General features: G+C 74.3%; 47 protein-coding genes (1 of these 47 running past the window's edge). 22 read left to right on the plus strand and 25 right to left on the minus strand.

The features are described 5' to 3' along the window. Positions 1 to 39 precede the first annotated feature (39 nt). Positions 40 to 948, plus strand: coding sequence for a MerR family transcriptional regulator (locus PV364_RS22015; RefSeq protein WP_401976799.1), 909 nt, complete (start codon positions 40 to 42; stop codon positions 946 to 948). Positions 949 to 1061: 113 nt separating this feature from the next. Beyond that, entirely contained in the window at positions 1062 to 1964 is a 903-nt protein-coding gene (locus tag PV364_RS22020; RefSeq protein WP_319661871.1) for a slipin family protein, read from the plus strand. A gap of 321 nt (positions 1965 to 2285) precedes the next feature. On the opposite strand, the gene PV364_RS22025 is transcribed toward PV364_RS22020, so the two are convergent. Continuing rightward, positions 2286 to 3128: a GNAT family N-acetyltransferase gene (locus tag PV364_RS22025; RefSeq protein ID WP_319661872.1), complete on the minus strand. Its 843-nt coding sequence runs from the start codon at positions 3126 to 3128 to the stop codon at positions 2286 to 2288. A 149-nt stretch (positions 3129 to 3277) separates the two neighbouring features. Here PV364_RS22025 and PV364_RS22030 point away from each other — a divergent pair, with 149 nt between their 5' ends. Beyond that, on the plus strand, positions 3278 to 4390 hold the full coding sequence (locus PV364_RS22030) for a S1 family peptidase (protein WP_319661873.1): 1113 nt from the start codon (positions 3278 to 3280) through the stop codon (positions 4388 to 4390). Positions 4391 to 4425: 35 nt separating this feature from the next. On the opposite strand, the gene PV364_RS22035 is transcribed toward PV364_RS22030, so the two are convergent. Further along, positions 4426 to 4743, minus strand: coding sequence for a hypothetical protein (locus PV364_RS22035; RefSeq protein ID WP_319661874.1), 318 nt, complete (start codon positions 4741 to 4743; stop codon positions 4426 to 4428). A 771-nt stretch (positions 4744 to 5514) separates the two neighbouring features. On the opposite strand from PV364_RS22035, the gene PV364_RS22040 reads away from it, so the two are divergent. After that, positions 5515 to 6768 (plus strand): amidase, encoded by a 1254-nt coding sequence (locus tag PV364_RS22040; RefSeq protein ID WP_319661876.1) that lies wholly within the window; start codon positions 5515 to 5517, stop codon positions 6766 to 6768. Here the strand turns inward: PV364_RS22040 and PV364_RS22045 are convergent. Next, entirely contained in the window at positions 6755 to 7636 is an 882-nt protein-coding gene (locus PV364_RS22045; protein WP_319661878.1) for a nuclease, read from the minus strand. The genes PV364_RS22040 and PV364_RS22045 overlap by 14 nt on opposite strands. A gap of 193 nt (positions 7637 to 7829) precedes the next feature. On the opposite strand from PV364_RS22045, the gene PV364_RS22050 reads away from it, so the two are divergent. The 3 genes from PV364_RS22050 (at position 7830) to PV364_RS22060 (ending at position 13392) form a co-directional block, all read left to right on the plus strand. Further along, complete coding sequence (locus tag PV364_RS22050; protein WP_319661880.1) at positions 7830 to 11300, plus strand: DNA polymerase III subunit alpha; 3471 nt, start codon at positions 7830 to 7832, stop codon at positions 11298 to 11300. Continuing rightward, on the plus strand, positions 11297 to 12313 hold the full coding sequence (locus PV364_RS22055) for a hypothetical protein (RefSeq protein ID WP_319661881.1): 1017 nt from the start codon (positions 11297 to 11299) through the stop codon (positions 12311 to 12313). Before PV364_RS22050 ends, PV364_RS22055 begins: the two co-directional genes overlap by 4 nt. A 179-nt stretch (positions 12314 to 12492) precedes the next feature. Beyond that, on the plus strand, positions 12493 to 13392 hold the full coding sequence (locus PV364_RS22060) for an esterase/lipase family protein (protein ID WP_319661882.1): 900 nt from the start codon (positions 12493 to 12495) through the stop codon (positions 13390 to 13392). Positions 13393 to 13500: 108 nt separating this feature from the next. Here the strand turns inward: PV364_RS22060 and PV364_RS22065 are convergent, their stop codons facing one another. Both PV364_RS22065 and PV364_RS22070 read right to left on the minus strand, forming a co-directional pair. Then, positions 13501 to 14238 carry a DUF2637 domain-containing protein gene (locus PV364_RS22065; protein WP_319661883.1) on the minus strand — a complete coding sequence of 246 codons (738 nt, stop codon included), beginning with the start codon at positions 14236 to 14238 and terminating at the stop codon, positions 13501 to 13503. A gap of 75 nt (positions 14239 to 14313) precedes the next feature. Continuing rightward, entirely contained in the window at positions 14314 to 14628 is a 315-nt protein-coding gene (locus PV364_RS22070; protein ID WP_319661884.1) for a hypothetical protein, read from the minus strand. Between the two features lie 150 nt (positions 14629 to 14778). Between PV364_RS22070 and PV364_RS22075 the strand changes: the two genes are divergently transcribed. The 3 genes from PV364_RS22075 to PV364_RS22085 all read left to right on the plus strand — a co-directional run bounded on the left by PV364_RS22075 (position 14779) and on the right by PV364_RS22085 (position 18510). After that, on the plus strand, positions 14779 to 16311 hold the full coding sequence (locus PV364_RS22075; RefSeq protein ID WP_319661885.1) for a carboxyl transferase domain-containing protein: 1533 nt from the start codon (positions 14779 to 14781) through the stop codon (positions 16309 to 16311). Positions 16312 to 16972: 661 nt separating this feature from the next. After that, the gene (locus PV364_RS22080; RefSeq protein WP_319661886.1) at positions 16973 to 18139 is read left to right on the plus strand and encodes a methyltransferase domain-containing protein; all 1167 of its coding nucleotides are present in this window, start codon (positions 16973 to 16975) and stop codon (positions 18137 to 18139) included. Next, on the plus strand, positions 18136 to 18510 hold the full coding sequence (locus PV364_RS22085) for a GntR family transcriptional regulator (RefSeq protein WP_319661888.1): 375 nt from the start codon (positions 18136 to 18138) through the stop codon (positions 18508 to 18510). Before PV364_RS22080 ends, PV364_RS22085 begins: the two co-directional genes overlap by 4 nt. A 98-nt stretch (positions 18511 to 18608) precedes the next feature. On the opposite strand, the gene PV364_RS22090 is transcribed toward PV364_RS22085, so the two are convergent. Then, positions 18609 to 19721, minus strand: coding sequence for a DUF5925 domain-containing protein (locus PV364_RS22090; protein WP_401976786.1), 1113 nt, complete (start codon positions 19719 to 19721; stop codon positions 18609 to 18611). Between the two features lie 122 nt (positions 19722 to 19843). On the opposite strand from PV364_RS22090, the gene PV364_RS22095 reads away from it, so the two are divergent. Further along, entirely contained in the window at positions 19844 to 21268 is a 1425-nt protein-coding gene (locus PV364_RS22095; protein ID WP_401976785.1) for a xylan 1,4-beta-xylosidase, read from the plus strand. Between the two features lie 18 nt (positions 21269 to 21286). Here PV364_RS22095 and PV364_RS22100 read toward each other — a convergent pair whose 3' ends face one another. From PV364_RS22100 to PV364_RS22130, 7 genes are all read right to left on the minus strand, one after another. Then, complete coding sequence (locus PV364_RS22100) at positions 21287 to 21490, minus strand: hypothetical protein (RefSeq protein ID WP_319661893.1); 204 nt, start codon at positions 21488 to 21490, stop codon at positions 21287 to 21289. A gap of 81 nt (positions 21491 to 21571) precedes the next feature. Continuing rightward, positions 21572 to 25324, minus strand: a complete 3753-nt coding sequence (locus tag PV364_RS22105) for a lipopolysaccharide biosynthesis protein (protein WP_319661894.1) — start codon at positions 25322 to 25324, stop codon at positions 21572 to 21574. Beyond that, the gene (locus PV364_RS22110) at positions 25317 to 26141 is read right to left on the minus strand and encodes a polysaccharide deacetylase family protein (RefSeq protein ID WP_319661895.1); all 825 of its coding nucleotides are present in this window, start codon (positions 26139 to 26141) and stop codon (positions 25317 to 25319) included. Before PV364_RS22110 ends, PV364_RS22105 begins: the two co-directional genes overlap by 8 nt. 52 nt (positions 26142 to 26193) lie before the next feature. After that, complete coding sequence (locus PV364_RS22115) at positions 26194 to 27147, minus strand: glycosyltransferase family 2 protein (RefSeq protein ID WP_319661896.1); 954 nt, start codon at positions 27145 to 27147, stop codon at positions 26194 to 26196. After that, a complete protein-coding gene (locus PV364_RS22120; RefSeq protein WP_319661898.1) occupies positions 27144 to 27941 on the minus strand; it encodes a glycosyltransferase family 2 protein in 798 nt (265 codons plus the stop codon). The genes PV364_RS22115 and PV364_RS22120 overlap by 4 nt, the downstream gene beginning before the upstream one ends. 482 nt (positions 27942 to 28423) lie before the next feature. Continuing rightward, positions 28424 to 29518 (minus strand): GNAT family N-acetyltransferase, encoded by a 1095-nt coding sequence (locus tag PV364_RS22125; RefSeq protein ID WP_319661899.1) that lies wholly within the window; start codon positions 29516 to 29518, stop codon positions 28424 to 28426. Between the two features lies 1 nt (position 29519). Next, positions 29520 to 29924: a hypothetical protein gene (locus PV364_RS22130; protein WP_319661900.1), complete on the minus strand. Its 405-nt coding sequence runs from the start codon at positions 29922 to 29924 to the stop codon at positions 29520 to 29522. Between the two features lie 364 nt (positions 29925 to 30288). On the opposite strand from PV364_RS22130, the gene PV364_RS22135 reads away from it, so the two are divergent. After that, positions 30289 to 31080, plus strand: coding sequence for an SGNH/GDSL hydrolase family protein (locus PV364_RS22135; protein WP_319661902.1), 792 nt, complete (start codon positions 30289 to 30291; stop codon positions 31078 to 31080). 55 nt (positions 31081 to 31135) lie between these two features. On the opposite strand, the gene PV364_RS22140 is transcribed toward PV364_RS22135, so the two are convergent. The 4 genes from PV364_RS22140 to PV364_RS22155 all read right to left on the minus strand — a co-directional run bounded on the left by PV364_RS22140 (position 31136) and on the right by PV364_RS22155 (position 37547). Beyond that, on the minus strand, positions 31136 to 32800 hold the full coding sequence (locus PV364_RS22140; RefSeq protein ID WP_319661903.1) for a serine/threonine-protein kinase: 1665 nt from the start codon (positions 32798 to 32800) through the stop codon (positions 31136 to 31138). Between the two features lie 90 nt (positions 32801 to 32890). Beyond that, positions 32891 to 34522: a nickel transporter gene (locus PV364_RS22145; protein ID WP_319661904.1), complete on the minus strand. Its 1632-nt coding sequence runs from the start codon at positions 34520 to 34522 to the stop codon at positions 32891 to 32893. Then, positions 34519 to 35895 (minus strand): tetratricopeptide repeat protein, encoded by a 1377-nt coding sequence (locus tag PV364_RS22150; protein ID WP_319661905.1) that lies wholly within the window; start codon positions 35893 to 35895, stop codon positions 34519 to 34521. The genes PV364_RS22145 and PV364_RS22150 overlap by 4 nt, the downstream gene beginning before the upstream one ends. Positions 35896 to 35975: 80 nt before the next feature. Further along, complete coding sequence (locus tag PV364_RS22155) at positions 35976 to 37547, minus strand: DUF4331 domain-containing protein (protein ID WP_319661906.1); 1572 nt, start codon at positions 37545 to 37547, stop codon at positions 35976 to 35978. A 206-nt stretch (positions 37548 to 37753) separates the two neighbouring features. Between PV364_RS22155 and PV364_RS22160 the strand changes: the two genes are divergently transcribed. Next, on the plus strand, positions 37754 to 38593 hold the full coding sequence (locus tag PV364_RS22160) for an anti-sigma factor (protein WP_319661907.1): 840 nt from the start codon (positions 37754 to 37756) through the stop codon (positions 38591 to 38593). A gap of 116 nt (positions 38594 to 38709) precedes the next feature. Further along, positions 38710 to 38973, plus strand: coding sequence for a hypothetical protein (locus PV364_RS22165; RefSeq protein ID WP_319661908.1), 264 nt, complete (start codon positions 38710 to 38712; stop codon positions 38971 to 38973). A 182-nt stretch (positions 38974 to 39155) separates the two neighbouring features. On the opposite strand, the gene PV364_RS22170 is transcribed toward PV364_RS22165, so the two are convergent. Genes PV364_RS22170 through hmgA form a run of 3 tightly spaced genes read right to left on the minus strand, consistent with a single transcriptional unit; the run spans position 39156 to position 42465 of the window. Next, positions 39156 to 40391: a type ISP restriction/modification enzyme gene (locus PV364_RS22170; protein ID WP_319661909.1), complete on the minus strand. Its 1236-nt coding sequence runs from the start codon at positions 40389 to 40391 to the stop codon at positions 39156 to 39158. 14 nt (positions 40392 to 40405) lie between these two features. Further along, positions 40406 to 41164 carry a GntR family transcriptional regulator gene (locus tag PV364_RS22175; protein WP_319661910.1) on the minus strand — a complete coding sequence of 253 codons (759 nt, stop codon included), beginning with the start codon at positions 41162 to 41164 and terminating at the stop codon, positions 40406 to 40408. Beyond that, on the minus strand, positions 41161 to 42465 hold the full coding sequence (hmgA, locus tag PV364_RS22180; protein WP_319661912.1) for a homogentisate 1,2-dioxygenase: 1305 nt from the start codon (positions 42463 to 42465) through the stop codon (positions 41161 to 41163). The genes PV364_RS22175 and hmgA overlap by 4 nt, the downstream gene beginning before the upstream one ends. Before the next feature lie 78 nt (positions 42466 to 42543). Here hmgA and PV364_RS22185 point away from each other — a divergent pair, with 78 nt between their 5' ends. The 4 genes from PV364_RS22185 (at position 42544) to PV364_RS22200 (ending at position 48147) form a co-directional block, all read left to right on the plus strand. Then, entirely contained in the window at positions 42544 to 43206 is a 663-nt protein-coding gene (locus PV364_RS22185; protein WP_319661913.1) for a TetR/AcrR family transcriptional regulator, read from the plus strand. A 103-nt stretch (positions 43207 to 43309) separates the two neighbouring features. Further along, positions 43310 to 45544: a molybdopterin oxidoreductase family protein gene (locus tag PV364_RS22190; protein WP_319661914.1), complete on the plus strand. Its 2235-nt coding sequence runs from the start codon at positions 43310 to 43312 to the stop codon at positions 45542 to 45544. 91 nt (positions 45545 to 45635) lie between these two features. Next, the gene (locus tag PV364_RS22195) at positions 45636 to 47030 is read left to right on the plus strand and encodes an aldehyde dehydrogenase family protein (RefSeq protein ID WP_319661915.1); all 1395 of its coding nucleotides are present in this window, start codon (positions 45636 to 45638) and stop codon (positions 47028 to 47030) included. 34 nt (positions 47031 to 47064) lie between these two features. Continuing rightward, positions 47065 to 48147, plus strand: coding sequence for a zinc-binding dehydrogenase (locus PV364_RS22200; protein ID WP_319661916.1), 1083 nt, complete (start codon positions 47065 to 47067; stop codon positions 48145 to 48147). A 7-nt stretch (positions 48148 to 48154) separates the two neighbouring features. On the opposite strand, the gene PV364_RS22205 is transcribed toward PV364_RS22200, so the two are convergent. Both PV364_RS22205 and PV364_RS22210 read right to left on the minus strand, forming a co-directional pair. Beyond that, positions 48155 to 50017, minus strand: a complete 1863-nt coding sequence (locus tag PV364_RS22205) for an SMI1/KNR4 family protein (RefSeq protein WP_319661917.1) — start codon at positions 50015 to 50017, stop codon at positions 48155 to 48157. A 43-nt stretch (positions 50018 to 50060) separates the two neighbouring features. Further along, positions 50061 to 50696, minus strand: a complete 636-nt coding sequence (locus PV364_RS22210) for a TetR/AcrR family transcriptional regulator (protein WP_319661918.1) — start codon at positions 50694 to 50696, stop codon at positions 50061 to 50063. Positions 50697 to 50770: 74 nt separating this feature from the next. Between PV364_RS22210 and PV364_RS22215 the strand changes: the two genes are divergently transcribed. Next, positions 50771 to 51922 (plus strand): acyl-CoA dehydrogenase family protein, encoded by a 1152-nt coding sequence (locus tag PV364_RS22215; protein ID WP_319661919.1) that lies wholly within the window; start codon positions 50771 to 50773, stop codon positions 51920 to 51922. Positions 51923 to 52005: 83 nt separating this feature from the next. After that, entirely contained in the window at positions 52006 to 52647 is a 642-nt protein-coding gene (locus PV364_RS22220; RefSeq protein ID WP_319661920.1) for a TetR/AcrR family transcriptional regulator, read from the plus strand. Between the two features lie 4 nt (positions 52648 to 52651). Here PV364_RS22220 and PV364_RS22225 read toward each other — a convergent pair whose 3' ends face one another. Next, positions 52652 to 53113, minus strand: coding sequence for a MaoC family dehydratase (locus tag PV364_RS22225; RefSeq protein ID WP_319661921.1), 462 nt, complete (start codon positions 53111 to 53113; stop codon positions 52652 to 52654). Positions 53114 to 53280: 167 nt separating this feature from the next. Here PV364_RS22225 and PV364_RS22230 point away from each other — a divergent pair, with 167 nt between their 5' ends. Both PV364_RS22230 and soxR read left to right on the plus strand, forming a co-directional pair. After that, positions 53281 to 54582: a glycosyltransferase family 87 protein gene (locus tag PV364_RS22230; RefSeq protein ID WP_319661922.1), complete on the plus strand. Its 1302-nt coding sequence runs from the start codon at positions 53281 to 53283 to the stop codon at positions 54580 to 54582. Positions 54583 to 54591: 9 nt separating this feature from the next. Next, the gene (gene soxR, locus PV364_RS22235; RefSeq protein ID WP_319661923.1) at positions 54592 to 55137 is read left to right on the plus strand and encodes a redox-sensitive transcriptional activator SoxR; all 546 of its coding nucleotides are present in this window, start codon (positions 54592 to 54594) and stop codon (positions 55135 to 55137) included. On the opposite strand, the gene PV364_RS22240 is transcribed toward soxR, so the two are convergent. Then, a complete protein-coding gene (locus PV364_RS22240; protein WP_319661924.1) occupies positions 55070 to 56515 on the minus strand; it encodes an amidase in 1446 nt (481 codons plus the stop codon). The two genes, soxR and PV364_RS22240, sit on opposite strands and share 68 nt — an antisense overlap. A gap of 1091 nt (positions 56516 to 57606) precedes the next feature. Then, on the minus strand, positions 57607 to 57671 hold the final stretch of the coding sequence (locus tag PV364_RS22245; RefSeq protein WP_319661925.1) for a hypothetical protein. It continues 538 nt past the right edge of the window; the window shows 65 of its 603 coding nt (coding positions 539-603); its start codon lies beyond the right edge, outside the window; the stop codon is at positions 57607 to 57609.

Here is a 57671-nt window from a genome sequence, read left to right on the forward strand (position 1 = left end):
CCGGTACCGTAGGAACTCCCCCTGAGGGAGGTTCAAGCCGTGTCGCCTGACGGCATGTGGAGCATCGGGGAACTGGCCGCGCAGGCCGGCGTCACCGTCAAGACCGTCCGCTTCTACTCCGACCGCGGCCTGCTGCCCGAGGCGGGCCGCAGCACCGGGGGGCACCGCCGGTACGGCCCCGAGGCACTCGACCGGCTCCGCCTGATCCGCTCCCTGCGCACCCTCGACCTGGCGCTCCCGGACGTGGGGCGGCTGCTGGACCGCGAGGACTCCCTGGCGGACGCGCTGGAGGACGCCGTCGCCGGGAGGCTGCGCGACCTCGGCACCCAACTGTCCGCGCTGCGCTGGCGCGAGGCAGCCCTCCACGCGCTCCGGGACTGCGCCGCCGCGGAGCGCGCCGACCGGCTGCGGCTGGTCGGCGCGCTGTCCACCCCGCCCAGCACGGCCCCCATGCGGCGGTTCTGGCGGCGCTGGCTGCCGCCGCGGCTCCCGGCCGGACTGGTCGGCCGGATCCTGGAGTTGTCGGTGCCGGAGCCTCCCGCCGACCCGACGCCCGGCCAGGTGCTGGCCTTCGCCCGGCTGCACGCCTTCACCACGGGTTCCTGCCCCGACGACGTGCGCCCACGGCCCGAGGAGTACTGGTCGGGCGCGGGCGGCCGCCCCGCCGTGCTGTACGAGGGACTCGGCGAGGCGTACGACCTGGCCGCCGCGGAACTGCTGGCCGGACGGGAGCCGCGCGAGGGCGACGCCCTGGACTGCTTCGTGTCCGCCTACGCCCTGGCGTACGGCACCCGGGACACGCCCGCTTTCCGGCGCCTGCTGGCCGGACTGCTCGCCGCGGAGCCGCGCGCCGACCTGTACTGGCAGCTCACCGCGGAGCTGTGGGGCCCGGCGCGGCCCACCCCGGGCGCCGCCGACGACTGGCTGCGCACCGCCCTGTCCGCGTAGCGGCGGGACCGGGCCCCCGCGCCGGTCCCGGATCCGGGCATCCGCGCCCGTATCCGGCGGATTCGCCGCGATGTACCGTGGAAGTACGCGATCCCGGACGGCAGGGGGCCGTGATGGTCGTCGAGTTGATAGCCGCTGTGCTCTCGGCCGGAGCTCTGTACTTCGTGGCCGGCGCCCGCGTCGTGCAGCAATTCGAGCGAGGCGTGGTGTTCCGCCTCGGCCGGGTCAGGGGCGGGGAGCGGGGGCCCGGGTTCACGATGGTCGTGCCGGTCGTCGACCGGATGCGGAAGGTGAACCTGCAGATCGTCACGATGCCGGTGCCCGCGCAGGAGGGCATCACCCGCGACAACGTCACCGTCCGGGTCGACGCGGTGGTCTACTTCAAGGTCGTCAACGCCTCCGACGCGATCATCAACGTCGAGGACTACCGCTTCGCGGTCTCGCAGATGGCCCAGACATCGCTGCGCTCCATCATCGGCAAGAGCGACCTGGACGACCTGCTGTCCAACCGGGAGAAGCTCAACCAGGGCCTGGAGCTGATGATCGACAGCCCCGCCATCGGCTGGGGCGTGCAGATCGACCGCGTGGAGATCAAGGACGTGTCGCTGCCGGAGACGATGAAGCGCTCGATGGCCCGGCAGGCCGAGTCCGAGCGGGAGCGCCGGGCCCGGATCATCAACGCGGACGCGGAGTTCCAGGCGAGCAAGAAGCTGGCCCAGGCCGCGCACGTGATGGGCGACGCCCCGGCCGCGCTGCAGTTGCGGCTGCTGCAGACGGTCGTCGCGGTGGCCGCCGAGAAGAACTCGACGCTCGTCCTGCCGTTCCCGGTGGAGCTGCTGCGCTTCCTGGAACGCGCCCAGCCGGGCCCGGCCGTGGCCGCGCCCGCCGCCCCGGCCGACCCGCCGCGTGAGCCGGCGCCGCCGCCCCCGCCCCCGCCTGCGGCGGGGCCGGTCCCCGGCGAACTGCCCGATCCGCTGCTGGAGAGCGTCCGGCCGCGGCCGTCGGACGCGGTGTGACGCGGGGCGTCCGCCGGGGGCAGGGCGGCCCGCTCCGACCGCGACCGGTCCTGTGCCGTCCGGCGCCGGGGCCGGCTGCCGGGCACACGGGATGTCGTCGTGCCCACGACCAGGCCCGGCCTTGCGCGCGGGAGCGGGGCCGGTGTCCGTCGGGGCGTCGGGCCCGCCGCGGGGGCCCGACTCGACGTGACCGGTGCCGCCGGCCCCGGCCGACGGGAGGACGCGCTGGTCGCGGGCGGGGGCCACGGACAGCCGGTGACCCGGACAGGCGCGGCCGCCGGAACCGGGTCGCCGCCCGGTGACCGTTCGGCTCCGGAGGCCTCAGGAGGGGCCGGGGCCGTTCGCGGGTCCCGCGTCCGGGCGCCAGATGTACGGGACGGTCGTGGTGACCGCCACCAGTCCCAGCCGCCGCAGGACGGGCGCACTGTCCGCCGAGGCGTCCACCTGCACCAAACGGTGGCCCGCGGCCACCGCCAGCCGGGCCCGGTGCGCCACCGTCGCCCGGTAGACACCGCGCCCGCGCCACCGCGGCAGCGTCGAGCCGCCCCACAGGGACACGAAGTCCGTGCCCTGGTGGAAGCGGGCCCAGCCCGCGCAGACGACGGTGTCCCCGCTTTCGGCGACGACCACCACGCACGGGTCGCCCGGCCCGGCGACCTCGCTCTCCAGCATGTCCGGCAGCCAGTCGTGGCCGACGCCCCAGATCTCCTCCTCCATGGCGCGGATGCGCTCGAAGTCCGCGCGTGAGGTGACCTCGCGCAGCGTCACGCCCTCCGGCGGCCGCGGCTCACCGGCCAGCGCCGCGGCCTCGCCCACCAGCACCGTCTCCGGCTCGTCGGGAACGAAGCCGGCCGCGGTCAGGCGCTCCGGCAGCCCGGGCGGCAGGTCGTGCCCGTGGTACTTCCACTCCACAGCCACACCGAGGCCGGCGAAGTGGTCGCGCTCCCCGGCGATCAGCGCGTCCAGCTCCGGCCCGTCCAGCCCGCCGAGGTCGCGGTAGTCGAGGAAGCCCGCCTCGCCGTGGCGGTAGGTCTTGCGCAGCAGGGGGCCGACCCGTTCCACCGACGCGTGCCGGGAGAAGCCGTCGGGGACGCGGGCGCGCAGCTGCGCGTCGTACGCGGCGCGGTACTCCGGCGCCGTCGCGGAGGGTTCGGAAGTGCTCATCGGGCGGAGTCCACCACAAGCCCGGGGCGGGGGCGACCGAATTTCCCGTCATGAACGCTTCGCGCCGGCGCGCCGTATGACAGGCGGCACAGCGCCGCCCCTCCGCTGTCGACGACCGGACCCCGTATCCCCCCACTGGAGGTCTTGAGTTGAAGCACAAACACTTACCGAAACGGAAGATCGCGCTGGTCGCGGCCGGTGCCGCAGCGGTCGCCGCGGCCGCGGTCCTGCTGCCGGACGCCAAGGCGTCGCAGTCCCCGGCACCGTCGCGGGACGCCGCACCGCCGCGGGCCCTCAGTGCCCGTTCGGCGGCGGAAGCGGCCTCCCGGCTCACCGCGGAGTTCGGCTCGTCGACTGCGGGGGCCTACTGGGACCCGGCCACCGGGCGGCTCGTGGTCAACGTCACCGGGAACGACACCGAGGCCGTCCGCCAGGCCAGGCAGGCCGGCGCCGTGTCCCGCCGGGTCCGCAACACCACCGCAGAACTGACGGAGGCTGCAGGGACGTTGAAGCAGAAAGCCACCATCCCGGGCACCGCCTGGGCCGTCGACCCGAGGACCAACCAGATCCTGGTCACCGCGGACCGCACCGTCACCGGCGAGAAGTGGGACACGCTCCAGGCCGCCGTGCGCTCGCTCGGCAGCGGCATGGCCCGGATCGAGAAGTCCGCGGGCCGGATCACGCCGTTCGTGGCCGGCGGCGACGCGGTCTTCGCCGACGGCGCGCGCTGCTCGCTCGGCTTCAACGTCGTCAAGGACGGCGCCCCGGCCTTCCTGACCGCCGGCCACTGCGGTGCCGCCTTCCCCACCTGGTCCGACGCGCAGGGCGGCGCCCCCGTCGCCACGGTGGCGACCGCGACCTTCCCCGGCGACGGCGACTTCGCCCTCGTGACGTACGACGACCCGAACACCGACGCGCCCAGCGAGGTCGACCTCGGCAATGGCCAGGCCCTGCCGGTCAACGGGGCGGCGGACGCGGCGGTGGGCCAGGAGGTGTTCCGCATGGGCAGCACCACCGGCCTGCACAACGGCACCGTCCTCGGCCTCGACGCCACGGTCAACTACCCGGAGGGCACCGTCACCGGGCTCATCCGGACCGACGTCTGCGCGGAGCCGGGGGACAGCGGAGGTTCGCTGTTCACCCGTGACGGGAGCGCGATCGGGCTCACTTCGGGCGGCAGCGGGGACTGCGAGGCGGGCGGTGAGACGTTCTTCCAGCCGGTCACCACGGCTCTGGCCGCGGTGGGCGCGGAACTCGGCTGACGTGCCGCGCTGACGCGCGGGGGTCCCGCGGCGGTTCAGCGGTTGAGCGGGAAGGCCATCACGGTGGCGCCGACGTGCACGGTCCGCGGGGCCGTCCTGCGGGGGGCCCGCGCGTCCTCGTGCAGTCCGACCAGCAGCGCCGCGAGCCGGTGCGGGAAGTCGTCCCAGAGTTCGGCGTCCTCGGCATTCGCGGTGTGGCCGGCACCCCCGGCACCCCCGGCATCGGGTGCCCGGTGCTGCCAGGCGCACGGCGGCTCCACGAGGCCCGCTGCCGCGAGGCGGCGCAGATGGTTCAGCATGCGCAGCCGGCCGGGGTGCGCCGCGGGTCTGAGCGTGGTGTCGGTCGCCGTCATGGCGGTCAGTAAACCGTGCCGTCCCCTTGCCTTCGCAACCCCTTCGGGGTCTTCGGGCCCCCGGGGCGTGACGCGTGTTGACGCGCGGGGCGAACGGATACGCGCGTGACGTCCGGACGTGACCGATCTCGCACCGCCGCCGGGTTTGGGCCGTGCCGAGCGGCGCGTACCCTCACCCTCCGCAGCCGAGGCCGCCGCCGGACGTCCCGGAACGGGAGACGTGGAGGCTCTCCGTACGGTCGCGGCCGGCCGGCAGACCGCTGTCCCGGGTGAAGCGCGGGGCGGCGGCGAGGGACCGGGTGAGAGGGAGGCGCCCGCGGGTCCGCCGCAGCGCGCGGAGCGTCGGTCTCTTGCCGCACGGGGCGGGACACGGCGACGCCGTTCACGCCCGAGGGCCGGTACAGCGCCTTGTGGGCCGCCAGTTGCAGCGGATGCGACAGCCCGGCCATCACCCCGGAGACACGGGCGGTGCCGTGCGGCCCGGCGTCCACGGGTGCCGCGCAGATGGAGCGCGAGCAGGGCGACGGTGGCCGCGCCGCGGGGGACCGTCGCGCAGGTACGCCGCCCCGTACGGATCCGTCACCTCATCGAGTGAAGCGCGCGGCGCGCGCAGCAGTACGGCCGCCGCGGCGAGCAGCTCCACCGCGACCGCGGAACATGTCCATACGAGCCAGGAGATTCCCACCACCCCCTGGAGGCGGTGTGCCCGGTGGCGCACGAGGGGACGCCCCGTTTGAGCAAGGCCAGAGGTTGGGCGTAGCGTGAACCGCCGTGACGGACCCGGTGGATCGCGTGGCAGTGGTGTGTGATCGTATCGACCGGCTCGACGCCCGGGTGAGGGCGTTCGTGCCCGAGCCCGACCGGCGGGGCCGGCTCGCGGCGGAGGCGGCCGCGGCGCCGCCGGGCGTGCTGTCCGGGGTCGCGGTGGGCGTCAAGGACATCGTGCGGTGCGACGGGACGCAGACCCGCGCCGGGTCGCGGGTGCCGGCGGAGGAACTGGCGGGGCCGCAGGCGCCGCTGGTGGACCGGCTGCGCGCGGCGGGGGCGCTGATCGCGGGGAAGACGGTGACGGCCGAGTTCGCGGTGACCGCGCCGGGGCCGACCCGTAATCCGCACAACACCGCGCACACGCCCGGCGGTTCGAGCAGCGGATCGGCGGCGGCCGTGGCGGCGGGCATGGTGCCGCTGGCCGTCGGCACGCAGACCGTGGGCTCGGTGATCCGGCCCGCGGCCTTCTGCGGGGTGGTGGGCTTCAAGCCCACCTTCGGGCGGATCCCGGTGGACGGGGTGATCGCCAACGCCCCGAGCTTCGACACGGTCGGCGTGCTCGCCGCCGATGTCGCGGGTGCGGCGCTCGGCGCGTCCGTGCTGTGCGACGACTGGCGGGAACCGGAACGGGGCCGGGGATCCGAGCCGGAGCCGGGGACCGCCCGGCGTCCGGTGCTCGGCGTCCCGGCCGGACCGTACCTGGACCGGGCCGGGGCGGAGGCGCGGGCGGCCTTCGCCGCGCAGACCGCCCGGCTGGCGGCGGCGGGCTGGACCGTGCGCGAGGTGCCGGTGATGGACGGCCCCGGGGAGTTCGAGGCGGTCGTACGGCAGTTGTTCACCATGAACCGCTACGAGGTGGCCCGCACCCACGCCGACTGGTTCCCCCGCCACGGCCGGCTCTACCGCGAGCAGACCGTCGCGGCCATCCGCGAGGGGCAGGCGATCGCCCGCGACGACTACGAGCGGGCCGTGCGCGAGCGCCGGGCCGTCCGGGCCCGTCTGCTGGACGCGATGGAGCGGATCGACGTGTGGCTGGCGCCGTCCGCGACCGGCCCGGCCCCGTTCGGCCTGGGCAGCACCGGCGACTCGGTGATGTGCCTGCCGTGGAGCAACGCGGGCTTTCCCGCGGTGAGTCTGCCCGCCGGGTACGCCGCGAACGGCCTGCCACTGGGGCTGCAGGTCGTCGGGCGTCCCGGCGAGGACGAGGAACTGCTGGGGTGGGTGGCGGAGTTGGCTGCGGTCGTCATGCCTCGGTGAAGACCAGGTCCTCGATCGGCCGGGTGATCCGTACGGTGCCGTCGTCCGTGACCTCGATGGCGTGGTGCAGTCCGCGTACCTGGGTGTGCGGGGTGGGCGAGGAGGTGATCCGGTACGTGTCGGCCGCCCCCGCGAGGAAGGCGCGGAAGGAGCCGAGGGAGAACTCTCCGGACGCGAGGTGGTCGAAGAGGCGCCGGAAGAGCTTGGGGACGACCACCGCCTCGTCGGTGAGCGAGGAGAGCCCGGTGACCTTCGCCCCCGCGGTGCTCACGTCCTGCGGCCACAGTCCCGTCCCCGCGGTCCTGGCCTGCCGGGTGACCGCGGCCAGTTCCTCGCGCAGGTCCTCGAAGAGGTTGCTGTAGAAGGTCGGGTAGACCAGCCCCTGCGCGATCAGGTGGTGGTTGACCGTTCGGCGCAGCAGCGGCACGCCGACCGTCACCTCCTGGCCGCTGCGGGTGCCCTCCGGCAGCGGGCCGCGGCCGGCCAGCGCGACGCAGCGGCCGTGCACGTCGACGCCGCCGGTCAGGATCCACCCGGGGACGCTCTCGGGGACGGCGGAGACGACCCGTTCGCTGTCCGGCGCGCGCCGCACGTCGGTGAACCCCAGCCACGTCAGCAGTTCGTCCCGGGCCGCGTGGGCGAAGGGCAGTGGCTGGTGGCCCGGCGTCGAGGTCGGTCCGTAGTGGGTCTCCAGGGCGTCGACGGCGTCCAGGCGCAGCTTGCCCCGGCAGGAGTCGGTGAGGTCGAGCCGCGCCGCTCCGGGGACGCGGTTCCAGTCCGGGTGGCGGGTGGGGACAAAGCCCACGGTGTCGCCGTCCGGCTCGGTGCCGGTTATCCGGAAGGACCCTTTGACCAGCAGCATCGGCATGGCGACTTCCCCCTCGGGTGCGCGCCGGCAGTGACGTCGTGTGCAGGAAACCACGCGGAGGGTGGCGGAGGACAGGGATCCGGCACGCTTCCGGCACGTCTCCGGCATGTCTTCGTACGTGTGTTCGAGAAGTGGTCTATGGTGGGTACCGGAGGGTCCGGAAGGGGGGAGATGTGAGCGGTCGGAGGTGCGTATGCCGGGATTCACGCATCTGCACACCGTCTCCGGCTTCTCGCTGCGGTACGGGGCCTCGCACCCCGAGCGACTGGCCGAGCGCGCCGCCGAGCGGGGCATGGACGCGCTGGCGCTGACCGACCGGGACACCGTGGCCGGCATGGTGCGCTTCGCCAAGGCCTGCGCGCGGGCCGGGGTGCGGCCGCTGTTCGGTGCCTCGCTCGCGGTGCCCGCGGCGTACGACGGTCAGGCCGCCCAGCCGTCCGGCGGCCGGCGGCGCACCCCGGTGCGCGGCGGCTCCTTCGTCCCGGAGGCGACCGACCGGGCGGTCTTCCTCGCCCGGGACCGGCGCGGCTGGGCCGCGCTGTGCCGGCTGATCAGCGCCGCCCATGCCGGGGACGGGGGGCTGGGCTGGGAGGACCTGGGGCAGGAGGGGGTGTTCGTGCTGCTGGGCGCGGACTCCGAGGTCGGCCGGGCGCTCGCGGCCGGCCGCCCCGACCGGGCCGCGAAGCTGCTGCGCCCCTGGCGCGCGGCGTACGGGGACGCGCTGCGCCTGGAGGCCGCCCACCACGGCCGCGCCGGCACCGGACCGGGCTCGCTGCGGCTGGCCGCGCGCATCGTCGGCTTCGCCGCCGAGCAGGGGGTGACCCCCGTACTGACCAACGCCGTCCGCTACGCCGATCCCGGGCAGGGGGAGGTGGCCGACGTGCTGGACTCGGCGCGCCGGCTCGTGCCCGTCGACATCCGCAGGCCGGAGAGCCTGGACGGAGGCGAGCGCTGGCTGAAGGACGCGGGGGACATGGCGCGCACCGCCGAGCGGATCGTGGAGGCGGCCGGTCTCCGCCGCTCGGACGCGCACCGGCTGCTGCGCGCCACCGAGGACACCGCCGCGGCCTGTGCCGTCGACCCCGCGGACGACCTGGGGATCGGGCAGGTGCACTTCCCCGAGCCGGAGACGGTGGGGGCCGGCGCCCGCACCGCCGACCGCGTCCTGCGCTCGCGCTGCGCCGCCGGGATGGTCCGCACCGGGCACGACCGCGAACCGCGCTACTGGGCGCGGCTGGAGGACGAACTGCGGATCATCGAGCAGCTCGGCTTCGCCTCGTACTTCCTCACCGTCGGCCAAGTGGTCGCCGACGTACGGGAGATGGGCATCCGGGTCGCCGCGCGCGGCTCCGGCGCGGGCTCGCTCGTCAACCACCTTCTGGGCATCGCCGCCGCCGACCCCGTCGACCACGGCCTGCTCATGGAGCGCTTCCTGTCCGGACGGCGCGCCTCCCTGCCCGACATCGACATCGACGTGGAGTCCGCCCGTCGGCTGGAGGTCTACCGGCGCATCCTGGACCGGTTCGGCAGCGAGCGGGTCGCCACCGTCGCCATGCCCGAGACCTACCGGGTCCGGCACGCGGTCCGCGACGTGGGCGCCGCCCTGGGGCTGGAACCGGAGCAGACCGACCGGCTGGCCAAGGCCTTCCCGCACATCCGGGCCCGCGACGCGCGGGCCGCGCTCGCCGAACTGCCCGAGCTGCGGCAGGTGGCGGGGGAGGACCACGGCCGGCTGTGGGAGCTGGTCGAGGCGCTGGACGCGCTGCCGCGCGGGGTCGCCATGCACCCGTGCGGGGTGCTGCTGTCGGACGCCGGGCTGCTGGACCGCACGCCGGTGATGCCGACCAGCGGCGAGGGCTTCCCGATGTCGCAGTTCGACAAGGACGACGTGGAGGACCTCGGGCTGCTCAAGCTCGACGTGCTCGGGGTGCGGATGCAGTCCGCGATGGCGCACACCCTGGACGAGGTGGAGCGGACCGGCGGCGGCCGGATCGACCTGGACGACCCGGCGCAGGTCCCGCCGGGGGACCCGGCCACCTACGAACTGATCCGCTCCGCCGAGACGCTGGGCTGCTTCCAGATCGAGTCGCCCGGGCAGCGCGACCTGGTGGGGCGGTTGCAGCCCAGCACCTTCCACGACCTGGTCGTGGACATCTCGCTGTTCCGTCCGGGCCCGGTCGCCGCCGACATGGTGCGGCCCTTCATCGACGCCCGGCACGGCCGCAAGCCCGTCCGCTACCCGCATCCCGACCTGGAGGACGTGCTGAGCGAGACCTACGGAGTCGTCGTCTTCCACGAGCAGTTGATCGAGATCATGCGGGTCATGACCGGCTGCGACCGGGGGTTCGCCGACGAGGCCCGGCGGGCGCTGTCGGACGAGGCGCGGCAGGGCCGGGTCCGGGCCTGGTTCGCGGACCGGGCGCGGGAGCGCGGTTACCCCCGCGAGGTCGTCCGGCACACCTGGGAGATCGTCTCGGCCTTCGGCGCGTACGGCTTCTGCAAGGCGCACGCCGTCGCCTTCGCCGTCCCCACCTATCAGTCGGCCTGGCTCAAGGCGCACCATCCGGCGGCCTTCTACGCCGGGGTGCTCACCCACGACCCGGGCATGTACCCCAAGCGGCTGCTGCTCGCGGACGCCCGGCGGCGCGGGGTGCCGGTGCTGCCGCTGGACGTCAGCCGGTCGGGCGCGGCCTATCGAATCGAACTGGTGTCTGATGAGGGGGGTGGTGCCGGGATGTGGGGTCTGCGGCTCGCACTGTCGGAGGTGCACGGCATCAGCGAGGCCGAGGTCGCCCGGATCGCCGCCGGGCAGCCCTACACCTCGCTCCAGGACCTGTGGGAACGCGCCCGTCCCGGCCGGGCCGTGGCCGAACGGCTGGTGCAGGTCGGCGCGCTGGACGCGTTCGGCGGCAACCGCCGCGACCTGCTGCTCCATGTCGCCGAGCTGCACCGGCAGGGCCGCGCCTCCGCGTACGACGGGCAGCTCGCCCTCACCGGGGGAGAGGCGGCGGCCCCGCCGCCGGCCGGCCTGCCCGACATGGACGCGGCCGAACGGCTCGGCGCCGAGCTCGGCGTGCTCGGCATGGACACCTCCCGGCACCTGATGGAGGACCACCTCGCCTTCCTGGAGGAACTGGGCGCGATCCCGGCGAAGCGGCTGCGCGAGGTGCGGCACGGTGAGACCGTCCTGGTGGCCGGCGCCAAGGCCGCCACCCAGACCCCGCCCATCCGTTCCGGGCGCCGGGTCATCTTCACCACCCTCGACGACGGCACCGGCCTGGTCGACCTCGCTTTCTTCGACGACAGCCACGAGGCCTGCGCGCACACCGTCTTCCACTCCTGGCTGCTGCTGGTCCGAGGGGTGGTCCAGCGCCGCGGCCCGCAGAGCCTGTCCGTCGTCGGCTCCGCGGCGTGGAACCTCGCCGAACTCGTCGAACTGCGCCGGCAGGGCGGCCTGGAAGCGGTCGCGGCACGGCTGGCCGAGGCCTCGGGCGAGGCCCCGGGCGAGCCCGTGGGCCTGCCCGTCGCGCCGCCCGACGGCCGCCGGGTCCGGATGTCCACCGGCTACGAGATGCACCCCTGGGCCGATCTGCGCCCCGCCGGCGAGGGCGCCCCCACCGGACGCAAGCTCTGGCACTCCAGCCCGGGGAGCGCGGGACGATGACGTACGGCGATTCCGGGCGGGGGACCGGCGGCGCGGCGAGCATCCTGCACGTGCGCTGCGCTCCGGCCCTGCCCGAGGAGGGCTACCGGGCGGTGCTCGACCTGCTGCGCGAGTTCTCGCCCGTCGTCCAGGCGGTTCCGCCCCGGGCGGCGCTGGTGCAGGCGCGGGGCGCGCAGCGGTACTTCGGCGCGGACGCCGAGCGGATCGCGTGGCTGGTGCGGCTGCGCGCGATGGCGCGGCTGGCCACGGACCTGCGGATCGGGGTCGCGGAGACCTGGGCGGTGGCGGCGACGGCCTCGGACCGTGTGGCGGGACCGGGCGGGATCCTGATCGTGCCCGAGGGCGCGGCGGACGCCTTCCTGGCGCCGCTGCCGGTCGAGGCCCTGCACGGCATCGGCCCCCAGCAGGCCGAGGCGCTGCGCACGTACGGGCTGCACACCATCGGGGCGGTCGCCGCGGTGCCGCCGGGCGTCGTCGAACGGATCCTGGGCCGGCGCGCGGGCCGGCTGGCCGCGGAGCGGGCGCGCGGCACGGACCCCCGTCCCGTCTCCCCCAAGGACCTGCCGCCGTCGGCCGGTGTGACGCACCGTTTCACCCGGCACGAGCTCGACGGCCCCGCCGCCCGGGCCGCGCTCCTCGACCTGGTGGTGCGGCTGGGGGCGATGCTGCGCGGCCGCCGGCAGGTCGCCGGGTCCTTGTCCCTGACGCTGCGGTTCACCGGCGGCGCGCGCTGGGAGAAGACCCGGCGGCTCGCGGAGCCGTCCGCGCACGACGAGGATCTGCGGACCCTGGCCTACCGGTTGATGGACTCGGCCGGTCTGCAGCGGGCACGCCTGGCCGGCATCGGGCTGCGCGCCGAGGACCTCGTCGGTGCCGAACGGGTGGCCCAGCAGCTCTCGCTGGACCCGATGCGCGCGTCGCACCTGACGGCGGAGGCGGCCGTGGACCGGGTGAACGCCCGGTTCGGCTTCGGCGCGGTGCGTCCGGCCGCCACGTTCCGCAAGGCCTCCTAGCGCTCCCTTGTCACGGGGCCGTGAAGGCGGTGTGACACATTCTTTACCGACCGGTAGCTGGCCGGTTTTTGTTACCCGTGCGTAAATTGACGGAAGCTCAGCAATCTTGTGATCCGGATCACAGGTCGTCAGGGAACGGTCCCCCCTGCTCTTTCCCCCACCTGCGAGGAGATCGCTCGATGCTGCACTTCAGACGGACACCAGCGCTCCGGCTCCTCTCCGCCCTCACCCTCGCCGCCGCCCTCACCGTCACGCCCGCCCTGGCCGGCACGGCCGCCGCCGCCCCCGCCCCCACCCGAGCCGCCGCCTCCGCCCCCAGCAGTGGCTGGAACAACTGGTCCTGCAAGCCCTCCGCCGCCCACCCGCGCCCGGTCGTCCTGGTGCACGGCACCTTCGGCAACTCCATCGACAACTGGCTCGGCCTCGCCCCGTACCTCGTCGCGCGGGGCTACTGCGTCTACTCCCTCGACTACGGCCAACTGCCCGGCGTCCCGGTCTTCTACGGGCTCGGCCCCATCGCCGCGTCGTCCCAGCAGCTCTCCGACTACGTCGACCGGGTCCTCACGGCCACCGGCGCGGCCAAGGTCGACATCGTCGGGCACTCCCAGGGCGGCATGATGCCGCGGTACTACATGAAGTTCCTGGGCGGTGCCGCCAAGGTCAACGCGCTCGTCGGGATCGGCGCCGACAACCACGGCACCGATCTGAACGGACTGCTCAACCTGCTGCCCTACTTCCCCGGGGCGGCCGAGGCCATCGAGCACCTCGCACCCCAGGGCCTCACGGACCAGATGGCCGGATCGGCCTTCCTGACCAAGCTGAACGCCGGCGGCGACACCCTCCCCGGCATCCACTACACGGTGATCTCGACCAGGTACGACGAGGTCGTCACGCCGTACACCTCACAGTTCCTGTCAGGACCCGACGTCCACAACGTGGTGCTCCAGGACCTGTGCTCGCTCGACCTGTCCGAGCACGTCCTCATCGGGCTGACCGACCGCATCGTCTTCCACGAGACGGCCAACGCCCTCGACCCGGCGCACGCCACCCGGACCGACTGCACGGACGTCTTCAGCTGATCCACCCCGTGCCGCTGCTTCCGGTCCCGGCGGGACCGGAAGCAGTCCATGTCGTACGCGGGCGGTATCCGCTGTCCGCCGTCCGTCGTTCGCTGTCCGCCGTCCGGCTCAGGAGTGCCGCCGGCTGCGCGGGGTGCGCCGCGGCGGCCTGGTGAGGGTGATCTGCCGGACGAGCTGGTGGAAGCAGGACAGGGCCGCGATGGCGGGGAGGGCCGCGACGGTCCAGTTGGTGATCGTCCTGGGGGCGCAGGCGATGCAGAAGAGGATGGCGAACGCCGAGAAGAGCAGCACGACGGCCCACGAGTGCGGGGCGCGGCGCTGGTGCAGGGCGGCGCGCAGGATCGACAGCGAGGCCACCATCCACGGGCCGTACACCAGCAGCGGCCACCAGTCGGCCAGGCCCGAGGACCCGTCGGCGGAGGCGATGTTCCGCAGCGGGTCGTGCGCGATCATCCCGCCGAGCACGCTCACCATGGCCACGATGGTCGCCGCCAGCGCGGCGGCGACGAAGCTCAGCGTCTGGGTCCGCGTCAGCCGGCGCCGCAGCGCGGCCCGGCGGATCTTGCGGTGCCGGCGCCGCGTGAGGGGGAGCTCGTGCGTAGCGGTGTCCGGGGCGTGCTGGAAGACGTCCTCCTCGTCCTCCTCCCCGGACTGGTCGAGCAGCTGCGCCAGCTCCTCCTCGGACGCCCACGCCCCGTTGAGGACGTCGAAGTCCGGGGCGGAGAAGACCCCGTTCCCCGAGGTGTCGTCGGAGGACTGGCGGGGGCTGTAAATGGTGGGACCGTGGAGATGATCCTCGTACGGCAGACCATTCTCAGGGCGGAAACGGTCCTGCAAAGGCGGCATGAAGGCATTCCTGTCGGGGCCGGGCGTGGAGACAACGGGAGCGGGGGACGTGGGAAAGGGGGAGGAGGCGGCCCCTCAGTACGGCGCCGCCCGGTCGATGCCGGAGCAGCGACGGGTGAAGTCCCCCTCGATCCCCGCCATCTCCCTCGTGAACTGCTCCAGCTCCGAGGAGCAGTGGACGAGGGGGACCCGCTCGTCACCGCGCTCGATGTAGGCGTCCGAGGAACTGCCGAGGAAATGCTCGGTCCGCGGGATGAAGACCCACTCCCCGAGGGGGAAACCGGGCGGGGTGCGCGGGGGGTGCGTGCGGCGGACGGACGCCGGGACGGTCCGGGGGGTCGCGCTCCCGGACGACGCCTCAGGCGCGCTCTGGGGATTGACTGTAGCCACATCCCCACAACGATGGCCGGCATGCGATGGACTTGGGCCACACGAGTGACCCCGGCGCGCCTGCCGGCGCTCGCGCCCGCCCCGAGTGCCGCCCCACAACGGCGTGTTGACCTGCGGGCCAACGCATCCGGGGGATGGCAGGGTGTCCCCATGACCGAACCGCCCCGCCGCCCCGGCTCCCTGCAGTTCGTCGACGCCGTCGTCGACCCCGGAACCTGGCGCGGCTGGGACCGGCCCCTGTCCCCGCCGCCCCCGCACCTCGACGGCGAGGAGTACCGGGCCGACCTGGCCCGGGCCCGCGCCCGGACCGGGCTCGACGAGTCGGTGGTCACCGGCGAGGGCGACGTACGCGGCCGGCGGGTGGCCGTCGTCGCGGGCGAGTTCGGTTTCCTCGGCGGGTCGATCGGCGTGGCTGCCGGGGAGCGGCTGGTCCGGGCGATCGAGCGGGCCACCCGCGAACGGCTGCCGCTGCTGGCCGCACCGGCGTCCGGCGGGACGCGCATGCAGGAGGGCACCATCGCGTTCCTCCAGATGGTGAAGGTCGCCGCGGCCATCACCGACCACAGGGCGGCGGGACTGCCCTACCTGGTCCACCTGCGCCACCCCACCACCGGCGGAGTCCTCGCCTCCTGGGGCTCGCTCGGCCACGTCACCACCGCGGAACCCGGAGCGCTCATCGGCTTCCTGGGCCCCCGGGTGCACGAGGCCCTGTACGGCGAGCCGTTCCCGCCCGGGGTCCAGGTCGCGGAGAATCTGCTGGCCCACGGCATCGTGGACGCCGTCGTGCCGCTCGCGCGGCTCGCCGGGGCGGCGGCGCGGGCGCTGGCGGTGCTGTGCGGCGAGGCCGCCCCCGCGGTGGCCGACGGCCCGGGGGACGCCACCGCCGGGGACGTACCGGCGGCGGAGTCGATCCGCCGCTCCCGGCGGCCCGAACGGCCCGGACTGCGCGCCCTGCTGACGGTGGCCGGCCAGGACGTGACCCTGCTCAGCGGCACCGGCGCGGGGGAGCGGGACCCCGGACTCCTGCTCGCGCTCGCCCGGATCGGCGGCACCCCGTGCGTCGTCCTCGGCCACGACCGGCACGAGACCGACGACGGACGGTCCCCCGCCCTCGGCCCCGCCGGGCTCCGGATGGCCCGCCGCGGCATGCGCATCGCGGCCGAACTGGACCTGCCCCTGCTCTCCGTCGTCGACACGGCGGGCGCCGCGCTGTCCCGGGAGGCCGAGGAGGGCGGCCTCGCCGGCGAGATCGCCCGGTCCCTGGCGGACCTGGTGACCCTTCCCTCACCCACGCTCTGCCTCCTCCTCGGGCAGGGCGCCGGCGGCGGCGCCCTCGCGCTCCTGCCCGCGGACCGCGTGCTGGCCGCCCGGCACGCATGGCTGTCCCCGCTGCCGCCCGAGGGCGCCTCCGCCATCCTGTACCGGACGACCGGGCGGGCCGACGAGGTCGCCGCCCGGCAGGGCGTGCGCTCCGCCGACCTGCTCGCGCGCGGCATCGTCGACCGCGTCGTCGAGGAGGCGCCCGACGCGGGGCGCGCCGAGGATGCCGCGGACGCCCCCGAGGCCTTCCTCACCCGCCTCGGCACGATCCTCGGCGCCGAACTCGCCGGCCTCCGCACCCTCCCCCGCGCCCCCCGGCTCGCCGCCCGCCGCGCCCGCTACCGCGAGTTGGGCCTGCACTGAGTCGTGCGTACGGAGCGGTGCGGGGGGAGCGACCGCGCCGGCGGCTGCGGCGGCATGGATGTGCCGCGCGTGGCGTGGTCGCCGATCGGGCGCTGGGCGGGACCTGCGTCGTTCGGCGCGGCGGATGAGCGGAACGGCCCCCGGGCCGGCCCGGGACGCGAGCCGCCTCCGTGCGACGCCGCTGCGGTGCGGGCGGCTCGCGCGGTGCTGCCCGTGTCGGCGGCTTGGTGTCCTGGACCGGCGGGGGCCGTGGGCCTGTTGTGCTGCCGCAGGCCCGTTGGGGGGACAGCCCGGGCAAGGCGACTGCGACGGCACGGCTGCGGGCGGCGGGGACGCGTCGCGCGGGTGTGGCCGGCGGTCGGGCGGTGGGCGGGATCTGCCCGGTTCAGTGCCGCGCACCGGTGCGGGGGAGGGGGCGCGGTCCTGCTCGCATCAGCGGGAGGTGTCCTCATCGCGGGCCGGTCGCGCTCCGGCGCGGGCGTCGAAGTGGCGGCTGTCGTCACGTGGTCCGGGCGGTGGCCGGGGCAGAGGGCTCGCGCGGCTGCCCGCGCCGGCGGCACGGTGGCCCGGACCGGCTGCCGCCGCACGCGCCCGCTGGGCCGGGACAGCAAGGGCGGCCCACCGTCGGGGCGGTGTCGGTGGCGGGTGGCAGGATCGGCGGGTGGACGATGTGAGCGGAGACGCGTACTGGGACGCCGTGGCGGACCGTTTCGACGAGGAGCCGGACCACGGGCTGCGTGCGCCCGCGGTGCGGGAGGCGTGGGCGGGGCGGCTGCGGGGGTGGCTGCCGGACACACCGGCGGACGTGCTGGACCTGGGGTGCGGGACGGGCAGTCTCGCGGCGCTGGCGGCGGAGCGGGGCCACCGGGTGACCGGGGTGGACCGGTCGCCGCGCATGGTGGCCCTGGCCAGGGCGAAGCTGGCGGGCACCGGCGCACGGGTGGTCGTCGGCGACGCGGTGCAGCCGCCCGTGGCGGCGGGGCGGTTCGACGTGGTGCTGGTGCGGCACATGCTGTGGGCGCTGCCCGACCCCGCGGCGGCGCTGCGCCGCTGGGCGGGGCTGCTGCGGCGCGGCGGGCGGATCGTGCTGGTCGAGGGGCGCTGGGGCGAGGCGGAGCCGGCGGGCATCGCGGCGACCGAACTCGCCGCCCTGGTCCGTCCGTTCGCCGCGCACACGGCGATCGAGCAGCTCGCCCACGACACCGCGCTGTGGGGCCGCCCGGTACGGGACGAGCGCTACGCGGCCGTGGTGCGGGTGGCCCCGCCCCGGCGCCACAGCGAGATCGTCGACGTCCACCTGATCCTGCGGCGCGGCGACCGCGTGCTGCTCGGCCGCCGGGTCAACACCGGTTACGCCGACGGCCTGTTGCACGCTCCGTCCGGCCACGTCGAGAACGGCGAGGACGTCCGGGAGGCGATGATCCGCGAGGCGTACGAGGAGGTGGGCGTCGCGCTGTGCCCCGAGGACGTCTCCGTCGCGCTGGTCATGCAGCACCGCGCGCCCGGCGGGGACGCCCGCATCGGCTGGTTCTTCGTCGCGGACGGGACCGGCCGGGAGCCGGTCAACCGCGAACCCGACAAGTGCTCGGAGCTCGGCTGGTTCCCGCTGGACGCGCTGCCGGACGACGTGGTCGCGTACTGCAGGGCCGGCCTGGACGCGTACCGCGCGGGCGAGCGCTTCCTGCTGCACCTGCACGAGCCCGGCGACACCATCGCCCACGACCCGCACGCCCCCGGCCGTGCCGTCGCCCTGGCGCCGAGCGGCTGCAGCACAATGGCCGCGACAAACAGCCGCGCCGTGCCCCGCCGGGAGAGCGAACCACAGTGAGCCTGAAGATCGTCATCCGTCCGAACGCGGCCGCCGCGCCGTTCGAGCAACTGCGCGCCCAGATCGCCGACCAGGCCCGCTCCGGAGCCCTCCCGGTCGGCTACCGGCTGCCGACGGTGCGCGGACTCGCCGACGACCTCGGCCTGGCCGCGAACACCGTGGCCAAGGCGTACCGCGCCCTGGAGTCGGACGGCGTGATCGAGACCCGCGGACGCAACGGCACGTTCGTCGCGGCCGCGGGCGACGCCGCGGACCGGGAGGCGGCCGCCGCCGCCTCCGCCTATGCCGAACGCGCCCACCGCCTCGGCCTGGACCGCGGCGCCGCCGAAGCCGCCGTGCGGGACGCGTTGCGCGCCGCGTACGAGTCGTAGCCCGTCCCCGCCGCCGGGATCCCGGCGGCGGGGACGGGCAGGTCGACCCCACGACGTGCGCTCCCCGGCCCCGTGCACGCAAGGAGGGCGCCGCGGGGTCAGAGGTAGAGGCCGTCCGAGGAGGAGGCCGGCGTCTGGGTGGGCAGCACAGGGCCGGCGCCGGAGGACGCGCCGCGGCGCAGCGCGTACAGCTCCGCCAGGGTGGCGCCCTCGCGGCCGACGCCCTCGGACGTGCCGAGCCAGGTGGTGGCCTCGCCGCGCGTCAGCGGCCCGACCTCGATACGGGCCAGGCAGCGCCCGGGACGGACCACCGCCGGGTGCAGCCGCTCCAGGTCCTCGTTGGTGGTGATGCCGACCAGGACGTTGCGGCCCTGGCCGAGCAGCCCGTCGGTGAGATTGAGCAGCCGCGAGAGCGCCTGGCCCGTCTGGTGCTTGGCCTGGCCGCGGATGAGCTCGTCGCAGTCCTCCAGGAGCAGCAGCCGCCAGCGGCCGGGCCCCTCGGAGTCGTCCTCGCCGATGGCGATCTCCATCAGGTAGCCGACGTCGTTGAAGAGCACCTCGGGGTCGAGCACGCAGTCCACCTGGCACCAGTCCCGCCACGACCGGGCCAGGGTGCGCAGCGCCGAGGTCTTGCCGGTGCCCGGCGGGCCGTGCAGGAGCAGCAGGCGGCCGCTGATGTCGTCCGGGGTGAGCTTCATCAGCCCGTCCACGGCCTCGGCCACCGGCGCGGTGTAGTTGCCCCGGACGTCGTCCCAGGGCGCGGCGCTGATCTGACGGGTGATGCGGTGCGGACCGCGGCGCGGCGCCACGTACCAGAAGCCCATGGTGACGTCGTCGGGCTGCGGTTCCGGCTGGTCCTCGGCGTTCTCGACGGCCTCGGCCAGCACGCGCCGGGCGAGCTCCTCGCTCACGGCGGTCACGGTCACGTCCGCGCGGTGGTGCCAGCGGGAGACCAGGATCGTCCAGCCCTCGCCCTCGGCGAGGGTGGCGCCGCGGTCCTTGTCGCGCGCCGCGCGCAGCACCTCGGCCCCGGCCGGCAGCAGGGTCAGCCCCGACTTCACGCGCTCCACGGAGGAGCCGCGGGAGTACGGCTGTTCACCGGTGACGAAGCGGCTGAGGAACAGGGCGTCGATGGCGTCGGACGGCGAGTCGTCGTCGTTCATGCCGAGGCGGATGGACAGGGCGCGATGCGGGGGCGTTGCGTCGGGCATGACGCTCATGATCCGGCACGGGCTCCGCGGGCGCACAGGGTTTTCGCGGAGCGGCGCAATCCCGTTGAACCCCCGGTGAAACCCGCCCGATCCGGGCAACGCGGCGGTTACCCTGACTGGTGATGGGACGCCATGGGGACGTTCGTGCGAAAGTACCGGGGGCGGGGCGGCGAGGCATGACCGCGCTTCTGGGGATCGGTGTGGTCGCGCTGGCGCTGCTGCTGACGATGTGCGACCTACGGGGCGGTACGGGCGACGGCGGGCGCGGCAGCGCCGGGTCGGGCGCCGGTGTGCACAGCCCGTCCAGCACGCCCACCGGGAAACCCTCCGCCGAGCTCGGGTTCGGCCTGACCCACACCGAGTACAGCGCCGACCACGGCGAGGGCCCGGCCAAGCGCGCGGCGGCCGGGCTGCTCTCCGAGCGGTCGCTGCCCCAGGACCAGGCGATCATGGGCTGGGGCGCCGACAACCCCGAACCCTCCCCGGGCACGTACGACTTCGGCGAACTCGACGACCGCATCGACCTCATCAGGGCCAGCGGCGGCACGCCCGTGATCACGCTGTGCTGCGCCCCCGACTGGATGAAGGGCGGCGCGCCGGGCGCCGGGACCGACTGGTCCCGGCTGGAGGTCGCCCCCGCCCCCGACCACTTCGACGACTTCGCGGCCCTCGCCGCCACCGTCGCCCGCCGCTACCCGGACGTGCGGCACTTCATCGTCTGGAACGAGTTCAAGGGCTTCTGGAACGACGGCCGGCAACGCTGGGACTACGAGGGCTACACCGACCTGTACAACCGCGTGTACCGGGCGCTGAAGAAGGTGGATCCGGACAATCTCGTCGGCGGTCCCTATCTCGTGATGGACAGCTTCGCCCCGGGCGACGACGGCAACGGCGACGCCTCGGACACCCTCAAGGGCCCCTGGGGCGCGGCCGACCGGCGGGCCCTCGACGCCGTCGACTACTGGCTGCGTCACAAGACCGGAGCGGACTTCCTCGTCGCCGACGGCTCCAGCACCAACCGAGACGACTCGCTGGTCCCCGACGAGTTCGCCGCCACCGAGAAGTTCGCCGCCGTCGGCCGCTGGCTCAAGCAGCGCAGCGGCGGGCTGCCCCTGTGGTGGGCCGAGTGGTACGTCGAACCGGACGGGAAGCCGACCGGCTGGGACGAACGGCACCGCACCGCCGTGCAGGCCGCCGCCATGATGGAGCTGGCCCGCGGCGGAGCGGACGCGGCGTTCTACTGGAATCCCCAGGAGCGCGGAAGGTCGTGCCCGGGATGCCTGTGGACCAGCACCGAACTGTCCTCCGGCGGTGGCGAGCAACTGCCCATGATGGACCTCCTGCGCCGCTTCGCCGCCGCCTTCCCGCCGGGCACGCGCTTTCGCACGGTGTCCGTCGCGGCGGACGACCGGCCCAACGTCCGGGTGCTCGCGGACGACAGGGCCGTGCTCGTCGTCAACGTCCTCGGCCGTCCGATCCAGGCGAAGGTCGACGGCCGCTCCTTCTCCCTGCCCGGCTACGGGCTGCGCTGGCTCAGCCGCGGCTAGGAAGCGCCGCGGCGGGCGTCACACGACGTTGCGGACCAGCCACTCGTCCGGGTTGTAGGCGTCGCGGTCCGGGTCGTGGACCGTGGCCCGCACCCCGGGGACCGCGTCCTGCGGGCGGACGCGCTCCGGCAGCCGGCCGAAGCGGGCCCGCCGGGCCTGCGCCGCCGTGTCCGGTGCCGCGGTCGTGGCCTGCGGGGTCGTCTCGTTCTCCTCGTGCGCCATTGCTCGCACCTCCTTGGCCCGGGAACGCCGCGTGGCGGCGCGGTGTTCCCGGGGTTGTTCCCGGGGCCGGGAGGCAGCCGGTCAGCTCAGGGTGAGGAAACGGACCGCCGTCGCCGCCAGGAACACCAGCAGCAGGGGCGCCGCCGCCACCAGCGACCAGCGCATGCCGCGCCGCCGCCTGGCCTCCGGCACGGTGACCCGGACCAGCTCGCGGGCCCCGAGCAGCACCAGCAGTGAGACGCCGGCGAGGACGCCGGCCGCCGTCCAGGTGTTCCATGTCACCACGGGGAAGACCCGGCCGGGCCGCGGTTGCGCCGCCGCCCAGCCGGCGGGCTGTTCGCGCAGTGCGTAGACGGTCGCGTCCTCGTTGCGCACCACCGGCCGCAGCTCGGTGCGCCCGTCGAGGGAGCGCAGCAGCTTGTCGGGCCAGGTCCGGGAGAATCCGGCGTCCAGCTGCAGATAGGCGTCCTGGCCGCGCGAGACCATCAGGTACGAGTTCGGTCCCGCGTCCTGGAGCGCCTTGACCAGCGGATCGACCAGCACCGGGTCGCGCGGGGCCAGGACCGGCACATACGTCACCCGCTCCATGTCCCGGGCGTTCCACGGCAGGCTCGGTGTCACGTCGTTCACCGGGTCGGTGCTGAGCCACACCAGGCGGGCGGTCGGCTTGTCGTGCGCGTACACGTACTCCATGGCCGCGACCTCGCCGGTACGGACCCGCTCGAACGGCTCGTTGCCCCAGCGGGCCACCAGGAAGCCCGCCATCAGCACCCAGCCGGCCAGCAGCGCCGCGGCCGGCCCGCGCCACCCGCGGTCCGACGAGGAGCGCGGGAAGAACGCCAGCGCGCCCAGCACGGCGGCGCCGGGCAGGGCGAACAGGAACACGCGCAGGGCCATCTCGCCGCCGTAGGACTGCATGCCGAAGCCGAGGAACGGCACGACCAGCAGCACCAGCAGCGCCCGGTCGTTGATCCCGGCCCAGCGGCGGCGCAGCCAGCCGGCGGCCGCGAGCACCATGACGCCGCCGGCCAGGGCGATCCGCACGTACAGCACCAGCTTGTGCACCGTGCTGCCGCCCTCGATGCGCCCGGAGACGCTGGAGGAGACATTGCCGCCGAGCGAGCCCACGCCGCCGAACAGTTCGTCGAAGTGGCCCGACCAGTACGGCTCGGCCAGGTAGCAGATCCAGCCGATCAGCAGCACCCCGCACAGCAGCGGCAGCCCGAGCGGCGTCGACCGCCGGACGAGCACGAGCACGGCCAGCACGCCCAGCATCACGAAGGGGGTGAGCTGGTGGCTCACCACCGACGCCGCGAACAGCGCCACCAGCAGGGCCAGCAGCACCGCCCGGTCGGTCCGGCCCGTCGGCGGCACCTCGGCCTCACCCGGCAAGAACGTGCCGCGCGGCGCCCCCGGGGCCCGGAACCAGACCAGGAGCACGGCCGCGAACAGCAGGTAGATCAGGTAGTTGAGGGACTGCGGGGAGAAGTAGTCCTGCCCCACCCAGCCGCACAGCGCGAACATCCACACCGCGCACCACTTGGCCCGCCATCCGGCGCGCACCGCGCGCAGCAGCAGCATCAGCGGGGCCAGGTAGAGCAGTTCCACGGCCAGCGGCCACCAGCGCAGCACTTCGGTGAGGTCGGTGAGCCCGATGGCGCGGGTGACGAAGGTGACCGCGGCGAAGAAGCCGGGCCAGGAGAAGCGGGCGTCCATGTCGGGCGCGGCGTCCCCGGTGCGGCCGATGTAGTCGATGAAGCCCGCGTGCTGCCACGCGGTCGCGAACCGCGGCTGCTCCTCCAGCAGCGCGGGCACGCCGTGCAGGGACACCACCGTCGCCAGCAGGATCGCCAGCAGCAGCCACCGGCGCGGCGCGCGCAGCCACAGGCCGGCCGCGAAGGCCACCACCAGCAACGCCGCCCCCGCCAGGGTCGCCGGAGGGAGGACGGAGATCAGGCCGAGGCCGTTCATCGCGTCGAGCGAGGCGTCGTCCATGCGGCTCAGCGGCAGCCAGTACAGGGTCAGCGCGCCCACCAGCAGGACCCATACGCCGAGTTCGAGCAGCCGGGTCCGGCGGCCGGCTGGCGCGCCGGGCGGTGCCGGTGCTTCCGACGCCTGCTCCGCGGAGGTTTCCGCAGGTGTTTCCGCCGGGGCGGGCGCCGGTGGGTCGGGTGCCGGGTCCGGCGCCGCGGGGGCGGTCGCGGGTGTCAGGGACTTCTCCGCGCGCGGCGCGGGAAGCTCGGGGATCGCGGTGCCCTGCGGCGGCGTCACGTAGGGACGCCGCTCGGGGTGGTCGAAGTCCAGGTGCACCCCCAGTTGGAGGGTGTCGCTGTCCAGCGCGGCGGCCCGCGCCCAGCGGGTGCCGTAGACGATCTCCAGGTCCTCGCCCGCCGCGGCCGTCTGCTCGGCCGCCGGTTCGGCGGTGCTCGCCTCGTACGCCTCGGCCGCCGGTGCGGGGGCCGGCTGCGGGCCGGCCGCGGGAGCGGTGACCAGCCGCCGCAGCCCGACGACGGCGACCACCGCGATCACCACCAGGCTGCCCAGCTCGGCCCACCCGGCCCCGGTGATGCCCAGCGGACCGAGCAGCGCAAGGGTGAGCCCCAGCACCAGCAGGCACAGCACGCCCTGGAGGAAGGCCAGCAGCCCGGTGCGGCTCTGCGCGCGCAGGATGCCGAAGTAGACCTCGATCAGCACCCGGGTCAGGGAGCACAGCGCCAGCAGCCGCAGCAGCGGCGCGCCCTCCTGCGCGTAGCCCTCACCGAAGACGCCGAGGATCTGCGGTGCGAAGACGCCCATGAAGAGCGTGATCGGCACCATGATCTTGGCCATCCGGCGCAGCGCCGCCCGGCAGTTCTCGGCGATCCGGCTCGGGTCGTGGGCGCCCTCGACGGTCAGTGAGGACCCCATGTTGATCGCGAGCAGGTCGATCGTGCCGCCGATGGTCATGGTGATGTAGAAGTACGCGTTGTCCGTGGAGGAGATCTGCGAGGCGACCATGACCGGGACGAGGTACACCACGGCGAGCGCGAAGAACGAGCCGGTGGCGTCACCGGCGACGAAGCGGCCCATCTGACGGGCTGTCGGCGGCTCGGCCGTCTCCGGCGTTGCCTTGGCGTGCCGGGGCGCCAACCGGCGGAAGACCAGCCAGCCCAGCGGCACCACCGACAGGCCGATGGCGGCGACCCAGGACACGAACACACCGGCCGTCGGCACCGCCGCCGCGATGCCCACCAGCAGCGCCAGCTTCGCAGCAGAGAAGACGGTGTTGCCGACGGGCACCCACACCGCCTTGCGCAGCCCGGTCAGCACCCCGTCCTGCAGGGTCAGCAGCGACCAGCCGACGACCGCAGCGATAAAGCCGAGGCCGTTGACCGTGCCGTGCAGGAAGCGGTACGAGGGGCCCCAGAAGTCCAGGGTCAGCAGGAAGACCGCCGCCGCGAAGGCCACGATCGCCGAACTCCCCGCGTACGTACCGAAGATCAGGCGTCCGGTGCGCCGGCCGGAGACCGGGATGAAGCGTGCGAGCGCCCCGGTGAGGGTCACCGCCGTCAGGCCCGCCAGGAACTTCATGGCGGCGATGGCCGCCGAGCCCTGGCCGACCGCGTCCTCGCTGTAGTAGCGGGCCGCGACCAGCCAGTAACCCAGGCCGAGGACCGCGGAGACACCGGTGTTGAGCATCAGCGCGTAGGCGTTGCGGAACAGCTGGTTCCCGCCGCGCTTGGCGGTGCCGGACGCGGTGCCGGGATCACCGGCCGTCGCGGTGCCGGCGGCCGTGCCCGGTGCGGGTTCCCCGGGCGTCGTGGGCGTGGTGGACGTCGTGGTCGTCTCAGACACCGCTCTCGCGCACCTTCCGCACACCCCGGCGGGCTCTGCGCACCAGGGAGTACCCCTGGGTCAGGACCCGGTCCGCCGCGAAATTGCGGGCGACGGCGCGCCCTTCGACCAGCCGCTCGAACTCCTCGATCCCCGTGCCGCGGCGGACGGTCACCCGGGCCAGCGCAAAGGGGCTCTGCCGCCGCGGGTCGGCGAGGGCGTTGCCCACGGCGAGCGCGGCGCCGTAGCCGGCCATGCGCACGGCCTGCCGCACCCGGCGGGTGGAGTAGCCGTACGGGTAGGCGAAGGAGGCCGGCGGCGCGCCCAGTTCGTCGCGCAGGATCTCCTTGCAGCGCAGCAGCTCGAACCAGAGCCGTTCGTCACCGAGCTGGTCCAGTTGCGGATGGGAGTGGCTGTGCCCGCCGATCTCGGTGCCCGCGTCGCGCAGTTCACGCACCTGGTCCCAGTCGAGCATGGTGTCCGGTGCCGCGCCGGGCACCTCGTGGTCGCCGCGCAGCCAGCCCGTGGAGACGAAGAGCGTGGAGGTGAAGCCGAGGCCCTTCAGGACGGGGAGGGCGTGCCGGTGGACGCCCTCGTAGCCGTCGTCGAAGGTGATCAGCACCGGGCGGTGCGGCAGCGCCCGCCCCTCCCGCCAGGCGTTCGCCAGCTCGAACGTGCCGAGCGGGGTGAAGCCGCGCTCCTCGAGCAGCGCCATCTGCGCGGCGAAGGCCGCAGGCGTCACGGACAGTCCCCGGGTGGCGCGGGCGGGCGTGTCGGTGACGGCGTGGTACATCAGGATCGGCACGGGGCCGTCCCGCCGTCCGTCGTTCTCGGTCATACGAGGGCACCTCCCGGTGTGCGGTGGACGGACGGCAGAGGGACGGCCGGTCTCACGGCGTGGCCTCCCCCCGGGTGCGCAGTCGGGCGACGGCATACCCGACCGCCGTGGTCGCCACACCGGTGACGATGGCGCCGGCCCGCCCCGCGCCGCCGGGGCGGCCGCGCAGGGCGTCGCGCAGTCCGCGCGCGGCGCCGGCGGGCAGGACGCGGGTGGCGTACCGGCGTTCGGTCTCCAGGCCCGCCTCGGTGCCCACGCTGCGGGTGACCAGCGCCTTGGACAGGCCCTCGGCGTAGCAGCGGGTGCGGAAGTAGGCGAAACGTTCCCTGGCGGCGGGGACGCGGTGCCAGATCACGGCGCGGTCGTCGATGAGCAGCAGCGTGCCGGGCTTGGCCTGCGCGAGCCGGATGCAGAACTCCGTCTCCTCGCAGCCCAGGGGCCGTTTGTCGCCGTCGCGCCCGATGCCGGTCGCGAAGCCGCCCGCGATGTCGAAGGCGGTGCGCCGGAACGCGGCGTTGCCACCGAGGACGTTGCGCACCGGCGCCCGGCCGGGCGGCTGGCCCCGGTAGGAGGCGCCCACCACCCAGTCGAACTCCTCGGGGAACCAGCGCGGCCGGTGCCCGGAGGCCCAGACCGGGCGGGTGCGCCCGCCGACGCCCATGACGAGTGGGTCCTCCAGGGCGTCGGCGAACCAGTGCAGCCAGTCCCGTTCGGCGACCGCGTCGTCGTCCAGGAAGGCGACGGCCTCGCCGGTGGACGCCGCGATCCCGGTGTTGCGGCCTGCCGACAGGCCGCGCGGCCCGGCGTTGGCGAGCACCCGCACCGGGGTTCCGGCGTAGTGCTCCGCCAACCGCCCGCGGAGCGCGGGGTTGTGGTCGACGACCAGCAGCACCTCGTGGGCGGCCAGGCTCTGCGCCTCCACCGAGGCCACCGCGGCGAGGATGTCGCCCCAGCGGTCCTCGGTGTAGACGCAGATCACCACGGAGACAGGGGTCCGCGTGGTCACCGCACCTCCTTGCGGCGTGCGGCGCGGCGCTCGTTCTTCTCCTGCACGATGACCTTCAGCACCCGTAACCCGTCGCGCACCGCGCGCAGGTTGCTGACGCCGTGGATGCGCACGTACTCGTGGCTGGGGATCTCCTGCACCTTCAGGCCGGCGGTGACGACTCTGATGTTCATCAGGGTCTCCACCTCGAAGCCGGTGCAGTCCAGCGTGATCTTGTCCAGGCAGTGCCGCCAGAACGCGTTGTAGCCGTAGCACAGATCGGTGTAGCGGGCCCCGAACTTGGCGTTGACCACGGCGCACAGGACGCGGTTGCCGAGCTTGCGGATCGGGGTCATGTCGTCGGTGCCGCCGCCGTTGGCGAAGCGCGAGCCCTTCGCGAAGTCGGCCCCTCCGACGAGGGCCGACACATAGGAGACGATCTCCGACCCGTCCGCCGAGCCGTCGGCGTCCACCATCACGATGATCTCGCCGGTGCAGGCGGCGAAACCGCTGATCAGGGCGTCGCCCTTGCCCTTTCCGGTCTGCGCCACGATCCGGACGTCCGGCCGCAGTTCACGGGCGACCTTGATGGTGTCGTCCGTGGAGTTCCCGTCGACGAGGACCACTTCGTGGATCCACGACGGCAGGGTGGCGAAGACGTGCGGCAGGTTCTCGGCCTCGTTCATGGCCGGGATGACCACGCTGACCAGCGGAGCGATCGCCAAGTGCGTGGAGACCGGAGTGAAATGGTCCGGAGCCAGGACCGCGACTGCCTGCGCGTGCCCGGTGACTGCCGGGCGCAGAGACGAGCTCATGAGTCTGTTTTCCCTCTCGTCCGGTGGGTCGCCCGTCCCGGGCGCCCTCTGGTGTGCCGGTTCGAAAGGGGGGTTGTCTCACCCCGCCCGGGAATCCGCGCATGCAGGGCATGGCGACGTCCCAACAGCTGGCGGGCCGGGTGAGTGGACATGCGTGACTGGCCGCGCGGCTCGCGACTCGGCACACACGTCCTGGTGACCGAGCACGGCACCCCCCTACCGCGCCCCGATCTTCCTGTCGCGACTGTCTGGCCCTCCCCTTGAGCCGCTTTGCATAACAGGTCGATGCGGGTGGATGTATGACGGTATTGACGGTTGGAACTCTATGGCAAGACTCGTGAGAGTGAATACCATTTCATTGAATTGGCGGATAATCGTCCAGTTGAGTCATGGTGCGACACGATGGGCGATGATCAGTCCCGATCGGAGTTGATCGGTACCGTTGAGCCCTATTGATCATTCCTGTGGTGCAATGTCCGTTATCATGTACCGGCGCGCAACCGCCCCACACGCTTCAGGAATCGGTCCGCCGGCTCCCGCAGCACGGGATGCGCCGTGACCGCGTTGCGCAGGGCGCGCACCGGCGCACGCCGGGCGCGATGGCCGAGCGCCACCGGATGCGGCCGGGTCACCCAGCCCTCGGAGACGGTCAGGTCGCGGGTCTTCAGGGACTCCTTGTACTCCTTGTGGCCGCGCCCGAGGTCGAGATGGGCCACCCCGTCGGCCGCCGCCCCCTCGGCCATCCGCAGATGGAGCACCAGCCCCGGCGAGTACTTCGAGAACTCCGTGTCGTACGCCGGGAACCAGCAGGCCAGCACCGCCGGCGTACGCATCCCGAAGTGCGCGGCGATCGGCCGGTCGCCCGCGTACAGCACCGACAGCAGGCCGCTGAAGGACTCCTCGCGGGTGTGGAAGAGATGCTCGACCAGGTCGACGATCCACGGCCGCGCGAAGCGGTCGCTGCGCCCCGTTCTTCGGTACTGCGCCGACTTCCACCCCATGAGCGTGCGCAGCGCGCCGACGTCGCGCTCGTCGTGGACGTAGCGCACCTCGCCGACGTCCCGGCCGAGCTTGCGCTCCTTGGCGAGCGTCGTGCGCACGAACTTGGGCGAGTGGCTGCGAAGATGGCCGAGATACGCCTCGTAACCGTGTTCGACGTCCATGACGGGTGAGGCGTACGTACCGGTCGCGCCCTCCTCGAAGGGCTTCTGGCCCTCCACGAGGTGGTCGAACTCCCAGACGGCCAGCCCGCAGGCGCGCAGCAGCTCCCGGGCGTCCCACTGGAACCCCGGCCGGTGCACGAGACCCTGGCAGTCCGAGAGACCGAGACCGACGGCCCGTCCCACGCCGGCCGCCGAGCGCTGGAACGGGAAGAAGGCGACCGGTTCGCCGTCCTCGCGGACCACCGCGACGCGCACGCCCCGGTGGTGGTGGGCCACGGCGAAGGTGAAGCCGGGTGACAGGAAGGGATTGCCGAGCTGCGGGCTGCCCATGGCGACCGCCTGGCTCTGCACGCGTGCCCACGCCGCCCGGTCGGCGGCGGTGAGCTCGCCGGGGCGGTAAACGGTGATGTCCACTTTACGGAGTCCGCCTTCTCTCGGCCCGGCCACGGGAGTGCCGCAGGAGCGGCAGCAGGAACAGCGCGGCGCTCACCGCCGCCACGGCGGCGACCCCGCCGCGCACCGACCACAGGTGCAGCGCGAGCATGCCCTGCGCCACGAGCAGGTCGATGACGACGGTGCCGCCGACGGCGACGACCGCCCGGCTGAGCGGGTCGAGGCCGCGCAGCCCGGCGGCGAGTGCCGCGGCGGGCGCGGCGAGCAGGAAGAAGAAGGTGAACGGCGCCCTGACGGGCGAGGCGATGTCCGCGAGCGCGAGCACCGCGCCGACCCCGCCGACTCCCACGGCGGCGCCCGCGAGCAGGGGAAGTGATTCCTTGCCGATCGGGTGACCGGCCGCGTTGTCTGTGTGCGGTGGTTGCATTGGCGACTTTGCCCCCCAAAACGCCGGATGCAGGTGTTCAATGTCGCTCAATTCGGGCGTGGGCGTCAAGGAAGCGGGGAACAGAAGCGGCCGTGGTACCCGGAGCGGGTGGCGGGCCGGACAGGTGCGGACGATTTCCCCCGAACTGCCCGGCGGCGGGCGGGAGTTTGTTCGGCGCGGCGGCCGGGGGCCGGTGGGGGAGGGCGACGCGGGCCGACGGGGGCGCGGGCGGTGGCAGGCCGGCGGCCCGTCACCTGCGCGCCCTCCGGCGGGGGTCGCGGTGCCCGCCGCGGCGCGGACACCGCTCGCGCGAGCCGGCGCGCGGTGCGGAGGAAGCGGCGGCGATGCTGCTAAGTGAGGTTGCATGAGACTGCCCCGTTGCGTGTCCGCCGCGTCCGCGCTCGTCCTCACCGCCGCACTCGCCCTGACCGGTGCCGGCCCGGCACAGGCCTCAGGCCCCGTGTACGTGGCCCTCGGCGACTCCTATGCCTCGGGCGTCGGCTCAGGGAGGTACGACGACTCCAGCGGCGGCTGCTACCGCAGCAGCCGGGCGTACCCGCGCCTGTGGGCCAAGGCGCATACTCCGTCCGGGTTCTCTTTCCCCGCCTGTTCCGGTGCGACCACCGTCGATGTGATCAATCGTCAGCTCGGCGCGCTGAACGACGCCACGACCCTGGTCAGCGTCACCGTCGGCGGCAACGACGCCGGATTCGTCGACGTCATGACCACCTGCCTGCTCACCACCTCCAGCGCCTGCCTGAACCGGATCGACCGGGCGCGCGACTACATCGCGAACCGGCTCCCGGACCGTCTGGACACGGTCTACGAGGCCATCGGCGCCCGGGCGCCCGCCGCCCGCGTGGTCGTCGTCGGCTACCCCCGCTTCTACCGGATCGGGACCTCCTGCATCGGCCTCACCACCGCCAAGCGCAGGGCCATCAACGACGCCGCCGACCTCCTCGACACCGTCACCGCCAAGCGCGCCGCCGACCACGGCTTCGCCTTCGCCGACGTCCGCGGCGCCTTCACCGGCCATGAACTCTGCGCCGGAACCGCGTGGCTGCACAGCCTGACCATCCCGGTCCACGAGTCGTACCACCCCACCGCCTCCGGCCAGTCCGGCGGCTACCTCCCGGTGTTCTCCGCGGCCGCCTGATCCGCGGCGCACGCACTCGGAGGGGGCCGGGCGACCCCCGGCCCCCTCCGCGCGGTCAGGGAGAGGCGGGTGTGCCCGTGGGGGAGGGGGACGGGGACGGGGACGCCGTCCGGCAGGTGACGGTGAACGGGACGTGTTCCGACTCCACCGCCTCCGGACTCCCGGTCTCCAGGGCCATCCAGTCCTCGTGCGTGGCGTCCGGCTCGTACGACGGCTCGATGTGCTCGACCGTCCGGCTGGTGTCCCCGCCCGCCGGGAAGTCGAGCCTGCGCCACGCCGGATCCCCGCCGGTGCCGCTCCCCGTCCGCCAGCGGTAGGTGACCGTCGCTGGGGTCCGGTCCACCGTCACGACCGCCGAGAAGGCCGGCGCCTCGGCCTCCGGCGGCGGGCAGGCGCCCGTGTAGCTGTCCCGCACCGCGTGCACCGAGACGTGGACGTTCACCCGGACCGGCGTGTGCGACGTGCCGGAGGACGTGTCCGAGCCCGGGCCGTGGCCGTCGGTGGGCGACGCGGAGCCCGTGCCGGCGGCCGGGGAGGAGGCCGCCGGCGAGGAGGTCCCGCCGTCCGTCGTCACGGCCGGGGAGGTCACGCCGGCGCCGTTGACACCGCCCGTCGTGGCCGTCGGCCCCGAACCGGCCCCGCCGCCCCCGTCGTCGTCCAGCAGCGCGTACGCCATGCCGCCCGCTCCCAGCGCCAGCGCGAGCACCCCCGCCGCCAGCGCCAGGAGCGCCCGGCGGGGCCGCCCCGTCGCGGTGGCGGCCGGCGGTTCGTCACGCGGGGGCGGCGGCAGGGGCGTCGTACGCACCGGTGTGCGCCCCCGGTCCGGGTCCCGGACCGGCTGCGGCGCGGTGACCGTCAGGGCTGCCTCGGTGGGCGGGTGGGCCGCGGCGACCGGGCCCGGCCCCGCCGGGCGGCCGGACGCCAGGGCCTCCAGCTGCCGCCCCGCCTCGGCGGCGGGGAGCCGGGCCGCGGGATCCTTCCGCAGCAGTCCCGCGATCACCGGGCCGAGCGGGCCCGCCCTCCCGGGCGGCGGCAACGGCTCGTCCACGACCGCGCGCATCGTGCTCAGCGCCGTGTCGCGCCGGAAGGGCGAACCGCCCTCCACCGCGACGTACAGCAGCACGCCCAGCGACCACAGGTCGGACGCCGGGCCGGGGCGGCGGCCCAGCGCGCGCTCCGGCGCCAGGTACTCGGGCGAGCCGACCAGCTCGCCGGTGCGGGTCAGCGCCGAGGTGCCCTCGATCATCGCGATGCCGAAGTCGGTGAGCACCACGCGTCCGTCGTTGCCGATGAGCACGTTGCCGGGCTTGACGTCGCGGTGCAGCACACCGGCCGCGTGCGCGACGCGGAGGGCGGCCAGCACCTTGGACCCGATGTCCGCCGCCCTGCGCACGGCCATCGGCCCCTCGGCGTCGAGGACATCGGCCAGCGTCAGGCCGCGGATCAGCTCCATGACGATCCACGGGTTGCCGTCCGCCATCGCCACGTCGTAGACCTTCACGACGTTCGGGTGCTCCACCCGGGCGGCGGCGCGGCCCTCCTGCTCCAGCCGCGCGTAGAGGCGCGCGGTGTCGCGCTCGTCGAACCCGGGCGGGGCCTTCACCTCCTTGACGGCCACCTCGCGGCCGAGCAGCTCGTCACGGGCGAGCCAGACCACGCCCATGCCGCCGCGGCCGAGTTCGCCGATCAACCGGTAGCGCTCCGCCACGACCCGTGTCATCGGCGGTTCCCCCCTTCGTGGCGCCCGCTGCCCAGCATGACCGAACTTCCCCCTGGACGAACCCTTTCGACGGGAACCTCCCCGTCGACGTCAACCGAGCGTCGCCGCGGCGCCCCTGAGCACCAGGCCGCAGCCGAGCACCAGCACCACCGACGCCGTCGCCAGCGGCGCCAGGCGCCGGGCCGCCGTCAACGCCCGCCCACGGAGCAGCCCTTGACGCAGCGACGCCCGGCCGGCCAGTCGGCCCAGGCGCACGACGGCGAATCCGGCCGCCGTGAGCGTGGCGGCCAGACCCGCGCCGTACGCCAGCACCAGCAGGAAGCCGAACCACGCCTGGCCGAGCGCCGCGGCGCCGACGAGCACGACGACGGCGGACGGGCTGGGGACCAGGCCGCCCGCGAAGCCGAGCAGGATCGTGCCGCGGAGGGTGGGGCGGGCCTCGTGGCCATGCGGGTGCGGGTGCGGGTGAGGATGGCGAGAGTCGTGCGGCGCGGGGGCCGGGCGCTCGGCGGTCAGGACGGCGGTGGGCGCGCGGAGGCGCCGGTGGGGGGCGTGCGCATGGCTGTGGCCGTGCTCGTGCTCGTGCTCGTGCTCATGCGCGTGGCCGTGGTCGTGGCCGTGCTCGTGCGGGTGGTCGTGGCTGTGCCCGTGCTGGGCGCGGCTTCGCAACCGCCACGCCCTGCGCAGCAGCGCCGCCCCCGCGAAAGCGACCAGCAGGCCGCTCGCGATGCCGAGCCAGGCGATGACCGAGGGCGCCGCCGCCGACCCCGTCGTCACCAGCAGCCCGAGCCCGAAGACCCCGAGCGTGTGAGTCACCGTCACCGACGCGCCGAGGGCGACCATGTCACGCCGCGACCGGCGACCGCCCGCTGCTGCCGCCGCGGCCATCAGCGTCTTGCCGTGGCCCGGGGCGAGCGCGTGCATCGCGCCCAGCGCCAGCGCCGTGAGCAGGGCGAGCGCGGCGAAACCCGGAGTGAGCGCGTGCCGGGACACCAGCCCGGTGAGCGCCCGCGTCCAGCGGTCCGCACCGCGCGGCAGCACACCGCCCCCCGGTGCCGCCGTGCCCGCGTCCGCCGCGTCGCCCAGTGCCGGACCGCCCGGCGTCACGCGCAGCCGCGCCGACCGCTCGTTCGCGGGGGAGGACAGCAGGTCCCCCGGGTAGGCGGTCAGGCGCCGCGACACCGACGCGGCGGGTACGTCGGCGGAGGCCGGCGTCATACGGTCACCGCGTGCCGTGATCTCCCGCCAGCCGGGCCCGGTGCCGATGTCGGCCGGACGGTACGTCAGCGTGAAGGACGCCTCGCGGGGCAGGGCCGCCGTCAGCCGGCACTCCACGCGCAGCGTCGTCAGCCCGGCCTGCCCCGGCCGTACGGCGGCGCTCGCCGCGTCCACCCGTACGGGAACGCTCCGCTCGTCCGCCGCGGCCCGCGCGCCGTCCGCCGCGGCGCGGCAGCGCTGCCGCGCCCAGGCCGCCAACTCGGGCTTCGCCAGGGTGCCTTCGCCGTCCCGGTCGACCGCCGGGGCCGCTTGGGCGGCGGGGATCTCCGCGAGGTCCTCGACGTGGTCGACACGCAGCGCGCCGGGCGCGACGACAAGACCGTCGTAGCGGTTGACGGTGAAGTTGCCGAGCGGGTGCGCCTGCGCCTGCCCCGCGGGCAGGAGCGCGAGCGCGGCGGCGGCCGCCGCCACGGCGGCCGCCGCGGCCGTCCTGCGCCGGATCATGACGGGTCTCCTTCGATACGAGCGATACGAGCGAGGGCCGCGCGGGCGGCGGGGGCGCCGGTCGGGGAGAAACCGGGGTTGAGGCGCAGCGCTGCGGCCAGCGACGCGCGGGCGGCCGGTCGCCTGCCGAGCGCGGCCTCGATGACGCCGCGGTGGTAGAGGAAGGCCGCGTTGCGGTAACCGGGCGCGGAGGAGCGCACCGCGTACGGCAGGGCCTCCCGGTCGCGGCCGTTGGCGTGCAGGGCCCAGGCGAGGGCGTCGGCGGTGTGCACGGTGTGCCGGCGTGCCCACTCCGCTCGGGCCGCGCGCAGCGCCTCGCGCGGGTCGCCGTGGTCGGCGGCGACCAGGGCCGCGTCCAGGTCCGTCGCGACGCCGTTCGCCTTGGCGAGGGCGATCCAGGTGCCGACCACCGCGTACTGCTCCCGGGCCTTGTCCCGCCGGCCTGCCGCCTCGTACAGCTCGCCCAGCTCGGCGAGCTGGGCCGGAAGCGGGTAGCGGCGCACGACGTCGGCCAGGTCGCGGACGGCCCTGGCGCGGTCGCCGCGTGCGGCGTACGCGCGGCCGCGGCCCTCGATCGCCGGCAGGTAGCCGGGGGACGCGCGCAGGGCGGTGGCGTACTGCCCCAGGGCGTCCGCGTAGCGCCCCTGGCTCCAGGCCAGCTGGCCCAGTGCCGTGGCCACGTAGGCGGTGTCACCGGGGGTGCTCGCGGAGTCCAGGGCCCCGGTCAGGATGCGGCGGGCGCCCGCGGCGTCCCCGCGCAGCTCGTGCACGTACGCGAGGCGGGTGAAGACGGGGACGCCGGGGCGCAGCGCGTCGGCGTGCTCGGCGGCGGTCCGCGCGGCGTCGTAGCGGCCGAGTTCGACCAGGGCGTCCACCCGCACCGCCAGGGCGCGTTCGTTGTAGGGGTTGGTGCGCAGGGCGCGGTCGGCGGCGCTCAGGGCGGTGCCGAAGTCGTGCCGGGCGGCGGCCAGGGCGGCCTGCCCGGCGAGCGCCGCGTCGTTGCCGTCCGGGGTGATCCGCAGGGAGCGGGCGAGCGCCGCCGCGGCCTGCGGGTAGCGGGTGGGGTCGCCGGAGGTGCGGGCCTGCTCGACGTAGGCCGCCCCGAGGGTGGCCCACCCCGAGGAGTCCTTCGGCTGCGCGCGCAGATGGTCCTGCAGTCCCGCGATGCCGCCCGCGAGGTCTCCCGCCGCGAGCCGGTCCAGCGGGGCGTCGCCGGCGCGCGCGGCGACCGCGGCCGGTCCACCGGCCGGTCCGGTCCGGCCGGAGGAGCCGCCGAGCACCAGCGCACCCGCGGTGAGCGCCAGCGCGAGGCCCAGCGACAGCGCGATGAGGAGGACGGCGGTGCGCAGCCGGCCCAGGGGCGGTGCGTCCATGGCTGTCTGCCTTTCGGGTGGGGTGGGAGCCCCGGCCGGGGCGAGGGGAGCCACGCCCCGGCCGGGAACGGGACCGGCGGTCAGGCCCGGTGCGCCCGCGCGCGGACCGGGCGGCGGCGCATGCGCCACCAGACCAGCGCGGCGCCGATGAGCAGCACACCCGCGCCGCCGGAGGCGGCAGAGGCGATCAGGACGGTGTTGTCGTCGTCGCCGGGGCCCTGGATCAGGCCGCCGGCGTTGAGCTGGGTCACCCCGTCGGTCCGGGCCCCGTCGGTCGTGGCCGCCTTGGCCGTCGGACCGTCCGAGCCGGAGTGGGGCAGCGCGACATAGGGGAAGCTCGCCCCGAAGGACTGGTCGTTGGCGTTGACCGCGTCACCGAGGTCGTTCTTGGCGCCCACCAGTTCGCCCTCGACCACCTGCAGCGCGATGTCGACGACGTCGTCGGTCAGCCGGCGCCCGTTCGGGAAGCCGGCGGTGTCGCCGTCGAGGACGCCGAGCCGCTTCGGCCGCGCGGTGGGCGGCACGGCCGTGTTGAGCCTCAGCATCTCCGACGGGCGGACGTGCGGCGGCTGGTTCAGCCCCGGCACACCGGTGAGGAAGACCTGGACGAGGTCGTTGCGCGGGGTGGCCGGCGCCTTGATCTTGTAGATGCCCTCGATGAGCCTGGGCAGCTCGGGCTCGGTGACGTTCCTGAGGAACTGCGCGTCGTTCCAGGGCGACGAGGCGTTGAACCTGTCCTTGTCCTTGAGGGGGTTGACCACCTCGTTGACCAGCGGCATGCCGAGCCGCGAGACCTGTGCCCAGTCCCCGTCCGCGGTGCGCCGCTGGGTGGTGGACCAGATGCCGATGACCGGCTGCTTCGCGGACCGGCGTATCGCGGCGGTCGGGACCTGGAGGGCGATCGTGTTGACGTTGTAGCCCTTGAGGGTGTCGTCACCGACCTCGGACAGGTTGCCCCCGTAGAGGAGGTCGAAGACCCGCAGATCCAGGAAGAAGGGGTCGTCGGACTGGCCGGCGAAGGCCGTCGTGCCCCGGCCCAGGTCCCTGACGGCCTGCCGGCGCAGGACGTTGTAGTCGGGCATCGACGCCTTGCCGACGTTCGACGGTGCCACCGGGATGTCGTTCGCGACCTTGTAGCGGCCGACCACCTGCTGGTCGTGCAGACGGAACAGGTCGATGTCGTAGGTCTGGAAGACGTTGAGGTCCGGGTCGTCGAGGCTGGTGACCGGGCCGGTGTTGTAGAGGAACGTCTTCTTGTTGCGGACGTGGTCCTGGAACGTCCACCGGTAGAGGTAGTCGCCCTGGGCGTCGCCGTCGTTGTCGATGTGGATGTCGTACTGGGCGTCGTCGGCGAACGTGTAGAAGTTCGGGCCGCCGGCGGGGTCCTCGAACGGGATCCAGTTCGCCACCAGCGTGGTGGTGTCCGGGCGGTCGGGGCTGACGAACGCGTAGACGTCCGTGGTGTCGTACTGCGGCTGGCCCGAGATGAGCGGCGCCTCCCGGTGGCTGGAGGCCTCCGCGGCGTCCGGTGCCAGCACGGCGACGCCCGCCGCGGCGAGCCCCCCCGCGGCCAGGGTGCCCGCCGTGATCAGGGCGATCGCACGGGATCGCCCGATCCGGGCCGTGAGCCTGTTCCTGAGTTCTGCGGTCATCGCGTCGGTCCTTCGCGAGTGCGGCCCCTCCCCCTTGGAAGAGGTCCTGCGAGAGGTGTTCGGGACCGGGTGGTGGGGCGGATTGGCGGCCCCGGAGGAATTTGCGTCACAGGTTTGTCACGTGATAATGGGGCAACCGGGCATCGGTGTCGCGGAGTTGAGGCGGAGCCGGCCCTCCCGGCCCCCGAGGGAAGCAGGGGAGCGAGATGAGACGCTCCGTGCACGATCTGGCCGAGTCCTACACCCTGGACGCGCTGCGGCCGGGGGAGGTGCGCCGCTTCGAGGCCCATCTGCTGCGGTGCGACGCCTGCGCGGACCGGGTGCGCGAACTGGCCGGGGACACCGTGCGGCTCGGGGGTGGCGGGCAGGGGCGGACGCGGACGGTCCGCGGGGAGGCGGCCGGTCACCCGGGGCACCGGGAGTACCCAGCGCACCGGGGGTACCCCGGGCACTTGGAGCACTTGGAGCACTCCGGGCGCTGGCCCGGCGTGCGTTGGCGCGAATGGAGCGCGCGTGCCGGTGCGTACCACCGCCTGCGGCGATGGCGCAGGCCCTCGGCGGTCCGGCTGGCAGCGACGGGTGCCGTCGTGGCCCTGGTCGTGTCCGCGGTGCTGGGCGTCCTGCTCCATCGCGCCGAGGAGCGGCTGGACCGGGAGCGCACGCGGACGCGTGCGGTCATCGAGGTGCTCAACGCGGGTGACGCGCGGCCCGCCTACACCAACGACGACCACGGCCGGGGCGTGACGGCGGTCTACTCGCGGGCGCTGCGGCGCGCGGTGGTGACCGTGCAGGGCCTGCCGCGGCTGGAGGGGCGCCGGGTCTACCAGGTGTGGCTGGTCAGCGAGCGCCCGGAGGCATTCCGCTCGATCGGGGTGTTCGCGGACGATCCGGGCGCAGGCGACACGCCCGGGCCGCTCGTCGCCGCCGGCCTGGACGACCGCTCGTACGCGTTCACCGTCACGATTGAGCCGAGTGGCGGATCACCGCAGCCCACCGCCGACCCCGTGGCCCAACTGCCCCTGCTGGCCCTCGGAATCGGTACATGACTGTCAACACCCTTGACGGACAGGTGAATCCGGTAACGCGGATGCGTAGGTGACGCGGCAGGACGATAGGGTTACCCTGCCCGGTGCCGGGTGCCCTCGAATGGGTGGGGAGTGTCATGGATCAGATAGCAATGCGAGGCAGGGCGCGAGTGCCTGCCGTCACATGCGGGAGCAGCACGTCCAGTGCGCGGCTCGACCGCCATCTTTCGGTGCTGGCCGGTCCGGCCGTGCCGCAGCGGGAGGCGGAGGAGGCCACACTGTTGATGCGCGAGCTGACCTCGCGTGACCACGTGCGGACGAACGCCAACCGTGGAGCCCGTGTGTCGCTGTTCGCGCCGCTGCGGCGGCTGCGGCGATCCCTCTTCGGGGGCCGCGGCTGACCCGACGGCGTCCCTGACGCTTCCGCACGCGCACAGGCTCGGGCGAACACACCGTCCCGGCACCGCGCCGCATCATGTGGCGTGTCGGTGTGTTCCGTCCGGGCCTGTTGTCATGTCGACTTGTGGTCACATCGTCATGCGATCACGGTTGCCTGGGGTTGCGGTGCGGGACACGGTTCCGGTCACAGCAGGACGAACTGCCCGTCCGGGCCCTCCTCGTGGTGATCCAGCACGGACGCGGGACGCCGTGCCGCCTCCGGGACCGGCAGCACGCGCGCGGCTCGCAACTCCCCGGCGCCGATGCGGGGGCCCGCGGCCACCCGCGCGGCCAGCGCCCGGCGGCGCGGCCGCTCCTCCGCGAGCAGCGCGAGGACGCTGATCAGCTCCAGTAGTTCGGTCGTGCGGGCCCGCGGCCAGGAAGCGGGGCGCACGGCGTCCAGCGTCCCCGCCTCCCCCGGCTCCGCACGGAGGGCGAACCAGGTCTCCAGCACCCGGGTGCCGCCCGCGTGGAACTCCCAGGCGGCCTCCGGCACCGGCGCGATCCGCCCGTCCCCGACCACCAGCGCCTCCTCCTGCGCGTCCCAGGCCGGTGGCTCCTGCGGTGCGTCCGGGAGGGCGGCCCGCACGTACGGCCGCCGGCCGCCCGGCAACCGGGGATGGCCCGCCGGCCGCTCCGCCCCGGGGTCGGCGTACCGGGCGCCGCGCGTGTGCAGCCAGAGCAGCCGGCGGCCGAGCGCGACACCCTGCGCCCACAGTTCCGGTTCCGCGGTCAGCGGTACCCCGACCGGCCCGCCGCCGGTGCCCGTCGCCGCGATCCAGGCGAGCACGTCCTCCGCCGGGACCGGTACGCCCAGCCGCGCCGCGAGGTGGGCCGACAGCCCCGGCGCCAGGTTGGGGTCGGCCCCGCCGGGACGGCGGAAGAGCGGACGGACGCGGCCCGGCCGACCGGCGGGGGAGTGCCCGTCCGGCAGCAGCGCCGAGAAGGTCAGCGGCGGCCCCGGAACCTGCGGCAGCCGGGCGAGCTCGACCGCGTACACCTGGTGGGTGTCGTCGGCGACACGCCACAACTCCGGACGGGCGGCGTCGATCAGCCGCTGGTCCGGCAGCAGCCACTGCTGGTCGTACGGGCCGTGGAGCACCCGCACGGGCTCGGCGCCCGGCCCGTCCTCGCGGTCCAGCCGCGCCGTCGACACGGGGTGGCCCGGCAGCTGGGCGACGGCGGTGTGCGTCGTTCGCGCCCGTGACGGGTGGAACAGACGCTCGCGCTCGGCCCCTTCGGCCCGCAGCAGCCGGTCCCAGCGGGCGGTGAGAGTGGCGGCCTCGGGAGCCAGCACCCAGGAGCGCCCCAGGCGCAGGGGCGCGGTGGACCACGGCATCAGGTCTGCCAGCGTCGGCGCTTCATCGCTCACCGTGAGCATGCTACTGACGCCCCTCAGGGTGCCTCCATCGTGACGGTGAAGGAGAAGCGGTCCCCGCGGTAGTGGATGCGCACGACGTCGACCGCGCGTCCGGACTCGTCGTAGGTCACCCCCGTGCAGTGCAGGATCGGGCTGAGCAGCGGCACCCGCAGCAGGCGCGCGGTGTCCGGATCGGCCAGGCGGGCCTCCACGGTGTCGGTGATCCGGCTGATCCGCACCCCCAGGGCGTCGCGCAGCACCTTCGTCATCGGCCAGCGGGCCAGGTCCGCGAGGTCGATCCGGGCCGCCAGCTCGGGCAGCACGAAGTTCTCCGCCCAGTTGGTCGGCTCACCCGTCTCGTCGCACCGCAGCCTGCGGTACGCCATGGTCTCGGCCACCCCGGGGAAGTACTCGGCGTACTCCGCGGGCACCGGCTCCGGTCCGTGCCCGAGCACGCTCGTGCGCTCCCCGGACTGCTGGGCCACGATCGCGTCGACCGAGCCCAGCAGCCGTACCGGGGCGCCGCGCCGCGCCGCGGGCTCGATGAACGTGCCGCGCCGGCGGTGCCGGCTGATCAGCCCCTCCTCCTCCAGTTCCTTGAGTGCCTGCCGCATGGTGAGCACGCTCACCCCGTAGTGCCCGGCCAGGACGTCCTCGGTCGGCAGCCGCAGCGGGGCGTCCGGGCGCCGGCCGAGTATCGAGGCGCGCAGCGACTGCGAGACCTGGTACCACAGGGGCAGCTTGCGGTTCAGGACCAGCGAGTCGGGGGCGAAGAGGCCGGGGCTCGTCGTCATGGCCTGAAGTGTCGCTCAAGCCCCCGCCACACGTCGTCGTACCCCCGCTGCAGATGCTCCGCCCCCAGGGCCTGCGCCGTGGGCACGACCGGCCAGCGGGTCTCGAACATGAACGCCAGACCGTCGTCGACCTTCTGCGGCTTCAACTCCGCGTCGCTGGCCCTGTCGAAGGTCGTCCGGTCCGGGCCGTGCGCCGACATCATGTTGTGCAGCGAGGCGCCGCCGGGCACGAAGCCCTCCGCCTTGGCGTCGTACGCCCCCTCGACGAGCCCCATGAACTCGCTCATCACATTGCGGTGGAAGTACGGCGGCCGGAAGGTGTCCTCGCCGACCAGCCAGCGCGGCGCGAACACCACGAAGTCGGCGTTGGCCAGGCCGGGGGTGTCGGAGGGCGAGGTCAGCACCGTGTAGATCGACGGGTCGGGATGGTCCCAGCTGACCGAGCCCAGCACATTGAAGCGGTGCAGGTCGTAGACGTACGGCACCAGGTTGCCGTGCCAGCCCACGACGTCCAGCGGCGAGTGGTCGTACTCGGCGGCCCAGAGGTTGCCGCCGAACTTGTTGACCACCTCCACCGGCTCCTCGCGGTCCTCGTACGCGGCGACCGGCGCCATGAAGTCACGGGCGTGGGCGAGCCCGTTCGCCCCGATGGGGCCGAGGTCGGGGAGGCGGAAGTGCTGCCCGTAGTTCTCGCAGACGTAGCCGCGCGCGTCGGCGTCCAGCAACTCGACGCGGAAGCGCACCCCGCGCGGGATCAGCGCGACATGCCCCGGTTCCGCGGCCAGCAGGCCGAGTTCGGTGCGCAGCAGCAGGCCGCCGCGCTCCGGCACGATCAGCAGCTCGCCGTCGGAGGACGAGAACACCCGGGCGTCCATGGAGCGGTTGGCGGCGTACCAGTGGATGCCGATGCCCTCGCGGCGCAGCACATCGCCGTTCCCACCGACGGTGACCAGGCCGTCCACGAAGTCCGCCGGGCCCTGCGGTATCGGCAGCGGACTCCAGCGCAGCCGGTTGGGATCGGCCTCGGCCTCCTGGAAGGGACCGCTGCGCAGGGCGCCGTTCGCGATCCGCCGGAAGGGCGGATGCGCGGCCGAGGGGCGGATGCGGTACAGCCACGAGCGGCGGTTGTGATGCCGCGGCTCGGTGAACGCGGTGCCGCTCAACTGCTCCGCGTACAACCCGAGCGGCGCGCGCTGCGGGGAGTTGCGGCCCACCGGGACGGCGCCCGGCACGGCCTCGCTGACGTGCTCGTTGCCGAAGCCCGGAAGGTACTCCAGGTCCTTGATCTCAGTGCTGGTCACGATTCCTATGGTCAAGCAGAGGAATCCGGCCCGCAAGGGGTCGCCGGGCACCTGTGGAAAACCGGTACGACCGGCATGATGAATCCCGTGCAGAGCAGTGGCAGCGGTCTTCGGCGGGTCCCCGTCCAGCAGCGCAGCGCCGAACGCCTCGCCCGCATCCTCGACGTGGCGGCGGCGGTCCTCGACGAGGGCGGATACGAGGAGCTCAGCACCCGTGCCGTGGCCGCCCGGGCCGGGGTGCCGATCGGTTCGGTCTACCGCTTCTTCTCCAACAAGCGCGCGATGGCCGACGCGCTGGCCCGCCGCAACCTGGAGAAGTACCTCGCCGGTGTCACCGCCCGCCTCGACGCCGTCGACCCCGGTCCCGGTTCCGGTTCCGCCGCCGGCGCGGGCGCCGGCGACTGGCGCCGCCTGATCGACGTCGTCGTCGACCACTACGTCGCCATGCGCCGCACGGTCCCCGGCTTCGCCCTGGTCAGCTTCGCCGGTCCCGTCCCGGGCGCCGCGGCCAACGACGAGGCCAACCACCTGCTCGCCGACGGCCTGCGGTCGCTGCTCGCGGGCCGGCTCGGCGCCACGGGCGACCAGCGACGGCTGCGCACCGCCTTCGTGGTGGGCGTCGAGGCGGCCGACGCGCTGCTGAAGCTGGCCTTCCGCACCGACCCGGAGGGTGACACCGTCCTCATCGCCGAGACCAAGGAACTGCTGCGGGCCTACCTCGCCCGCGTCCTGGACGCCTGAAACGCCCCTGGGAGGCCCGGGCCCGCGGGATCGCTACCCGACATGCCTACCGGTCGGTATGGTGTGCCCGACGAGGATGTCTCCGGTCACCCGGGAGGGCCCGATGGCCAGCAGCCGTACCGCTCTGCGTATCTGTCCGCTGTGCGAGGCCACGTGCGGCCTGACGCTGACGATCGAGGACGACCGCGTCACCCGCGCCCGCGGCGACCGCGACGACGTCTTCAGCGCGGGCTTCATCTGCCCCAAGGGCGCCTCCTTCGGCGAGGTCGACGGCGATCCCGACCGGCTGACCGCGCCCCTTGTGCGGCGCGACGGCCGGCTCGCGGAGGCCACCTGGCCCGAGGCGTGGGAGGCGGTGGCCGCCGGTCTCGGCCGGGTGCTCGCCGAGCACGGCCGGGCCGCCTCCGCCGTCTACCTCGGCAACCCCAACGTGCACACCGTCGCGGGCGGTCTCTACCCGCCGACGGTCGTCCGCGCCCTCGGCACCCGCAACGTCTTCTCGGCCAGCACCCTGGACCAGATGCCCAAGCAGGCCGCCTGCGGTCACCTGTACGGCGACGCGCTGGCCGTCCCGGTCCCCGACCTGGACCGCACCGACCACTTGGTCGTCATCGGCGGCAACCCCATGGTCTCCAACGGCAGTCTCGCCACGGCCGCCGACTTCCCCGGCAAGCTCAAGGCACTGCGCCGGCGCGGCGGCAGGCTCACCGTCATCGACCCCAAGCGCACCCGCACCGCCGAACTCGCCGACCGGCACCTCGCCCCGCGCCCCGGCACCGACGCCGCCCTGCTCTTCGCCCTCGTCCACGTGCTGTTCGAGGAACGGCTGACCGACCTCGGCCGCCTCGCCGAGCACGTCACCGGGGTCGAGGAGGTCCGGGCACTGGCACGCGACTTCGCCCCTGAGAGCGTCGCCGCCCACTGCGACGTCCCCGCCGCACAGATCCGCACCCTCGCCCGCGATCTCGCAGCCGCCCCGACGGCCGCCGTCTACGGACGTCTGGGCAGCACCGCCGTCCGGTTCGGGACCGTCGCCAGCTGGCTGATCGACGTGCTCAACATCCTCACCGGCAACCTCGACCGCCCCGGCGGGGCCATGTTCCCGCTGCCGCCCACCGCCCGTGCGCCACGCCCGCCCCGCCCCGGCCGCGGCTTCACGACCGGGCGCTGGCGCAGCAGGGTCTCCGGTCACCCCGAGGTCGCCTCCGAACTGCCCGCCGCCGCGCTCGCCGAGGAGATCGACACCCCCGGGGAGGGCCGCGTCCGCGCGCTGGTCACCATCGCCGGCAATCCCGTCCTGTCCGCCCCCGACGGCGAACGCCTCGACCGGGCCCTGGCCGGGCTGGACTTCATGGTCAGCGTGGACCCGTACCTCAACGAGACCACCCGGCACGCGGACGTCGTGCTGCCGCCGCCCCCGCCGTCGCGCAGCGCGCACTACGACTTCGCGTTCACCCATTTCTCCGTGCGCAACAACGCCCGCTACAGCCCGCCGCCGGTGCCTGTGGAGGACGGGCGCCCGGACGAGCCGGAGATCCTGGCCCGCCTCGCCCTCGTCATCGGCGGCCTCGGGGCGGACGCGGATCCCGCCCTCGTCGACGAACAGGCGATCACCCATCGCCTCGGCAAGGAGACCGCCGACCCGCACTCGCCGGTCCACGGCCGGGAACCCGGCGAACTGGCCGCGCAACTGACCGGGCGTACGGGCTACGAGCGGCGGCTCGACATGATGCTGCGCCTGGGCCCCTACGGCGACGGCTTCGGTGCCGACGCGCGGGGACTCACGCTCCAGCGGCTGCTGGAACGGCCGCACGGCATCGACCTCGGCCCGCTGCGCCCCCGTGTTCCGGAGATCCTGCGCACCGCCTCCGGCACGATCGAGCTGGCGCCCGCCGCCGTCACCGCGGACGTCCCCCGACTGCTGGAGTCGGTCACCGATCGCGCCGGCGACGGCCTGGTCCTCGTCGGCCGCCGCCATCTGCGCTCCAACAACAGCTGGATGCACAACGTCCCGGCGCTGACCGGCGGCACCAACCGCTGCACGCTCCAGGTCCACCCGCAGGACGCCGCGCGCCTCGGGCTCACCGACGCGGCCCCCGCCCGGATCAAGGGCGACGGCGGCGAGATCGAGGCGCCCGTGGAGGTCACCGACGCGATGCGGCCCGGCGTGGTGAGCCTCCCGCACGGCTGGGGACACGACCGGGACGGCACCCGGCTCACGGTCGCCACCCGTACCCCCGGCGCCAACCTCAACCAACTGCTCGACGGCAGTCTCCTCGACCCGCTGTCGGGCACGGCCGTTCTCAACGGCTTCCCCGTCCAGGTCGCCCCCGCGTGATCCACTGCACGGAGTGCCGCCCTGGCACCAGAAAACTATCGGCGCTAGTTTGGGTGGGCCACGGCACAGGCGCCGCCCGGGAGGACAACGGATGAAGCCGCACGACGGGATGTACATCGACGGCGAGTGGCGGCCCGCCGCAGGCACGGAGACGATCGACGTCGTCAACCCGGCCGACGAGCAGGTGTTCGCCACCGTGCCCGCCGGCACCGACGCCGACGTGGACGCCGCGGTGCGCGCCGCCCGCGCGGCCCTCCCCGGCTGGGCCGGTACCGCCCCCGCCGACCGGGCCGCCCGCATCGCCGCGCTGCGCGACGTGCTCGCCGGGCGCCGCGACGAGATCGCCGAGACCGTCGCCGCCGAACTGGGCGCGCCCCTGGCCTTCGCCCAGGCCGTCCACGCCGACCTCCCGATCAAGGTCGCCGGTTCGTACGCCGAACTCGCCGCCGGGCACGCGTTCGAGGAGCGGATCGGCAACTCCACCGTGTTCCACGAGCCGGTCGGCGTCGTCGGCGCGATCACGCCCTGGAACTACCCGCTGCACCAGATCGTCGCCAAGGTCGCCCCCGCCCTCGCCGCCGGCTGCACCGTCGTGCTGAAGCCCGCCGAGGACACGCCGCTGGTCGCGCAGCTCTTCGCCGACTCCGTCCACGAAGCGGGCCTGCCCGCCGGGGTGTTCAACCTCGTCACCGGTCTCGGCCCAGTCGCGGGACAGGCGCTCGTCGCCCACCCCGGCGTCGACCTGGTGTCGTTCACCGGCTCCACGGCCGTCGGCAAGCAGATCGCCGCCACCGCCGGGGCCGCGGTCAAGCGCGTCGCGCTGGAGCTCGGCGGCAAGTCCGCCAATGTCATCCTCCCGACCGCCGACCTCGCCAAGGCCGTCAACGTCGGCGTCGCGAACGTCATGTCCAACACCGGGCAGACCTGCAGCGCCTGGACCCGCATGCTCGTCCATCGCGAGCGCTACGACGAGGCCGTCGCCCTCGCCGCGGCCGCCGCCGCCAAGTACGTCCCCGGCGAGCGCATCGGCCCCGTCGTCAACGCCGAGCAGCAGGCCCGGGTGCGCGGCTACATCGAGCAGGGCATCGCCGAGGGCGCCCGGCTCGTGGCCGGCGGCCCCGAGGCGCCCCGCGCGCTCGGCTACTGGGTCAGCCCCACGATCTTCGCCGACGTCACCCCCGGCATGACCATCGCGCAGGAGGAGATCTTCGGCCCGGTCCTGTCGATCCTGGCGTACGAGGACGAGGACGACGCCCTGCGCATCGCGAACGGCACCGTCTACGGCCTCGCGGGTGCCGTGTGGGCCGGCGACGACGCCGAGGCCGTCGCCTTCGCCCGGCGCATGGAGACCGGCCAGGTCGACATCAACGGCGGTCGCTTCAACCCGCTGGCCCCCTTCGGCGGTTACAAGCAGTCCGGCGTCGGCCGCGAACTCGGCCCGCACGGCCTGGCCGAGTACCTCCAGACCAAGTCCCTCCAGTTCTGACGCCCCCGAACCCCTGAGCGCAGGAGAAAACACCGTGGTCCGCGCCGCCGTCCTGTCCGCCGTCAACGCGCCCCTGGCCATCGCCGACATCGAGCTGCCCGAACCCGGCCCCGGCCAGGTCCGGGTGCGCCTCGCGGCGGCCGGTGTATGCCACTCCGATCTGTCGCTGTCCAACGGCACGCTGCGCCAGCCGGTACCCGCCGTCCTCGGCCACGAGGGCGCGGGCACGGTCGTCTCGGTCGGCGAGGGCGTCACTGGCCTCACCCCCGGCGACCCCGTCGTCCTCAACTGGGCACCCCCCTGCGGCGCCTGCCACTACTGCGGCCTCGGCGAGCCCTGGCTCTGCGCCAACGCGGGCGCGGCCGCCGCCGCGCCCTACGCCAAGCTCGCCTCCGGCGGCGACGAGCTCTACCCGGGCCTGGGCACGGCGGCCTTCGCCGAGGAGACCGTGGTCGCGGCCTCCGCGGTGCTGCCGCTGCCCGACGGCGTCCCGCTCACCGAGGCCGCGCTGCTGGGCTGCGCCGTCCTCACCGGCTACGGCGCCGTCCACCACTCCGCCGCCGTCCGTCCCGGCGAGTCCGTCGTCGTCTTCGGCGTGGGCGGCGTGGGCCTCGCCGTGCTCCAGGCCGCCCGCATCGCGGGCGCGGGGACGATCCTCGCCGTCGACGTCTCCCCGGCCAAGGAGGAACTCGCCCTGGCCGCCGGCGCCACCGAGTTCCTGGTCGCCGGTGACGACATCGCCAAACGCGTCCGCGCGCTGACCGGTGGCCACGGCGCCGACGTCGCCATCGAGTGCGTTGGACGCGCGGACACCATCCGCGCCGCCTGGTCCTCCACGCGGCGGGGCGGCCGCACAACGGTCGTCGGCATCGGCGGCAAGGGGGATGTGGTGTCCTTCTCCGCCCTGGAGCTCTTCCACTTCGGCCGCACGCTGTCGGGCTGCGTCTACGGCAACAGCGACCCCGCCCGCGACCTGCCCGTCCTCGCCGGCCACATCCGTGCCGGGCGCCTGGACCTCTCCGCCATGGTCACCGAACGCATCGCCCTGGAGGCCATCCCGGCCGCCTTCGACGCGATGCTCGCGGGGCGCGGCGGCCGCGCCCTGGTGGTGTTCTGAGGCCCGCTCACCCTCGACCGGCCGTCACGGTCACCTGCCCGTCATCCGGTCCCGGGGGCCGCGTCCACGCGTGGGTCGTGAAGGTCGGCAGGCGGCTCCGCGTCAGGGCGAAGCGCGGCAGCGTCACCCCGAACGCGGCGGCGATCGCCCCCAGGGCACGCAGTTCACCCTCTCTCGGGAAGTCCTCGGGGCAGAAGAGACGACCCGGATCGAGGTCCGGCGGCACACTGCCGCTCCGCCGGACCCCGGTGCCGTGCACGGTGAACGCGTAGGACTCCTCGCCCTTCTCGGCGACCGACAGGTGGAAGAGGTCGGACGACCTCGACCCGTGGGCCCCTCCCGGGCAGCCCCAGACCACGACGGCGCGTCCGGCCCGGGACGCGGCGGCCGCCGGCGAGACGAACCGTGCCTCGTCGAAGGCGGGCGGCAGCCCGTCGAAGGCAAAGCACCAGCCCCCGCCGGCGCTGCCGGTGGCCATGCGTGTCGCGCCCTTGGAAGGCGGGTTCGTGCGGGAGGCGCCCCGGAGGAGTCCGTCGTCCCCCTCCGTCCCCAGCAGCCCGGGCAGCGCGTCCGGGGGCGCGCCCTCCACGAGGACGAAGCGGTAACCGCGTCGGTTCCCCATGGTGGACGGGAGCCAGAGGAGGCCGGCCGGATCGGCGTCGGCGGCGGGTTGCGGCCTCACTCCCGCCTCGCCGGCGCGCGGGGTGGCCAGCAGTTCCTCTCCGCGCTCCGGCGTGATCAGCGGCCCGAGGACCGGGTCCGCGAGCAGACCCAGCGGAGCGAGCAGAGCCGGACCCGCCGGCTCCCAGTCCGGCAGCGCGGCGCGCAGGGTGCGCCATGCCTCGTCGGTGCCACCCCAGCGCGCCTGCTCCCACGCCCGGTCGACGGCCTCCCCGAAGGCGCCCGGCGCCGTGTAGCGGAAGGTCTCCTCCCGCATGCTCCGCAGCAACTCCTGGCCCAGGGCGCGGACCTCGCCGGAGGCATCCCGCACGACCGACTCCCACGAGGCGTCGTCACGTCGGTCCTGTACGTGCTCGGCGGCCAGGAGCGCCAACAGGTCGTGCGCGTACACGGGGTCGAGCGCGGGCCCGCCGAGACCGGTCGTCCGGCCTCCGACCAGCAGCCGCCGTATCTGGGCGCGCAGCGGCTCCGCGCCCGGCCGTCCGTACTCCTCCGCCTCCCTGAGCGCCGTCTCGGCCCGCTCGTACCGTCCGCCCAGTGCGTCGCGCCGGGCGTCCTCCACCGCGGCGTCCAGCGCCCGCGTCGTCGAGTTGGCGAACTCCCCTCCGCCACGGGCGCTGTGGATCATGGACGACCGGTGGAACGCCCGGTACCCGCCCTCCATGAAATCCCGGAACGACGCGTACCGCGTGGGCGGATGTCCCGACCAGACGTCGAAGCAGGAGACTGCCCATTCCCCGTCCTCGTCCGTGTCGCCCGGGTCCATGAGCACGTGGACGGCGTCGGACGTGTCGTTCACGTGCAGGGCCCGCCCCCACATGCCGGCGCGGACCACGTCCTGCGGTGACGGAACCTCGTCCGGATCGACCCTGTGGATGTCCGCGAACCCGCTGACGTCCTCGAACCACCGCGTCCCCTCGGCGCCGACGAGCCGTGGGACAGTCCTGCCCGCGTGCCGCCACCCGTCGCTCACCTCGAGGAACGCCCGGTAGGACGGCGGCAGTCGGCGCCCCAGCCGCTCCTCCGCCAGAGCGATGCGCTCCGCGTCCGCCGGGGCGAAGCCCAGCCAGCGGTCGCGCACCGCCGCCGCGTCGTCCTCGGAGAGGGAGTCGTCCGGGTCCTGGGCGTCGGCCCACTCCTCGCTCCAGCGCACGAGGAAGGACCGCCAGTCGAAGGCCGTGTCCGTCATGGGCCGATCGTCGCACCGGCCACCGACAACGGGCCCCGGCCGCTCAGCGCGGCAGCGCCGCGAACTGCACCGCCAGCCCGTCCACCAGGGCCCGCAGCCCGGTCTCGAACGCGCCCTCGTCCACCCGCTGCTGATGTTCCGCCAGCAGGTGCGCCTGCCCCAGGTGCGGGTAGTCCGCCGGGTCGTACGCGGACGCGTCGTCGACGAACCCCCGCGCGAACGAGCCCAGCGCCGACCCCGCCACGAAGTACCGCATGAGCGCGCCCACCCGGGTCGCGTGGGCCGGCGGCCAGCCCGCCGCCATCATGCCGCCGAAGACCGCGTCGGCCATGCGCAGGCCCGCGGGGCGACGGCCGGGTCCCTGGGCGAGGAACGGCACGATGTGGGGGTGCGCGGCGAGGGCGGCGCGGTAGGACCGCGCCCAGTCCACCAGCGCGTCACGCCAGTCGCGGCCGTCCTCGAACATGGCGAGGTCCACCTCGGCGACGACGGCGTCGGCGACCGCGTCCAGGATCCCGTCCTTCGTCGTGAAGTGGTTGTACAGGCTCGGCCCGCTGACCCCGAGCTCCGCGGCGAGCCGCCGGGTGGAGACGGCCGCCAGCCCCTCCGCGTCCACCAGCGCGAGCGCCGCGGCGACGATGCGCTCGCGGCTGAGCAGGGGCTTGCGGGGACGGGCCATGCGCCACATAGTAGAGGCTGCGAGCAGGAAACTAGCACTGCTAATTAACGAGTGGATCAACACCGGGGTGCGTCGTGAACCTTGAGCTGTCCGAGGAGCAGGCCGCGGTCCGCCGCCTGGCCGCAGACTTCACCGAGCGCGAGATCGCGCCGCACGCGACGGCCTGGGACCGCGCCGAGAGCGTGGACCGCGGCATCGTGAAGAAACTGGGCGCGGTGGGCTTCCTCGGCCTCACCGTCCCGGAGGAGTACGGCGGCTCGGGCGGCGACCACCTCGCGTACTGCCTGGTCACCGAGGAGCTGGGCCGCGGGGACTCGTCCGTGCGCGGCATCGTCTCGGTCTCGCTCGGCCTCGTCGCGAAGTCCGTCGCCCACTGGGGCACCGAGGAGCAGAAGCGCGCCTGGCTGCCCCGGCTGACCTCCGGCGAGGCCGTCGGCTGCTTCGGCCTCACCGAACCCGGCACCGGCTCGGACGCCGCCCACCTCACCACCCGGGCGACCCGGGACGGCGGCGACTGGGTGATCAACGGCACCAAGATGTTCATCACGAACGGCACCTGGGCCGACGTCGTCCTGCTCTTCGCCCGCACCAATGACACCCCCGGTCACAAGGGCGTCAGCGCCTTCCTCGTGCCCACCGACACCCCTGGCCTCACCCGCCGCGAGATCCACGGCAAGCTCGGCCTGCGCGGCCAGGCGACCGCCGAGCTGGTGCTCGAGGACGTGCGCGTACCGGACTCCTCGATGATCGCGCCCGAGGGCAAGGGCTTCTCGGTGGCGATGTCGGCACTGGCCAAGGGCCGGATGTCGGTGGCCGCCGGCTGCGTGGGCATCGCCCAGGCGGCCCTGGACGCCGCCGTGGGCTATGCCAAGGAGCGCGAGCAGTTCGGCCGGCCCATCGCCGCCCACCAGCTGGTGCAGGAGCTGATCGCCGACATCGCCCTCGACGTGGACGCCGCCCGCCTGCTGACCTGGCGCGTCGCCGACCTCATCGACCGCGGGCAGCCGTTCGCGGCGGAGTCGTCCAAGGCCAAGCTCTTCGCCAGCGAGGCGGCCGTGCGCTGCGCCAACAACGCGCTGCAGGTGTTCGGCGGCTACGGCTACATCGACGAGTACCCGGTCGGCAAGCTGCTGCGCGACGCCCGTGTGATGACCCTGTACGAGGGCACGAGCCAGATCCAGAAGCTGCTCATCGGCCGTGACCTGACCGGGGTCTCGGCGTTCTGACCGGGCCCGGCCGCCGCCCGTCCCCGTTCGACCGACCGCTCGGAATCTAAGCGCTTGCTCAGTGGGCATGTAGGGTATCCGCCATGGACGTGGAGGCGGAGCGGTCGGAGCGGACCGAGGCATGGACCGGCATCACCCCTGATGCCGCCCGGCGGCTGGTCATCGCCGCGGTCGAGGCGTTCGCGGAGCGCGGCTACCACGCGACGACCACCCGCGACATCGCCGGCCGCGCCGGCATGAGCCCGGCGGCGCTCTACATCCACTACAAGACCAAGGAAGAGCTGCTCTACCAGATCAGCGTGGTCGGCCACCGGCTCTCCCTCGGGCTGCTCCAGGACGCCGCCGGCGGCGAGGGCTCCCCGGCCGGGCGCCTGGCCGACGCCGTGCGCGCGTTCGTCCGCTGGCACGCCGAGCACCACACCACCGGACGGGTCGTGCAGTACGAGTTGGGCGCGCTCGGCCCCGAGCACTACACCGAGATCGTGGAACTGCGCCGGCAGAGCGAGGCGGCGGTCCGCTCGATCCTGCGCGACGGAGTGCGGACGGGGGAGTTCGACGTCCCCGACGTCTCCGGCACGACCGTCGCGCTGCTGTCGCTCTGCATCGACGTGGCCCGCTGGTTCAACCCGGGCGGGCGCCGCACGCCGGACGGGATCGGCGCGCTCTACGCCGATCTCGCCCTGCGCATGGTCGGGTACGGCCCGGCCGGCTCCGGCCGGGAGTGAGGCCTCAGAGGTAGAAGCGCACGACCGTCTCGGCGACGCAGACCGGCTTGTCGCCGCCCTCGCGCTCAAGGGTGATGCGGGCGACGAGCTGTGCTCCGCCGGGCACTTCGGTGACCTCGGCCACCTGGCCCGTGGCACGCAGTCGCGAACCCACCGGTACGGGTGAGGGGAAGCGCACCTTGTTGACGCCGTAGTTGACGCCCATCTTCACGCCCTCGACGCGCATCAGTTCGGGGGTGAAGGAGGGGATCAGCGACAGCGTCAGGTAGCCGTGCGCGATGGTGGTGCCGAAGGGGCCCTGCGCCGCCTTCTCCGGATCCACGTGGATCCACTGGTGGTCGCCGGTGGCGTCCGCGAAGAGGTCGATCCGCTTCTGGTCGATCTCCAGCCAGTCGGTCGTGCCGAGTTCCTCGCCGACGGCGGCCTTCAGTTCGTCCACCGACGTGAAGATCCTGGGCTGTCCCATGTCATGCCTCCCGTACTGTCCAAGCGCTTGCTCAGCATGCTGCGACGGGCCGATCCCTGTCAACGCCCCGCCCTCCGGCGCGTATCACGAAGCCTCCGTCCGGTTTGTGGCTATCTTGCATAGCCATATGCCCCGAATGTGGCGTTGTGGCGGTGGAGGAGGCGGCAGTGGCCGAGGCCCGGACGGAGACCAGCCCGCACGACTGGGACACAACGGAGGTCCGGTACGGCAGCGGGCCGTCCGTCCCCGGTGAACGCCGCGTCCTGCTGCGGCCGTCCACCTGGCCGCAGGCCTGGGTCGCGCTCGGCGCGTACTGGCTCTCCAGCCGGGTGGTCATGCTCGCGCTGCTGCGGGCCGGGCACGGGGACATCGCGCGCGAGGTCTACTACCTCTACCAGCACTGGAGTCACGGCTTCGAACGCGGAACGTACCCGGTGCGCGACGTCACATGGCAGTACCCGCCCGGCGCCGCCCTGGTGATGCTGACGCCCGCGCTGCTGCCGGGCCTGAGCTACCTGCAGGGCTTCGTCCTGCTCTCGCTCCTCGGTGACGCCCTCGTGCTGGCCGCCCTCCTGCGGGCCGGGTGGAACCGGCCCGGCCGCAGCATCGCGGGGGCCTGGATGTGGGTGCTGGGGCTGCCCCTGCTGATGCACCTGCCCTACTCCCGCTACGACCTCCTGGTCACCGCCGTCGCCGTGTGCGCGCTGCTCGCGGTGCCCGTGCGGCCCCGGCTGGGCGGCGCCCTCGTCGGGCTCGCCGCCATGATCAAGCTCTGGCCCGCGCTCACCGTGCTCGGCACCCCGCGGGGCCGCACGACCCGCCAGGCGTGGACCGCGGTGGGCGTCTCGGCGGCCGCCCTGCTCGCGGTGCTGACCGTCTTCTTCCGCGGCGCCACCGGCTTCGTCGCCGCCCAGCACCACCGCGGGGTCGAGGTCGAATCGCTCGGCGGCACCTTTCTGCACGTCGCGGCACTGCTCGGCTGGCCCGGCCGGGTGCGGGCGCACTACGGCTCCATGGAGTTCATCGGCCCGTACGTCACCTGGGTGGCCACCGCCTCGCTCGCGCTCACCGGCGCGGCCCTGGTGTGGCTGCTGGTGTGGCGGCTGAGGGCGGCCCGCTGGACGCCGGCCACCCCCTACGACGCCGCCATGACCGCCGTGCTGCTCTTCACCGTGACCAGCCGTGTCATCAGCCCGCAGTACCTGATCTGGCTGATCGGGCTCGCCGCCGTCTGCCTGACGATGCGGCAGACGACGCAGCGCCCGGTGACCGTCCTGCTGCTGCTCGCCACCGCCGTCACCACGGTCGACTACCCGCTGTTCTTCGAGGAGGTCGTCAGCAACTCCTGGCAGGGCACCAGCGTCGTCGCGATCCGCAACGCCCTGCTCGTCGGCGCGGCCGCGATGTCCTGCGCCCGGCTGTGGCGGGCGAGCGTCCCGCGCCGCAAGAAACTCACGACGCTCTCGTAGAGTCGGGGCATGGCCGCCCTCCCCACCGAACAACGCGAACTGACCGTCGGCCAGCTCAGCGCACGCAGCGGCGCGGCGGTCTCGGCACTGCACTTCTACGAGTCCAAAGGACTGATCCGCAGCCGGCGCACCGCCGGCAACCAGCGCCGCTACACCCGCGACGCGCTGCGCCGGGTCGCCTTCATCCGGGCCTCCCAGCGGGTCGGCATGCCCCTCGCGGCGATCCGCGAGGCCCTGGACGGCCTGCCCGCGGGACGCACCCCCGACCGGGCCGACTGGGCACGGCTGTCCGCGGGCTGGCGGTCCGAACTCGACGCCCGCATCGAGCAGCTGACCCGGCTGCGCGACAGCCTCGACGACTGCATCGGCTGCGGCTGCCTCTCCCTGGACCGCTGCGCCCTGTCCAACCCCGGCGACGTACTCGGCGACCAGGGGCCGGGCGCGCGGCGGCTGCTCGCCGGGCAGCCGCCGCGCCCCGCCGCGGCGACTACCAGAGCGCGGGCCTGCGCGCGGCCCACGGACGGGCCGCCTCCAGCTGCGCCGACAGCGAGATGAGCGTGGCCTCGTCCCCGTAGCGGCCGCCGAACATCACACCGATCGGCAGGCCCCCCTCGGTCCAGTGCAGCGGCACGTTCACCGCCGGCTGGCCCGTGGCGTTGAAGATCGGCGTGAACGGCGTGAAGGCCGCGAGCCCCGCGAACTCCGCGGCCGGGTCGCCGTCGTGACGCAGTCCCGTGGGGCCCACCGGCGCCGGCGGCTGCGCCAGCGTCGGGGTCAGCACCAGGTCGTACGAGGACAGCAGCGCGTCCGCGATCAACTGCCCCAGTGCGCGGAACGCGTACAGCGACGCCGCGAAGTCCGGCCCCGAGACCTTGGCGCCCTCGGCGCGCAGGTGCCGGGTCAGCGGCATCAGCAGTTCCTCCTGCTCCGGCGCGACCGGGTAGACGGTGGCCATCACGCCCCACACGCGGGTGAAGGCGTCCAGGATCGCGCCGTCGACGGGCAGATCCACCTCGTCGACCTGGTGGCCGAGCTCGCGCAGCAGTTCCGCCGTGCCGTCGTACGCCGCACGGCAGTCCGGGTGCAGTTCGGCACCCGGAACCGGCGGCTGGGGCAGCCCCACCACCCGCAGCGGGCCGGGCTCCCGCGCGGCGTAGGAGGCGAACGTCTCGCCGGGCGGCAGCGACGGCGCGCCGTACGGGTCGCCCGGCATCCCACCCGCCAGCACGTCCAGCAGCGTCGCGGCGTCCGCGACGGTGCGGGCGAGCGGTCCGCTCGTGCTCAGCCCGCTGACGTCGTGCTGCACCGGCCCCGCGCTGACCCGGCCGCGGCTCGGCTTGATGCCGAACAGACCGCAGACGGAGGCGGGGATGCGGATGGAACCGCCGCCGTCGCTGCCCTGGGCGACCGGCGCCAGCCCCGCGGAGACGGCGGCCGCCGCGCCGCCGCTGGAGCCGCCGGCGGACCGCTCCAGGTCCCACGGGGTGCGGGCGGGCGGGGCCAGCCGGTTCTCGGTGTAGCAGGGCAGTCCGAACTCGGGGGTGTTGGTCTTGCCCAGCAGGACCGTGCCGGCGGCGCGCAGTTTCGCCGCGACGTGGTCGTCGACGTCCGGTACGTGGTCGGCGTAGGCCCGCGAGCCGAGCGTGCAGCGCACGCCCGCGACGAAGTTGAGGTCCTTCACGGGGACGGGCACGCCGTGCAGCGGCGACAACTCCTCGTGGCGGCCCTCGCGGCGGGCCGCCAGCGTCTCCGACTCGGCGTCGGCGGCCTGCTTGCGGGCGATTTCCGGGGTGACCGTGATGTAGGCGCCGACGGTGTCGTTGAGGCGGTCGACGCGGGCCAGGTAGTGGTCGGTGAGCTCGACCGGGGACACCTCCCCGGCCCGGATCGCGGCGCCCTGCTCCCGTGCGGTCAGATCGTGCAGCTCGGCCATGCCGGTACCGTCCCGTCCCACGTCGATTGGACCTGCGACGGCATCGTCGCATTACCCTCCGGTAGGTGTCAGCCCCTGCGCTGCGCTGGCTGTCCGGGTGGGTTTTTTCCCCGCCCGCCCTCCCGTGTGCCCCATGAAGTCACGCACCCCGGCGCGCGTGGTTCTTGGGCCGGGTGCGGGGCCTCCGGGGCTGGCCATTCTGGACAGCACATTTAGGTGCCTCGGGTACCTGCTCATCTCGTCCCGGGTTGTGCACCCAAATATGCTCCACAGTCCAGAACACCCACCCCTACGGCCCCGCCCCCTCCGTAGGTTGTCGCGCCTGATCCCCGGTGGGGGGTATGGAGGCGGTCCGGGTGCCCCCGGTTGCCTGGACACGGGCCGACCGGCTGTGAGGGCGCGTCCCATGGGGTTTCCCGGGCGGCGGGTTCCACAGGGAGCAGGGGGTAGACGCGGCTGCGGGCGGTGAGGTCGTCCGGTCCTGTGCGCTCGGCGGCGCCTGCGAGTGGCTCGGCCGGGTCGTCTTGCCGGCCGCGTCGAACTCCACTCGGCGGCTGGCGTGCGGTGTGTCTGCGAGGGGCGGATCGCGGGTCTCATGGGGTCCTGCGCGGCGGCGGGTTCCACAGGGAGCAGGGGGTAGACGCGGCTGCGGGCGGTGAGGTCGTCCGGTCCTGTGCGCTGGCGGCGCCTGCAAGTGGCTCGACCAGATTGTCTCGTCCGAGGCCGTGCCGAACGCCACTGCCGGTGCGGGGGCGAGGTGGCGGTTGCCTGGGCGGCTGGCGTGCGGCGCGCCAACGGGCGGCCCCAGGCACGGTGCCGCTTCTACCCCCCACCGGGGATCAGGCGCGATACGAAACGGAGGGGGCGGGGTCGTAGGGGTGGGTGTTCTGGACTGTGGAGCATATTTGGGTGCATGACCCGGGGTGATCAGTTGAGGGTGCTTGAGGCACCTAAATGTGCTGTCCAGAATGGCCGGCCCCGGAGGCCCCGCACCCGGCCCCCACGAAACGCGCGCCGGGGTCACTGACTTCACAGGGCACACGGGAGGGCGGGCGGGGAAAACCCACCCGGACAGCCAGCGCAGCGTCGGGTCAGCCCGCGGCGGCAAGCAACTCCCCCCGTGCCGCGGCCACCGCCGCCCCCGTCAGGACGGGAA

Origin of the sequence: Streptomyces sp. MI02-7b (assembly GCF_033793585.1) — a bacterium.
Taxonomy (GTDB): domain Bacteria; phylum Actinomycetota; class Actinomycetes; order Streptomycetales; family Streptomycetaceae; genus Actinacidiphila.

Excerpts from the sequence above, each read along its gene's own strand:
- PV364_RS22225 (WP_319661921.1), bottom strand. The coding sequence starts at position 53,113 with ATGGGACAGCCCAGGATCTTCACGTCGGTGGACGAACTGAAGGCCGCC.
- PV364_RS22165 (WP_319661908.1), top strand. The coding sequence starts at position 38,710 with ATGGATCAGATAGCAATGCGAGGCAGGGCGCGAGTGCCTGCCGTCACA.
- PV364_RS22170 (WP_319661909.1), bottom strand. The coding sequence starts at position 40,391 with ATGCTCACGGTGAGCGATGAAGCGCCGACGCTGGCAGACCTGATGCCG.
- PV364_RS22135 (WP_319661902.1), top strand. The coding sequence starts at position 30,289 with ATGAGACTGCCCCGTTGCGTGTCCGCCGCGTCCGCGCTCGTCCTCACC.
- PV364_RS22065 (WP_319661883.1), bottom strand. The coding sequence starts at position 14,238 with ATGCCGCCTTTGCAGGACCGTTTCCGCCCTGAGAATGGTCTGCCGTAC.
- PV364_RS22220 (WP_319661920.1), top strand. The coding sequence starts at position 52,006 with ATGGACGTGGAGGCGGAGCGGTCGGAGCGGACCGAGGCATGGACCGGC.
- PV364_RS22140 (WP_319661903.1), bottom strand. The coding sequence starts at position 32,800 with ATGACACGGGTCGTGGCGGAGCGCTACCGGTTGATCGGCGAACTCGGC.
- PV364_RS22100 (WP_319661893.1), bottom strand. The coding sequence starts at position 21,490 with ATGGCGCACGAGGAGAACGAGACGACCCCGCAGGCCACGACCGCGGCA.
- PV364_RS22130 (WP_319661900.1), bottom strand. The coding sequence starts at position 29,924 with ATGCAACCACCGCACACAGACAACGCGGCCGGTCACCCGATCGGCAAG.
- PV364_RS22145 (WP_319661904.1), bottom strand. The coding sequence starts at position 34,522 with ATGATCCGGCGCAGGACGGCCGCGGCGGCCGCCGTGGCGGCGGCCGCC.
- PV364_RS22060 (WP_319661882.1), top strand. The coding sequence starts at position 12,493 with ATGCTGCACTTCAGACGGACACCAGCGCTCCGGCTCCTCTCCGCCCTC.
- PV364_RS22055 (WP_319661881.1), top strand. The coding sequence starts at position 11,297 with ATGACGTACGGCGATTCCGGGCGGGGGACCGGCGGCGCGGCGAGCATC.
- PV364_RS22240 (WP_319661924.1), bottom strand. The coding sequence starts at position 56,515 with ATGGCCGAGCTGCACGATCTGACCGCACGGGAGCAGGGCGCCGCGATC.
- PV364_RS22025 (WP_319661872.1), bottom strand. The coding sequence starts at position 3,128 with ATGAGCACTTCCGAACCCTCCGCGACGGCGCCGGAGTACCGCGCCGCG.
- PV364_RS22150 (WP_319661905.1), bottom strand. The coding sequence starts at position 35,895 with ATGGACGCACCGCCCCTGGGCCGGCTGCGCACCGCCGTCCTCCTCATC.
- PV364_RS22095 (WP_401976785.1), top strand. The coding sequence starts at position 19,844 with ATGGGACGCCATGGGGACGTTCGTGCGAAAGTACCGGGGGCGGGGCGG.
- PV364_RS22175 (WP_319661910.1), bottom strand. The coding sequence starts at position 41,164 with ATGACGACGAGCCCCGGCCTCTTCGCCCCCGACTCGCTGGTCCTGAAC.
- PV364_RS22075 (WP_319661885.1), top strand. The coding sequence starts at position 14,779 with ATGACCGAACCGCCCCGCCGCCCCGGCTCCCTGCAGTTCGTCGACGCC.
- PV364_RS22110 (WP_319661895.1), bottom strand. The coding sequence starts at position 26,141 with ATGACCGAGAACGACGGACGGCGGGACGGCCCCGTGCCGATCCTGATG.
- PV364_RS22205 (WP_319661917.1), bottom strand. The coding sequence starts at position 50,017 with ATGACGGACACGGCCTTCGACTGGCGGTCCTTCCTCGTGCGCTGGAGC.
- PV364_RS22020 (WP_319661871.1), top strand. The coding sequence starts at position 1,062 with ATGGTCGTCGAGTTGATAGCCGCTGTGCTCTCGGCCGGAGCTCTGTAC.
- PV364_RS22120 (WP_319661898.1), bottom strand. The coding sequence starts at position 27,941 with ATGAGCTCGTCTCTGCGCCCGGCAGTCACCGGGCACGCGCAGGCAGTC.
- PV364_RS22155 (WP_319661906.1), bottom strand. The coding sequence starts at position 37,547 with ATGACCGCAGAACTCAGGAACAGGCTCACGGCCCGGATCGGGCGATCC.
- PV364_RS22045 (WP_319661878.1), bottom strand. The coding sequence starts at position 7,636 with ATGCCGATGCTGCTGGTCAAAGGGTCCTTCCGGATAACCGGCACCGAG.
- PV364_RS22190 (WP_319661914.1), top strand. The coding sequence starts at position 43,310 with ATGGCCAGCAGCCGTACCGCTCTGCGTATCTGTCCGCTGTGCGAGGCC.
- PV364_RS22195 (WP_319661915.1), top strand. The coding sequence starts at position 45,636 with ATGAAGCCGCACGACGGGATGTACATCGACGGCGAGTGGCGGCCCGCC.
- PV364_RS22050 (WP_319661880.1), top strand. The coding sequence starts at position 7,830 with ATGCCGGGATTCACGCATCTGCACACCGTCTCCGGCTTCTCGCTGCGG.
- PV364_RS22160 (WP_319661907.1), top strand. The coding sequence starts at position 37,754 with ATGAGACGCTCCGTGCACGATCTGGCCGAGTCCTACACCCTGGACGCG.
- PV364_RS22210 (WP_319661918.1), bottom strand. The coding sequence starts at position 50,696 with ATGGCCCGTCCCCGCAAGCCCCTGCTCAGCCGCGAGCGCATCGTCGCC.
- soxR (WP_319661923.1), top strand. The coding sequence starts at position 54,592 with ATGGCCGCCCTCCCCACCGAACAACGCGAACTGACCGTCGGCCAGCTC.
- PV364_RS22035 (WP_319661874.1), bottom strand. The coding sequence starts at position 4,743 with ATGACGGCGACCGACACCACGCTCAGACCCGCGGCGCACCCCGGCCGG.
- PV364_RS22185 (WP_319661913.1), top strand. The coding sequence starts at position 42,544 with ATGAATCCCGTGCAGAGCAGTGGCAGCGGTCTTCGGCGGGTCCCCGTC.
- PV364_RS22090 (WP_401976786.1), bottom strand. The coding sequence starts at position 19,721 with ATGCCCGACGCAACGCCCCCGCATCGCGCCCTGTCCATCCGCCTCGGC.